This is a genomic window from Photobacterium sp. GB-1 (assembly GCF_003026165.1).
In the GTDB taxonomy this organism is placed as follows: Bacteria; Pseudomonadota; Gammaproteobacteria; order Enterobacterales; family Vibrionaceae; genus Photobacterium.
In genome coordinates this window covers 115,343-173,013 of sequence record NZ_PYOB01000004.1, presented here as the reverse complement: position 1 = coordinate 173,013, position 57,671 = coordinate 115,343, and the positions used below count along the sequence as shown (strand labels likewise).

Genomic DNA, 57,671 nt, shown 5'->3' with positions numbered 1-57,671 from the left:
AGCGTGAAAAGGCAGGGATTGGCTTAACACGACCAGAAATTGCTGTGCTGGTGGCTTACGGTAAAATGGTGTTAAAAGAAAAACTCGTTAATCACGATATAGCCAGTGATCCTTATCATTCCCGTCTTTTACCTGCTTACTTCCCTCAATTTTTACAAGATAACTACAGATCACAAATGGAAAACCATCCATTACGACGTGAATTAATCGCAACATCATTAGCTAATTTGATGTCGAATGAAATGGGATGCAATTTTGTCACTCGGCTGCAAGAAGAAACGGGGGCAACGATAAATGAAATTTCAGCCTCTTACTCAATAGGGCGTGAGATCTTTAAGTTTGACCAGATTTTTAGTGAAATTAGAGCATTAGATAATCAAGTTTCAGCACAAACGCAATATGACATGCTTTATCGTTCAAGGCGTATGTTGCGTCGGGTCACACGATGGTTCCTACGCAATAGAGAGCACAAGTTAGGTATAGAACAACAAATAGTGTTCTATCAACCCTTTGTTGAGCAGTTACGAAATGAATTAGATAGTTACCTTGTAACTGAAGAAGTGGTAGAGCATGAAGAGCAAGCGAATGAAATGATCCGCAAAGGGGTACCTGAGCGGTTGGCCAAAAACATTTCACGCTTAACCAGTTTATATTCAGCCATGGATATAGCGCAAATTGCAAAAGAAATGGACGTTAACATATCGCATATTGCAAGAGTGTACTTTGTACTAGGAGCGCAACTATCACTTCATTGGTTCTTAAAGCAAATTCAAAACCAAGCTGTTGAGAATAATTGGCAAGCATTAGCAAGAGCTTCATTTCGTGAAGATCTAGATTGGCAACAAAGACAATTAACAACAGCGGTTATAATGACAAGTACTGCTAAGCCAGAAGAAAGTATATCACTATGGATGGAACAACATAAAAAAGCGGTTGATCGATGGGAGAGTGTACTGGCTGAATTTAAAGTCGGTAATGCGCATGAGTTTGCAAAGTTCTCTGTCGCTTTACGTGAATTAACCATTCTAAATCTCAACTCAAGGCCGATACAGTAGTCAGTGTACTTTATAGTCACCGCCTAATAAGATGGTATAAGCTACGGTGTAACATATATGGTGACAATGTAACTTTTTTACGATGTTATTATGTTACATTGTCACTATTTAAGTATTAACAATAAGGTTATAAAAATAATACGTTACTTTTTTCAGAGCAAAAAAGAAAACGATTGCTTTTATGTGTAATAATTTGTGAAACTACGAAACTATAACTTATTGTTAAACAAAGGTTTAATTTCTAAGTTACTGTTTTATTAACAATAATCAAAAAAATAACGATTGAAGTTAACAGAATAACTGTGAATAATACCATCCCGTTTATTCGGGACTTATTTTGGAGTTACAATGTTATACCGCATCGCACGTTCTGCTATTTTTCAGTTGGATGCTGAAAAAGCACACGACCTCGCTATTGAGAACTTTTCTCGCTTTACTGGCACTCCATTAGAACTTTTCTACCGACAAAATCTTCCTGCACGTCCTGTCGAAGTTATGGGGCTTACATTCAAAAACCCTGTTGGCTTAGCGGCTGGTCTTGATAAAAACGGCGAATGTATTGATGCATTTGGTGAAATGGGTTTCGGCTTTGTTGAAGTAGGGACCGTGACACCTCGTCCACAGCCTGGTAATGATAAACCTCGTCTTTTCCGTTTGATCCCAGCAGAAGGCATTATCAACCGTTTTGGTTTTAATAACCTTGGTGTTGATAATCTTGTTGAGAATGTAAAGAAAGCAAAATTTGACGGCATCATTGGTATTAATATCGGTAAAAATAAAGATACACCGATAGAAAAGGGTGTTGAAGATTACATTATTTGTATGGAAAAAGTTTATCAATATGCTGGTTATATTGCTGTAAATATTTCGTCACCGAATACACCGGGATTACGTAGCTTACAATATGGTGAAGCTTTAGATGATCTGCTTTCCCAGCTTAAAGCTAAACAAGCTGAATTAGCGAAACAACATGATAAGTATGTTCCTCTAGCACTTAAGATCGCTCCCGATCTTGATGATCATGAGATTCAACAGGTATGTGATTCTTTGATCCGTAATAATATAGATGGTGTGATTGGAACAAATACCACATTGGATCGCTCTTTGGTTCAAGGGATGGAACATTGTGATGAAGCGGGGGGCTTAAGCGGTCGTCCTTTGCAAAACAAGAGTACTGAAGTTATTCGAAAAATGTCAGAAGCATTAAATGGCGCAGTACCAATCATTGGTGTCGGTGGTATTGACTCTGCAATGGCTGCTCGCGAGAAGATGATGGTTGGTGCAAGCCTAGTACAGGTTTATTCTGGCTTTATTTATCATGGCCCACGTTTAGTTAAAGATATTGTAAACGGTCTTTAACTGTTGGCTATCGCTCTCGTACTGAAGTATTAAATTTAAATATCTTCTGACATACGAAAACCCAGCTTAGTGAATACTAGGCTGGGTTTTTAATTATGTACTTAGTCTATTTGTATCAAATATACATCTGATTTACTCGTGATAGAACCGCTATTTTCCCCTTTTATTTTATGAATACGCGAGTAGAATTAAGCTAAAATTTAAACATATGATCACAGATACAAAATAAATCACTGTCTTTCAGGAGTAAGAACGTGTTAAAGCCAGATAATTCATGGAAATGGTATTTTGACGCTGAAATGAATTCACTCATGCTTGAGTTGAATGACGATATGCTTTTCCGTGTATCGTTACCAAGTAAGCTGCTTACCCCAGAAGCCAAAATAAGTGATATTTTTAATGTTGATGATATTGAAGCCTATCAAAACTTCCAAGAGCAGATTGCTCATCTGCCAATTTCTGCAGCTAGAAAATGTGAATTAGCATTAAATGCTACAGCCGCACGACGTTTCCATAAGCCTATGATGCCAAAAAGTTGGTATTTCGCACCTCAACAAGGTGTAGAGCCATTACAGGGACAAGTTATTACTTTAATGACGGCTTCTTGTACTGCCAATTACGTTGTGATTGAAAACAGTGGGGTCGCGAGTCTCTGTATGCTTGCTGATGTTGCTACTGTTGATTTAGACGGCCTTAAAAGCATGGAGTTCTGCGAAACGATTAAAGTTATGAATGATCGAATGGCTCCCTGTTTTGTAGAAACTGAACAGCGACATTTTGCGCTTGTCGGTTAGTCGTTTCTTCATCTCATATTTTTGTCGTATATCCTTATCAGTCTCCCGGTAGATAGCAGTATTTGTTATCTTTTGTAGTAAAAGCCCATTAAATTTAGGCTAATTTGCTATCTTTCTTATGCTGTCCAGTACGGCCTCCCTTAGTATATTTGCATGCTTTTCTCTATTAGATGGTGAGAAAGATATCACCTTTTATTGAGATAGTTATCGTCCAAATCTCTCATTTTTATATCCATTTTCTTTGTAACTAACGATAACAACATAACTACTGTTATCTACATACCGCATCATCAATTTCTGTAATGCGTGATAGTTACGCTTCCTTGTAGGTATTCAAGATAGGCTAGAGCGTATATTTGTATTCGTTAACTGACTTCATTGCTACTCAGCAAGGTATATCCACCATTTTTCTGGTTAAAAATTACACTAAAAATATGTCATAGATCTCAAAATTCTTATATATAGCCAGACAATTCTTACTGCTTTATTTAAGTAAAACCTGATGGATTATGACGTTAATTTCTTTGTTACATTACGTTTGATTGACAATCCCTTCCTCTTTTTCCTGCGTTAACAGTGAAGTAGTGGTTGTGTAATAGCGTTGGAATAATTTATTCCACCAAAGGGCGGGTGATAATATTGAATAGGGGTATTTAGCGTAAAAAAATTTTAATTTCTTGAATGTTAAAGATAAATCAAATGTCACTCAGGGTGAGAAATTGTTTTGAGGGTGGTTTTCATTATTCCAGATTAATGATTTGTTCTTTGTTTGATGAGAATCGTTAAATATGACTTTTAGCGTTGTATTGGTCGCAAGTTTTGCAGGTAAGTGAAGATGTTTGTTGTTACATCCTCTTTGATTGAGAACGTACTGATTGAAGAATGAATTTTTTTTCCTAAATGAGCCATTTCATTATGGTTTTGACGAGGCATTTTTTGTGATTTCAGTTATAATTCCTCGCAATATTAGTGTGAAAAGAACTCCATGAATCAATATCTAGCGATTACTTCCCGCGGCCTTGAAAATTTGCTTGCGGATGAATTAGAACAATTAGGTGCACAGAACATTCAAGTTGTGCATGCCGGTGTCCGTTTCAAAGCAGAACAAGCAACAGCTTACCGTTGTTGTCTATGGACACGAATCTCATCACGTATCATTCAAGTACTGAGTGAATTTAACGTTCGTGATGATATGGACTTGTACTTAGGTGCAACAGCTATCAACTGGATGAACTATTTTGATAGCAATACACGTATTGTGGTCGATTTTAATGGTACTAACCGCGAAATCCGTAATAGCCAATACGGTGCAATGAAAATTAAAGATGCGATTGTAGACCGATTTACAAAAGCGGATTTACGTCGTCCTAATATCGACCGTGAGCGTCCTGATCTACGTATTCATATGCGTCTATCTGGTGAGAAAGGTATTCTTGGTCTTGATATGGCAGGTAGCGGTTTACACCAACGTGGTTACCGTAGTGAAGCGGGTAAAGCACCACTGCGTGAAACCCATGCTGCTGCACTTGTTATGAAAAGTGGCTGGACACCAGAACAAGCATTGTTAGATCCAATGTGTGGTTCAGGTACTTTAGTGATTGAAGCTGCGATGATAGCCGCTGAAATTGCACCAGGTCTTAAACGTAAGTGTTGGGGCTTTGAATCAATCAAAGACTTTGACCAAGAAGCTTGGTTAGAGATCCATGCAGAAGCAACGGTTAAATCTCGTCGTGGTCCTGCAAAAGTCACGACCAAGTTCTTTGGTCGTGAAATGGATCGTCGTGTATTAGCGATTGCTCGTGATAATGCGGGTCGTGCTGGTGTTAAAGATCTGATTGATTTTGAATATGGCGATGCCACACAGCTTGTTCGCCCTGAAGGGTTCGAAACAGGCATTATTCTTTGTAACCCTCCATATGGTGAACGTTTAGGTACAACCCCTGAACTTATTGCATTGTACAAAGAATTTGGTAACCGTTTAAAACTCGCTTTTGCGGGTTCTGTTGCTGCCATTTATTCAGGTTCGAACGAATTGTTAAGTTGTATGCGTATGCGTGCAGACAAGCAATTTAAGCTTCGTAACGGCGCATTAGATTGTGTACTTAAAACTTATTTGATCACTGCAGGTAGTGTTCAGAAAGAAGAAGGGCAATCTGAGGGTGTCATCGTTCAAGAAGAGGTCGCGCCTGATTTCGCGAACCGTCTTAAAAAGAACATTACTAAGTTAGATAAATGGGCAAAACGTGAAGGTATCGAATGTTACCGTATCTACGATGCTGATTTACCTAACTACAATGCCGCGATTGATAAGTACAAAGATTACTTAATTATCCAAGAATATGCAGCGCCTAAATCTGTTTCTGAAGAAACAGCACGTCGTCGTATTATGGATGTGTTGCGTGCGACAATTGAAGTAACGGGTGTAGAAAGCAATAAAGTTATTCTTAAAGTCCGTGAGCGTCAAAAAGGTAAGAACCAATACCAGAAGCTATCAAGTGCAGAGCGCCACATGATTGTTGAAGAGTACGGTGTTGAACTTAAAGTGAATCTTTATGATTACTTAGATACAGGTTTGTTCCTTGATCACCGTATTACGCGTCGTATGCTTGGCCAAATGGCAACAGGTAAGGATTTCCTTAACTTGTTCTCTTATACAGGATCTGCAACTGTTCATGCTGCTGTCGGTGGTGCAAAGACAACAACTACCGTTGATATGTCGAATACTTACCTTCGTTGGGCTCAAGAGAATATGGAGCTTAATAATCAGGTAGGCCCACAACATGAATATGTTCAGGCTGACTGTTTACAGTGGCTACAAGAAGTTGATGATACTTTCGACCTGATTTTTATCGATCCACCAACGTTCTCTAACTCTAAGCGTATGAAGCAGACGTTTGATATTCAACGTGATCACATCATGTTAATGGAAAACCTAAAGCGCATGCTACGTCCTGATGGTCAAATTGTTTTCTCAAACAATAAACGTCAGTTCAAGATGGATTTAGATAAGATTAATGAACTTGGCTTACAGGCGAAGAATATCTCAAATAAAACATTGCCAATGGACTTTGCTAAGAATAAGCAAATCCATAACTGTTGGATTATTACTCACAAGGAAGACGAGTGTTAATCACACTTTATAGCACGGAAGGCTGCCACCTTTGCGAGCAGGCATACCGTCTGCTCGTAGAGGTTGGACTTAAAGATAAAGTTGATATTGTTGATATCGCATTTGATGACGCACTGTTTTCTCGTTACGGTGTAACTATACCTGTACTCTCTATTCAAAATCATGATCGTAATGTTCCTGAATTGGGCTGGCCCTTTGATACAGATTCATTAAAAACATGGTTAATAACAAATAAGCTTGGTTAATTACGATGGCACTTATAAAAATTAGTAACGCTCAACTAGCGTATGGCGATCATGCTTTACTCGATAAAGCAGAATTTCTTCTTCAGCCACATGAGCGTGTTTGTCTTGTTGGCCGTAACGGCGCTGGTAAATCAACATTAATGAAAGTGATTGCTGGTGACGTATTACTCGATGACGGTAGTATTCAACGTCAAAATGAGCTGGTGGTTTCTCGTTTAGAGCAAGATCCACCGCGTAATGCGGAAGGGTCTGTATTTGATTATGTAGCGGAAGGTCTTGCTGATGCAGGTCGTGTTCTGCGTGAGTACCATCACCAATTGGACCTTGTCACCGCCGATCCTAGTGAAGCAAACATTAATAAACTATCGCGTATTCAGGAGCAAGTTGATCACCATAACGGTTGGCAGTTAGATACGCGTATTGCAGCAGTACTTGAAAGCTTGAAGCTTGAACCGAATACACTTCTTACTGATTTGTCTGGTGGTTGGCAACGTAAAGCAGCACTTGCTCGTGCGCTAGTGTGTGATCCTGATATTTTGTTACTTGATGAGCCAACAAACCACCTTGATGTAACAACGATTGAATGGTTAGAAGGTTTTCTAAAAGACTTCCGTGGTTCAATTATCTTTATTTCGCACGACCGTGCATTTATTCGTTCTATGGCGACTCGTATCGTTGATTTAGATCGTGGCCAATTAGTGTCTTTCCCTGGTGACTATGAAGGTTACCTAGAGGCAAAAGTTGAGTTATTGCGTGTAGAAGAAGAACAAAACGCATTATTTGACAAAAAACTAGCACAAGAAGAAGTGTGGATAAGGCAAGGTATTAAAGCGCGTCGTACTCGTAACGAAGGTCGTGTTCGTGCACTTAAAGCATTGCGCAATGAACGTGCAGAGCGTCGTGATGTTGTAGGTAAAGCGGATATGCAGCTACAAGACGCGAACCGTTCAGGTAAGATTGTCTTTGAAGCGAAGAATATCGGTTATAGCTATGGCGATAAGCAAATCGTTAAAGATTTCAGCTTTAATGTTATGCGTGGCGATCGTATTGCCTTAATTGGTCCTAATGGTTGTGGTAAGAGTACCTTAATTAAACTGATGCTGGATAAACTGCAAGCAACTGAGGGTGACTTCCACTGTGGTACTAAGCTAGAAGTGGCTTATTTTGACCAGTACCGTGAAATTCTCGATCCAGAGAAAACCGTAATGGATAACCTTGCTGATGGTAAGCAAGAAGTGACAATTAACGGTAAAACTCGTCATGCGCTAGGTTATTTACAAGATTTCCTATTTCACCCTCGTCGTGCTCGTACGCCAGTTAAAGCGCTGTCTGGTGGTGAGAAGAACCGACTATTGTTGGCGAAATTGTTCCTAAAACCAAATAATTTGCTGGTTCTTGATGAACCAACGAACGATTTAGATATCGAAACATTGGAACTTTTAGAAGATATACTTGCCAATTATCAAGGTACGTTACTTTTAGTGAGTCACGATCGTCAATTCGTTGATAATACTGTGACTACAAGCTGGATTTTTGAAGGTGAGGGCGTTGTTAACGAATACGTTGGCGGTTACCATGATGCACAATCTCAGCGTGCGAATTCTTATGCCAATCAAGCAAGAGAGCAGGCTGCAAAAATCGAATTAGAGAAGAGCAAGAAAGCTGCTCAAGAACAAAAGCAAAAAGATGTTACACCTAAACGCGCAGGTAAGAAGCTATCTTTTACTCTTCAACATGAGTTAGCTGGCTTGCCGCAAAAAATTGAAGACTTGGAAAATGAAATCGCGAAAATTCAGGAACAAATTAATGATCCTGCATTTTTCTCCGATCCGAAAAATGACACACAAGCCATCCTTACAGGTTTAGCTAAGCTTGAAGAAGAGTTTGAAGTTGCCTTTGAACGATGGGAAGAATTGGAAGCGATGCAAAAGGAATCCTAATGCCACATAAGATGTTAAAACTATCAACACTTGCAATCCTCGTTGCTGGTGCCTCTCAAGCTAGCGCTGCTGTTTATGATATTGTCCCTGTTTCAACTGCAGGATCAGATCAACTTGCAGCTCAAGCATATTTCCCGAGTGCACAGGCAAATGCAGATAGTACACCTGTTTCAGCTTTTACTACGGGTATTAAACCATCTGCTGAAGGCGACAATTGCTTTACAGGTAACAACTGTAATGCTGATTCATATGATGTTGCGGGAACCGTTCGACGTGGTACTCAAGGTACGCCGTTATCTGATACCACAGCATATAATGAGAATCGTCAGTTCATCGATGATTGGAATGGGTTATATAGTTACTGTCGTGATAACTTAGGCTACAACATCTGTAATGTTTGGGCTGATAATGAGTATTACGGTTATGACTACAATATTGATGATGTTCAAGACGGTCAAGGTTTAGGTGGTCTACAACATATTCAACAGACATGGTTAAATGGTTACCATTCAAATGCTCTTGCACTTAAAAATGGGGCAGCTGTTACAACCAAAGCTGATGAAGCTAGTGGTTATACTTCAATTGATAAAACACTAGGTGATATCGAAGCAAATACTACTGATGCCGTTCTTGAAGGTATCGTGGGTAATTACAGTTTTGGTACGTCAACTTCAGCCGTATTTAAGAATGGTTCGGTAAATCCTCGTGCTTTTGCTAAACGTGGTTTTGTAAATAATGATGGTACCCCAGTATCATTATTAGCGCCTGTATCGGGCGATGCATTTGTTAAAAATATGGGGCAGACGACAGCGAATGGGGCAGTAGAAACGACTGACGGTAATTTGTTAGTTGTGGGTTCATCTTCTTTTGGTCAAACATTTACTCAAAATCTTGATTCGCGAGAGCCAAATACAGATAACATTAATATAGGTTTAGGTTTCAACAAAGATACCTTCGCTAAATGTGTGAATAATCCTTCTAATCTGTACAGTACGTTTGAGTGCCAGTTTAGTACTTTTGCTAATGCAGCTGCTTTCTGGGTTGTTGATAATACAGGTAATCTTGTTAAATCAGGTGTTATTAGTTCAAATTTAGCAGCTGTTGACCCTGATCATGATGATGTTTCTTCACAGGCATCTGCTAATGCGGTTGCTATGGTCAATAACGCTCCTGTTGCTGTAGGCTATGCATCTCGCGATACCAATAGTAATGATTCTTATGTTATGCAAGCCGCATACTTTGAACCTAGTGCTGATTTAACGAAATGGACACAAACTTTTGTTCCTGGGTTAAATATTTCAACTGGCGATGATCGTAATTATCAATACACAATGGCTAACGACATCAACTCGAGCTTTAAAGTTGTTGGTATTGCAAAGAGTCATAATGCTGAAAACCGTTCGATTCCACAAAAAATGTTTATCTTTGATAAAGCAACGAACCAGACTAAGTTCCTTGATACATCTATAAGCCCATTATTCTTCCGTGGTTCAAATGGTGATGCAACAGCAATTAATGATAATGATCAGATTGTAGGTTGGGTTGATTCAGAAACGAAGAACCAAATTGATGGCTCTGAGCGTCGTCATCGTGCATTTACCTACATTGCAGGCTCTGCAGCGCAAGGGCCGCTAAAGGCTGGTAGTGTATGGATGCTAGATGACTTAACCAATGATGGCGGTGCAGCGAATACGGTTGCAAACTCTTACCGTATTATTTCTGCAACCGATATTAACGACGCAGGTGTTATTTCAGCAACAGCAAATTACTGTGCTGGTGGTTATCAAAACTTAACTAAAGAAGCGCAGTGTTCTGTGACTGAAAAGCAGGTTGCGATTAAGCTTGTTCCTAAGGCAAATGCGACGGATAAAGATATTATTGTTCGTAAAACAGAAGACGAGGAGCCAGTAAAACGTTCTGGTGGATCGCTTGGCATTTTGGCTTTGACAGCGTTAGGCTTTATTGGTTTCAGACGCCGTAAGTAATTTTTAAAATAAATTATGTTATACCAACAAGCTCACATTTTGTGGGCTTGTTTCGTTTTTAAATTTGATAAATTGTTCGAAATAACCCATTTTTATAAGTGGAGACATAAAAACTCCATCATTATGTAATGATAATGAAAAGTAATATACAGATAAGGATGAGGACCGAACTATGAAGAGACAAAAGCGGGATCGTTTAGAACGTGCGCAGGCTCGAGGTTATCAAGCCGGATTAAATGGCCGTTCTACAGATGCATGTCCGTACCAAGGTACAGATGCCCGTACTAACTGGCTAGGTGGTTGGCGAGACGCTAGAGAAGAGTTACAACAAGGTCTCTACAAATAATAACCTCCCTCATGGTTAACCCTATTCTGCAGCCCCTTAGGAGAAGGGGCTTTTTTATGCATAATAAGAAATGATAGCATTCTTGATTTATCTACTTAAGACACATTACAGAGACTGCAATCAAATGAGTATTAATGGCTATTTTCTTGTTTTTGTGATTGCAAAATAAAGAGTGTTATTATTTTTAATTCGTTGATTTGTCAGAGTCATGTAACGGATAAGTACGTAGAAGAGATACAAGGTTATTATGCTGGTGGATAAAAAAAGCCCCGAGACATAAATGCCTCAGGGCTGAGTATTTAGATTCGCCACACTGATTAGAAATTGTCAGTATCTTTAAAAAGACCCACTTTTAAATCTTTAGCAACGTAGATTTCTTTACCGTCTACCAGTACACGGCCATCAGCAACACCCATGATTAGCTTACGGTTGATAACACGCTTAAACTGAATTTCATAAGTTACTTTTTTGGCTGTCGGGAGAATTTGACCTGTAAATTTAACTTCACCCACACCCAGTGCTCGACCTTTGCCTTCACCGCCAGACCAACCAAGGAAGAAGCCTACTAGTTGCCACATTGCATCAAGACCAAGGCAACCAGGCATTACAGGATCACCTTTAAAGTGACAGTTAAAAAACCATAAGTCAGGATTGATATCTAATTCGGCGACAATAAAACCTTTGCCGTGATCACCATCTTTATCGGTGATATTTACGATACGGTCAATCATTAGCATGTTATCTGATGGTAATGATGGGAAGTCAGGACCGTATAGTTCGCTGTTGCCACAAGCGACAAGTTCTTCGTGTGTATAAGAATGCTGGCGTGTCATTAGAATCAATTACTCCTTCAAATGTATGGGAGCAATTTAGCTTACACGTGTAAGCTAAACAACTCGGATCAGTTCTGGACAAACCAGTTAGATATACGTAAACGTAGGCGATTTAACAGACCAATCTCATTTGAAAGGTCACCATGGTGGAAATAATCAATTCTTTCTTCAATCAAAGATAAAATCGTTTCATCTTCATCATTCTCGCTACGGAATGGCTTATCCGTTAAAAGAGGGATCGCTTCATCAACGTTCTCTATTGCCCAGATGTGGAACTGCTTCGCTTTTATTGCTTCAATGACTTCATCATTTAAACAAAGGTTACTCAAGTTAGTCTTTGGTAATATAACACCCTGATTACCAGTTAACCCTCGATGAACACACACTTTATAGAAGCCTTCGATTTTTTCATTAATCCCACCTACAGCTTGTACACGGCCAAACTGATCAACAGCACCGGTTACCGCTATTTGCTGATTAATAGGCTGTGAAGATAATGCAGACATTAATGCACAGAGTTCTGCAAGAGAGGCACTGTCACCATCGACTTCAGAGTATGACTGTTCAAAAACAATGGACGCTGAGTAAGGCAGGGCTTGATCTAAATCTAGCGCTGTTGCAACAAACGCTTGCATGATCATCATGCCTTTCGCGTGAATATTTCCGCCCAGTTCAACTTTACGTTCGACATCAGAAATATCGCCGTCACCAAAGTGAACCACACAAGAAATACGAGCAGGCTCGCCATAGGCTGTTGGGTGTCCAGGCATTTCAACCACGGTTAAACCATTAACCTGACCCACTTCTTTACCTTCACTAGCAATCAGGACTTGGCCATGGTGAATATCAGCAATAGCGCGTTCTGGCAAATAAGACTCACGATATTCTTTAGCGCGAAGTGATGCTTTAATATTCGTTGCCGTTAAAACTTTGCCGTCTGTCTCTATACTTGCTTCAGACAATAGATTTAGGTGCCAAAGCAAACAAAGTGGTAAGCGTGTTTGATCTTCAGCATAACGCGCACCTGCACATAGCAGTGCAGTTACAGCGTCCGTATCAGCCAAGTCTGGCAGTTTATGATGAGTAATAATCGCCTTTATATAACGAAGATACTCTTCAAGATTGGATTCGTTTAATAAGAGATCTTGTTCAAATTCACCGTACATAGCAAAACCAGCGGCAAGATCAGGCTCAGCATGATCAAGTTCTGCCATTAAATGACGATCACCAATGATTACCAGTTTTACATTTACCTTCTCAGGCGCAGGTAAGGGGCATAGTACTTTTTTGTTAGCGGCCTCCCAATCTAGCATGCCGTCCATTAGTACGCTTTTTAAACGCGGCCATAACGATGGATTACTGAGAAGGGCGGTGATTGATAAAATCAAATATCCATTATTTGCTTGGTGTAATAAACCATGCTTAACGCTTGGTTTTGCTAAACTATTTGACTCTAGAGCAGGATAGACGGCACCAAATAGTTTTTCAGCAGTAATATCATCACCCGCGATGATGATCGGTTGCTCATTTTCACTCGTTTGTGAGCTAGATGTATTATTACTACTTTGATATTGGTATTTTTTTATGAGTTCAATAATATAGTCACGATACAACGTGTTATCAGGCGCCGTAATACGTAGAATACGAGGCTGTAAATTAAGCGCGCTGAAGCGGCGTACGGCATCTGATAGTCGAGGTTGAAGAGTACCAACTGTCGCGGGTTCAAGATTACTATAATGTTCTAGAGTTGTTTGGTACTGGCTATAATCAGGAAACATTGTACGCCAAGATTCTTCATGCATAAATTTAGCTTTCTATTGTTACTGTGAAAAGGTAAGCAGTATAAAACAATCAAAGAGCTCATAATAGAAACTTATGAGCTATATTTATGTTTCATAAAAACAATCGGTTATTCTATATAGGTGATTGTTATTTAAGAATGTCAGAGTTACACTGTAACGCGTTTTTCGTTGACGATGAGAAAATTGTAATTTTATGAAATATCAGCAGCTTGAAAATCTTGAATCCGGTTGGAAATGGGCTTATTTAGTAAAAAAACACAAGGAAGGCGAATCAATTACACGCTTTATTGATCGCAGTGAAGCAGAAGCTGCTGTTGAGGCTCTTTTCGATATTGAACACGAACCAACAAAAGTGATTGAATGGATTGGTTCAAATATGTCTCCTGCGCTTGAAAATAAATTAAAACAAGCGATTCGAGCAAAAAGAAAGCGCCATTTTAATGCAGAACAAGTACATACACGAAAAAAATCAATCGATTTAGATTTCCGTGTTTGGGAAAAGTTGGCAGAAAAATCGCAAGAGTTAGGTTCTACATTATCCGATACTATCGAATATTTGATCAGTGAAAGTAACCGAACAGAGCGAGCTAACAAACAGGTTAGTGATATCAAGAATAACCTGACAGAACTACTGAACATTGAATCCTTTGATAAATAACGTTTTTTGGTGGTTGCTGTTCTTTTAAAGGTTACGTTTAAGGAGTAAGCAAATGGAATATGTACTTGTTTTAGCAGTAGTTGTTATTTTTATCGTCTTTAAAGATCGTCCTATTATGGTTTTGAAATTTGAAAATGGCGAACTGATAAAAACGAAAGGGAGTGTACCGACTGGCTTTCAAACAGCGTGTAAAGAAATCGCACATAAAACACCTTTTAGTGGTCATATCAAAGTTTATAAAAATCGATTCACTACAAAAATTGATTTTTCAAAGGATATTCCAAGTAAAACAAAGCAACGTATTCGTAATGTTTTCCCTCATAGCTCTCATTCAACTAAAAAGGGCAAACGTGCTTAATTGGAAGTAAGTGTAATAAAACGTTTATTACACTTACTATTTAAAAGAGTCAATTGTGATTATTCCATACGCGTTTCGATTAACCCAAGGTAAAGATCTTAAAAAGAGTATTCTGCACTTTGTACAAGACAATAAGATCCAAGCCGGAAGTTTACTTTCAGGCATTGGTTGTTTGTCTAAAGTGATTATACGATTGGCTGATGAATCTAAGACAATAGAGGTTTCTGGCCCTCTGGAAATTCTTACATTATCAGGAACATTAACACCACAGCATGTCCATCTTCATATTTCGGTAGCTGATAAAAAAGGGCAGGTAATAGGTGGCCATCTTGTTGATGGAAGTATTGTTTCTTATACTGCAGAAGTTTGTATTGCGAGTTATACAAATTTATCATTTAACCGAGAGTATGACGAATCAACACGATTTGATGAGCTGAAAATTTGTGCAAAGTGAAGCGAATAATAACAAGTTAAAGATAAGTTTAACTTGTTATTAAATCTACTTTAATGCATCTAATAACTCTTCTTTACTTTTGATATAAGATGAAAACTTTTGCTTTAATTCCTGAAGTTCACTCTCTGCTTTTATTCTTTTTAGTCGTTCATCTTCTAATTGTTGACCTAAATCTACGGCTAAATAGCCACCTTTTATCAGCGCTTTGGTTGTAACATTACTATTCGTTAATGATTTAAGAGACGCAATCATATAATAATGCTTATCGATATCACGGATTGTTATTGCCATTAGATACTCCTTAACTCTCTATAATATATCAATTTTTAATCAAAACGTCACCACCCTAACGCACTATAACTTAGCGTTGCTAGCTAAAAATAAACCGGCAAACACCGGCTTATTTTTAGCGTATCTTTTGACCTAATAGTAGGCTACTTAGGTAAATAGACTTACCTGAAGCTAGCTCTAGAATACCTCTGTCATCGGATATATAAACAGCTTCTTTTGTTCGAAGATAATCAATATAGAAGTTACTAAAAGTGAAATCGACTTCACGACTTTTATTTAATTGCTTAACACCAAAAGTGTAATAATGATTTTGAATTTTTAAAAATACACCACTAAATAAAGATGATGAAATAACTCGATTTTCTTTATCTTTTCTAATTGTATTAATCTTAATTCGCCCATCATTTAGGTCAACCTTTATAATTTCAGAGCCAAAAGCAGGGTATTCCTTAGTAAATAAATATGCCGACTGTGTGCTGACAGCATTAAAAATCGCTTGGACAATAATAAACAATAGAGCTAGGAATATGCCAAGGAAAGCTTTTTTAAGCATCGCACTGCTCCTGGTTCACCTGTGAAGTTAAGTCAATATAGTGCTCATTATGCACACCTATTAATTTATAACGCTCACACAATCCACCGATAGGGAATGCATACCATTGACTTATATCGCCTGCTTTATAATCAATGATTGCCTGTGTAACAGGATTTGGTAATTCAACGCCATTATAATTAACAGATATACCATCAACATCTGTTGTATTAACAAAAAATAAGTACTGGTAACAGACAAATAAAGTAGCTAAAAAGAAAAAGCAAACAATCAGAAAATCAAATAGGCTGAATGTATTTAATTTATTGAGTAAGCTGAATTTTTTTTTCTTCTCAGTAATTACTGGTTTATCAATAATGCTTTCTTGATGCTCTTCTAATTCTAACTTTTCTGCAATTTCATGAGCTTCTATATGTTTACTAATATCTTCAGACAGAGGCGGATGAGAACCATCATCAAGCAGAGAGGTTTCTCTAATTGAGTAACCAAGTTTTGGCTCAGTTGTGATGATATTATGCTCACCGATTTTACTAAATGAAGTGCGAAGGTTTTTTATCGCTACAGTTAACGAATTATTCGTTACTACTTTTCCTTGCCAGCACTCTTTTAGTAATGTTTCTCTATGTACAGTATTGTTTGCGGTGTTTGCTAATAAAGCAAAGATATGAGTCTCTGAGCGTGAGACTTTTAAAACAGCATTATCACTTATACGGGTGATCGTTCTTCGCGAATAATCAACATCAAAACGACCAAAACGTTCTATTCCGTTGTTTACTTCATCGTTCATTATTTACTTATCAATAATAGAGTTGTCAAAGGGGATAACTACTCAAAAAGAGAGGCTATTTTATACAAAAAAGGTATCGAATTCTATATTGATGCAACCATCTGCTTGTCATATCATTATATGTTTATAAATTTTTCGGTTTTTCAATCAATTCAATGTTTAAGTCATGCAATACACGACCAAACTGAGTCACACGGTTGGTTTCTGCATCCCGTTTACTTACGCATGGCGATCACTGTAAAAAGCAGTGGGTTTGCCATGATGTTCAACATATGCATGCGTGGCAACTATGTAATCAAACGCAGATTCTGTTTCGCTAAAACGTAAGCTCATCAGTTTGCCGGTGGCACCCAAAGGCCATCAGCGATCATCCATTGGCGTAAGGTTTCTAATCCAATTCGTGGCGTTCAATCAATTTTTCACGTGCCAATGTGGGTCCGAAGTCTGCGTAATATTCGTGGAGCAGGTTTAAACATTGATGGCGTATATCAGTATTAATTTTGTTGCCTGGCGATTGTCCACGACGTTGATGCACTAAACCAACAGCACCAAGATCTCGATAGCGTGTTATTAATCGTTGAACCTGACGAACAATGACATTAAGAAGCTGAGCAGCACAACATATTTTGTTTAACTCACATTGATCAGCAGATACTGATCACTATAGAAAAACAGGACATTTTAGCTTTGCAGAAAAGAGACACTTTACCTTGGGGCCTATAATCTAAGTGCGCATTATGTATATTATGTTAAATAAGGTGTCGAGGTAACTATGTATGATCTTGTTTTTCCTACTTTGTATCTAATATCTCTACTCTGCTTGTGGGTTGATTATTGTATTTAACAGTATTGGCTATTTACCATAAAATAGGTAATTAACATCAATTTTAAATACTGCTGCAAATGTTCAGTTTGCCTTGTACTTAAAGCTTGCTGTTAATTACTAGAGATTCGATTAATACGAATCTCTAAATCGTACTTTCTGATTGCTGGTTTTCTTTAAGTTCTTGGTATTTTTCCAGCAACGCATCTAGCTCGTTTGAACAGATTGGTTTTGCTAAAAAGCCATCCATACCAATATCATGATAAATTTTCTGGTCACTTTGCATCGCGTTCGCGGTTAATGCGACGATTGGAATACTAATTTTTCTCTGTCTAAGTTGTTTTGTTGCTTCTAAGCCATCTAAAATAGGCATAGAAATATCCATTAGCACTAAATCAAACTTATTGTGACCCTGTAACAGTACATTTATCGCTTCCTTTCCGTTGTTAGTTATCGCAACTTTATGTCCTCGCCGCTCTAACATCAACTTAGCAACCAACTGATTGGTGTTACTATCTTCTGCTAATAAAATATTTAAAGAGCAATCCGATTTATTTTTAAATTTAGTGTCAGCTTCACAACTCTTCAATGATGGATAAATAATAGGAATAGAAATTTTAAAACAACTTCCCGTTCCTAATTCACTTTCAAGTGATATTGTTCCGTTCATCTTTTCGATCAAATGCTGGCTAATCGCCAAGCCCAAACCTGTGCCGCCATAACGACGTGTGATACTTCCATCCGCTTGATGAAATGGATTAAAGATATTTGCTTGTGCATCTTTAGCAATACCAATACCGGTATCGATGACTGCTATTTCAATGTTATCGTCAACTTTACGAGCAACAACGCGAACCGAACCAATACTCGTAAATTTAACGGCATTGCCGATTAAATTAAATAACACTTGAGCAATTCGATTTTTGTCACCGTAGATTTGTTTAGGGATCGCATCGTCAATTTCACATTGAAATTGAACATTATTCTTAGTTGCTTGTGGTGCTAATTGATCAGAGACAAGCCTTATACTTTCCACAACATTAATATCACTATTGAAAAGCCTAAAACTCCCCGATTCTATTCTTGATAAGTCTAAGATGTCATTGATAATCGTCAGCAATAAATGTGCTGACTGGTCCATCTGTGACAACCAAAGATTTTGTTTAGTATTCAAGCCAGATAAAGATAGCGATTCCATTAAACCTAACACCGCATTAAGTGGTGTTCGTATCTCATGACTCATCATTGCGATAAATTGAGATTTAGCTTTGTTGGCTGTTTCTGCTTGCTTTTGCGCTTCCTGTAAGTCAAATAAACGTTTTTTTCTGCTCGTTATGTTTTTAGCTGTTCCGCGAAATCCTTGTAGTTTTCCATACTTATCAAAATAAGGGGTGCCACTAAAGCTGTACCACTGCTCAGTATTATCAACGCTAAGATTCCATTCTACGTCTTCAAAGACAACTTGCTGCGAGAGCTTATTCGTCATTTTTTGTTGGAACAGTGGGTAGTTATTAAAGAATTCTATAAAGTTATCACAGGCAATTTGTGTATTAGCGACTTGAGGTTCTGAAATATAGGTAAAGTTATAATCAACATCAATTTCCCAAAACCAATCACCTGCTGTTTTGGCAAAATCTTTAAATCGTTGCTGACTAAATGTCAGTTGTTGAGTTCGGGCTGCCACTAAAGATTGCAGCCGTTCTCGATAATCTATATCGATGATCGCACGTGCAAGTAATGGTCTAAATCTATTAAGCACTCGCCTGCATCTTGGTGTGAACTGACTTTTATCGTGGCTCATTAAAATCATAACAGCATCACTTGAGCTTACTTTAACCCCCGTTAATAATGCCGAACTGTAGTCATTTAATGCTTCAATCGATTGCGTACTAAATTCAACAATATCTTTAGGAGAATATAGTGCAATACATTCACCATTGATCGCTCGTCTAAATGTACTTTCCATAAGCCAAGAGTTTGTACTAAAACGATTATCAGTACTGACCAGCACATCAAGCAGCTCTTGCTCGTCTTCTCTAGTAAGAACTAGTGCTTGATCAAAACCAATAAACTTGCGTAGGACTTCTAATAAGCTATTGAATACTTGACGTTTATCATTCGCACCCGCCATTGCCGAGATGCCTTCTAAGATGGCTTCATTCTCATCTTGTAATTGGCTTTCTCGTTCTTGACTGCGTAATAAATCAATGACTGTTTCTTGTAGCTTTTCAGATTCAGAACTTATCATAGTATTAACAACCTACCCTTTATGAAAAATAGCTGCTGAAATCATTAAGTTACCGTGCGCATTTTCACCACTGATGAATTGCCCCTGCTCACCAAAGGTAAATGGAGAAACATAAGGCTTATTTAACATTGCAATATTTACACCGCTAGCAACATCATCCATACGATTTTTTATTTTTAACATGCATCCGGCACAAAAAATCGTAATGCCACCTATTGGATTAAGCTTATTACCATTTGATGCTTTAACTACCCGACTTGCTCTAGAAATCAGTCGTTCATCCGTGCCGTTCATAAAGTACAAGCGATCCCCTTGCTTTACTTCAGCAAACATTTCGATGCCCTTGCGTTGTGTAATATGTGCAGGATGAGCTAATTTAAAATAAGGTAAATCAAAATATTCTCCAGCAAAACGCCCTAAAGGATTTAAACTGCTTTCACTTATTATGTTGCTGTTGGTATCAAATGGAATCTTCATCCATTGTTGATAGACATCCGCTGCGGGTTTATTATCGAGCTCTATAACTTCTCTATGTTCAACTTTAGTGGCTATTGCTGATAAGCCTGTACTAGCATAACCTGAATGAAATGAAAGGCTTACTTCGCAGGTCGGATAAAAAACAGCGATACCAATCCCCTGACCTGTTTGTTGTTCAACATTAAATATTTGCCATTTCTCTGCAATGAAATCGTCAGCAGCTGAGCCGCCAATAATAGGAACGGTACAGCCCAACTCTTTTTCTATTCCTTGAATAATTTGTTCTTCGTAACCTGGTGTTGCATGTAATAAAATGAGTGATGGCAACTCGCCAACTCGACCGCTATTATGAATCGCTTTTAATGTTGCTTGCCTTGCCATTTCATAAGGCGTCTCAAAATTCGAAATAATGGCCGTGCCATATGCTCCGTGATAATCATTAATTGCCCATAATGCTAAACCTGTTCCACTAAAATAGCCTTCATTTGTCATAAAGCCCTGACATGACGTACAACCTAAAATAGCGGTATGGGGAAATGACTTTTTGAGTTCGGCTTGGAAAATATTGATGTCATAATTTTCAGAATAATAGATAAGCAGCAAAGAAGGCGTTGCAATTTTTAGATTTAGCTTATCAATAGCCTCATTAATAGCTTCGAAAGATGAAGATTGTATTGAGTAACTTGTTGTTATATCCATATCAATAGACTCATCCTTGAATTAACTCATGATTAATATTATCAGTTATTTGCACATTTTAAGTCAGAATTTTACCTACCTCTTATTAGATTAGCTTATCTTATCGTATCATGATGCAAATATTTGTAAGCTAAGGATTATTAAAGTGGATTTAAGCTTAAATAAAATCGTTATTGTCACCGGTGGTGCTAATGGTATCGGCAAAGGGATTTGTAAATATTTGGCACAAAAAAACGTTATCGTTATCGCATTAGATATCAATGAGCAAGCCGGATATGATTTAGTCAATGAAGAACCACGTATTCGGTTTCGTTTAACGGACGTTACTCAAATATCGGATATTAAAAACACGTTAGATTGGGTGAAATGTCAATTTGGAAGACTAGATGGTCTCATCAATAATGCTGCTATTTCCAACCCTTACAATACTCCCTTACACCAATTACCGTTAGATGAATGGCACCATATTTTAAATGTTAACTTAACATCCCCTTTAGCCATGAGTCAGCAGTGCCTACCTTTACTTACTGAAAGTAAAGGACATATTATTAATATGAGCTCAACAAGATATCTACAGTCTGAACCAAACACCGAAGCTTACGCTGCAAGTAAAGGTGGATTGGTATCATTAACTCATGCACTCGCTGTGAGTTTATCTCCTAATATAAAAGTAAACTGTATTTCACCGGGTTGGATTCATACAGATACGAGTCAATTACGAGGTATCGATCATCAGCAGCACTTGTCTGGAAGAGTTGGAAATGTCAATGATATTGCTGAAATGGTTGATTTTTTACTTTGTAGCCAAGGTTTCATAACGGGGCAAAATTTTGTTGTGGATGGCGGGATGACAAAGAAAATGATTTATTGCGAGTAAATAGCACTTCAGTAAATGTTCATATTAAGAAGTGCTATTTCTAATATTATTTAGTAACGGTAAATTGGGAAATCATTGTCGTGTTTTTAGCCGTTATATCTATTTCCCAAACCATTGAGTTATGTGTACATGCTGGAACGGTAAACTCTCCCACCCAAGTGTTCTTATTATGCTGCGTAAACATAATGGGTACCGTTCCCATATTCATTGAAACACCTGAAGCAGTAGCTGACGGTTTAACATCCATGTTGGTTATTTGTAATAGAATTGGTGCTTGTGCAGATATTTTTTTTGTTAAAAGCTGTACATCAACGTTCTTATCATCTAACAAATACTGACAATTTGTTGTGTCTAATTGACATATTTTCACTCCATCTTTAAGACTATCTTCACCTTCGGGAGATGTATATGTCACTGTTCTCCAAAAAAAAGCTGAAATCAATATAGTCATTAACACTATTATTTGGATTAAACGACCACGGGTTAGTTTTTCTGCTGCCATATTTTACAAATATTCCTGTGTTACAGAGCTCAAAATTCTCACATACTGTTACTTAAGCGTAAATGTAATGTGGTCACCCCACTCTGAAAAATGTGTTAGCTCAAGTATTATGAGAAATGAAAATGCCACTTCTACAAAAAAATAGCAATTTGAATCTTGTTTTGATGAGTAATCAGAGGAGCAAGGTCGAATGTCACCATTTTTGGGGATATGGATTACTATTATTAATGTAGTTCGTTCTCGTTTTCGGGAGGTTGATACTTTAAATATTAATGCGAATATACGAATTATTCCGGATAAAGATATTAGCCAAATGATCATGACCTACGTAAAAGGTACTTATCACACCGGAATCTTTAATTGGCCCATGGTTAGTTGATATTGAACCTTTTAAAAGTGATTGGAGTTTACAAGGACGTGTAGACGTACCATCACCTTCTCCGACTTCGTTGTACGGGCAGAGTAAGGAATGACAATAGAAAAACATGTTCATGATGAGTGCTACCACTGCGGTGATCCTGTTCCTAGTGGTTGCCAATTTGAAGTCGAAATATTAGGCCAACTTCGATCTATGTGTTGTCCTGGCTGTGAAGCCGTTGCAACAACGATTGTTAAAAGTGGCCTTACTTCGTATTACGAGTACCGAACTGAGCCTGCCGAAAAAGCCGATTTAGTCCCCGAACAGTTTAAGTCTCTCTCCCTTTATGATCATGCAGATATTCAGCAAGATTTCGTACGAACGACAGATCAAAATTTCAGTGAGGTGTCCCTTTCTGTTGAAGGTGTCTCTTGTGCTGCTTGCGCATGGTTAATTGAAAAGCAATTAGTACGCGAAGATGGTGTTATTTCCATTCGTGTAAATACTACGACCAATCGTGCATTGCTCGTTTGGGATACTGAAAAAGTACAACTCAGCCATTTATTGACGGTTATCCATAATATTGGCTATCAAGCATCACCCTTTGAAGCTGATGCTCAAGAGCTACAATACCACAACATAATGAAGCAATATTTGTATAAGCTAGGTATTGCGGGCATTGCTACCATGCAGGTGATGATGCTTGCATTTGCGCTCTATTTTGAAGTCTTTGGCGATCTAGATACTGAATTTAAAAACTACCTCCGTTGGGTAAGCCTAATTTTTGCCACCCCCGTTTTACTCTACTCAGCACTCCCTTTTTATATTAATGCATGGAGAAGCCTAAAAGCCTTCACATTAGGGATGGATGCACCTGTTTCAATCGCTTTATTGTTTGCTTACGGTGCAAGTTTATACGCAACTGTTATGGATAAAGGCGAAGTATTCTTTGAATCCATTTCAATGTTTACGTTCTTTTTACTATTGGGTCGATTCTTAGAAATGCGTGCCCGTCGACAAGCAGCGGCCGCCAGTGCAAATTTGTTAAAACTCATACCAAATATGGCTACGCTTGCTAATGGTGAACAAGTTGCAGCAAAAACGCTTAAAATAGGTGACGTTGTCACTATATTGCCTGGGGAGCATTTCCCTGCAGATGGTGAAATAAATAAAGGATTAACAACCGTTAATGAATCCATGTTAACGGGAGAGTCAGTGCCTGTCACTCGCGCGATTGGAGATAAGGTGTATGCAGGGACGATTAACGGTGATGCCAATGTCACAATGACAGTTACAGTCAATAGAAATGACTCACTTATTTCTAATATCGTACGCTTGCAAGATGAAGCTCAACTCTCAAAACCTAAAGTGGCAGAGTTAGCCGATAATGTAGCTCGCTATTTTGTTGCTGCAATACTGATTATCGCAGCTAGCACTTGGTATTATTGGCATCAAAATCAACCTGATGATGCATTATGGATCACATTAGCTGTCTTAGTTGCCACCTGTCCGTGTGCCCTATCATTAGCCACACCAACGGCTATTACCTGTTCAACGTCTACACTTAGTAAATTAGGGATATTGCTTCGTCAAGGGCATGTATTAGAAACGCTATGTAACGTTAATCGACTGGTATTAGACAAAACAGGCACCTTAACTGAAGGTAACATTCGCTTAGTTGAAACGCGTACATTCGGAAACATAGAGCAAGACAAAACGTTGATGATTGCTGCTGAATTAGAGCGTTTCGCCAATCACCCTATTGCTCAAGCTTTTAGCCAATATCGCCTACAAAGCGTACTTTTTGATAAGGTCGAGAATGTGATTGGTTGTGGTTTGAAAGCAACGCTGAATGGTGATGAGTGGCGCATTGGTAAATATATTTTTGCTCTTGATATTGAAAATAATCAATCGTTTAAAAATAGTAATGAATTCTCGGTATGGTTAACTTGCAATCAGCAACCTATTGCAGCATTTAAATTAGACGACCCAATCCGTCAAGAAAGCGCTCTTTTAGTTAAACAATGTCAGCAACATGGTATTAACGTAACAATGTTAACGGGTGATAATACTGTTCATGCCAATAACGTTGCTAAACAACTGAATATTGATGAGGTTATAGCTAACCAAACACCACAAGGAAAGTTGGCGTATTTGAACGAATTATTATCAGATGACGTAGTATTAATGATAGGTGATGGTGTCAATGACGCCCCTGTTCTCGCAGGTGCTCACCTTTCTGTTGCTATGGGTGGTGGAACAGATATAGCTAAATCTTCAGCAGATATGGTACTAGTTGGCGATAAATTAGAACGTATCTTAGAAGCCCGTACTTTAGCATTGAAAACTCGAAAAATTATTCGAGAAAATTTATCTTGGGCGCTTGGCTATAACTTGATAATCCTACCTCTGGCTATTTCAGGACTGGTGGCGCCCTATTTTGCCGTTGTCGGTATGTCAGCAAGCTCGATCATTGTTGTATCAAATTCTTTAAGGTTATTAAAATAAATGGAAAGTCTTTACATATTAATACCTATCGCTATTGTTTTTGTCTGTATTGCTATCGGTATATTTTTATGGGCAGTGAAAAGTGAGCAATTTGATGATTTAGAGCGTCGTGGATATGATATTTTGTTCGACGAAGATGATACTAAACATAAAAACACAGTTTCCAATTCTGAATTAATAGAAAAAAATCCAAGTAACGATCAAGATAGCAATAATGGTTAATTTAGATTTTTATGCTGCCTTTTTAATCGGCTTAATGGGCGCTGGCCATTGCATTGGTATGTGTGGTGGTGTTGCTGCTGCGATCACAATCGGTATGCCAGAAAACACAAAAAACAGTAAACGTTGGATTTATCTATTAAATTATAATTTTGGAAGATTAGTCGCTTATACAGTTGCGGGGGCAATTATAGGCGCAATGCTTGCGAGTATTGCTACCATTAATGGATCTAATAGCCCATTGATATTCATGCGCTTTTTAGCAGCAATTATGATGATTATTTTAGCGTTATATATTGGCCAATGGTGGTTTGGGTTAAACAAAATTGAACGTGTTGGGCAAGTGGTATGGCGATATATCTCACCACTAGCCTCATCATTTCTTCCCCTTAAATCACCGATAAAAGCTTTGCCATTTGGTTTTCTCTGGGGCTGGCTACCTTGCGGTTTAGTTTATTCAACTTTAACATGGGCAGCTGTTTCTGGAAGTGCTCTAAATGGTGCAATAGTAATGCTTGCTTTCGGGTTAGGTACATTACCTGCAATGTTAGCGGTTGGCGGTTTTGCGACACAGTTAAAAATATGTCTAAAGAACCTCTATTTTAGGCGTGTTAGTGCATTATTATTAATGGTTTATGGCATTCAAACTGGTTATATAGCAATCAAACAAATATTGTGACCTTTTTATTACTCGTAATAATGCTTCATAATATGTTAAAATATTGACCTACATCAAATTGGTTAGACAGGCATATGATTTCAGACAAGCTTACAACAAAACGTATCCAATCAGGTGGGTGTGCAATTCACTGCCAAGATTGCAGTATTAGTCAGTTATGCATTCCTTTCACGCTGAATGAGTCTGAGCTAGACCAACTGGATCAAATCATAGAACGAAAAAAACCGATCCAAAAAGGTCAGGAGCTATTTAAAGCAGGTGACGAACTAAAATCGTTATATGCTATTCGTTCTGGCACCATTAAGAGCTACACCATTACCGAACAAGGTGACGAGCAAATTACTGCCTTCCATCTTGCAGGTGATTTAGTAGGTTTTGATGCGATCAATGAAATGCAGCATCCAAGTTTTGCTCAATCACTTGAAACATCAATGGTGTGTGAAATCCCATTTGAAATCCTTGATGATCTTTCTGGTAAAATGCCAAAGCTTCGTCAACAAATCATGCGCTTAATGAGCAATGAGATTAAAGGCGATCAGGAAATGATCTTGCTGCTTTCTAAAAAGAATGCTGAAGAACGTCTTGCCGCTTTCTTATATAACTTATCACTACGTTTTTCTCAGCGCGGTTTTTCTCCACGTGAATTCCGTTTAACAATGACACGCGGTGATATTGGTAACTACTTAGGCTTAACGGTTGAGACTATCAGTCGTTTATTAGGGCGTTTCCAGAAATCTGAGATGTTAAGTGTAAAAGGTAAATACATTACAATTATTGATCACGATGAGTTAGCTCGTCTTGCTGGTGTGGCTAAAAGTAACACATTACCTCCACAATAATCGTTTTAGCCCTATCCTTTTTAAATTTTAAAGCATCGTTTATACGGTGCTTTTTTATTTCGCTAATCCGCTATTTCTTATATTTATTTGTCCAGCGTATCAAAGTTTACATAATTTTCTCTATTATCGTTCCCATATCTTTCTATTCTAGGTTACAGTATTTATAAGGATTTATTTAATCTTTTGATATCTAAGTACATAGCCGTTGTTATACCTGTTTTAAATTCAACTTATCAAGAGATTGCCTACACAGTTGTGTAAAGGAGGCATTATGCAAAAGTATAAAAATATCTTAGTCGTCGCTGATCCTGAAAAAGAACAACAACCAGCGATCTCGCGCGCTGTTCATCTTGCTAAAATGAGCAAAGATGTAAAAATTATTATTTTCTTAGCTATTTATGATTTCTCTTATGAAATGACGTCAATGTTATCATCAGACGAACGTGATGCTATGCGTCGCGGTGTGGTAATGCAGCGAGAAGAGTGGTTAAAGGAAATCATTCAGCCTTACTTAGAAAAAGACGTTGATATAGAAATTAAAGTGGTTTGGCATAATCGTCCTTATGAGGCCATCATTGCTGATGTATATAGCCAAGACATTGATTTACTTATCAAAGCTACTCATGAACATGATCGTTTAGGCTCTGTGATTTTCACACCAACAGATTGGCATCTGCTTCGTAAATGCCCTATTCCTGTACTTTTAGTTAAAGGTAATAACTGGCCTGAGCACGGCAAAGTATTAGGTTGCGTCAATATCTCTACCGATGATGAAACTCACGAGGAGCTTAACGAAAAAATCGTCAAAGAATCATTTGCGTTTGCTTCTATCGCTAATGCCGAAGTTAATTTAGTTAATGCTTACCCTGCAACACCGGTAAATATTACGATTGAATTACCTGAATTTGATCCTGCTAGTTATACCGATGCTGTACGTGGGTATCACCTAACGACGATGAAAGCACTCCGTCAAAAATTTGGAATTAGTGAAGAGCAAACTCATGTGCTTGAAGGTTTACCTGAAGATATTATTCCTCAAGTTGCTGAAGATATAAAAGCAGAACTTGTTATATTAGGAACAACAGGTCGGACTGGATTATCGGCTGTATTTATAGGAAATACCGCTGAAAATACGATTGATAGTTTAAATTGTGATTTATTAGCTTTAAAACCTGATGGGTACGTTAGTCCATTAGCACCTAATATCGATTAAGTAAGAAAGGCCTCTATTGAGGCCTTTCTCTTATAGAATGCGATTTATTTCTTCTCAGATTCTTGTAGCGTTAGCCATTTGGCAAATTTGGTAAGATACCACTCATTGGCTTTTTCTTTACAATATGCTCGACTTAACTTGCGACGACTCCATTCAGAAGCAATAGCTGATCGAGTCTGATTTGACGTCCGTTCTTTTAAATAAATGCTGCACAATTGAGCATTTGTCATATTTTGCGCATAGCCATTAACTTGCCCACCACCTAGCCCCAATTCTTGTGCTTGATGAGAGCTACAACCCATCATGAATACAAGGCTCGTTGTGATTAAAATACTGCGTAACATGCATGTCTCTATCGTCGAAATATTTCCAATCATGTTATCAGCTTAAAAACACAAAGAATATTGTTAGGTATGTGTTGTGCCACTGACAATGTCTTATTTTTGATAAAAATGACTTCTTATTGATAATCTACTCTTAAAAACACACCGTTTTAGGCTGGTTAACGTCATGAATAGTTATCATTTTTTAAGTCGTTATATATGCTGTCTCACCCTGTTGTTTTCAGCTTCTGCTTTTTCATTAGGCATTAATGATAGTAAATACATTGAATTAGGAGGAAGTTTAGATCCAAGTGTCGTCAATAATGTTAGTAACGTATTAGAACAAAATGCGAATGTTGAACAATTTCGCTCCGTCGGTTTAGTGATTGGTAGCGGATATTGTTCAGGTACATGGCTTGGGAGTGATGAATCTCATAGCTATGTACTAACGGCTGCACACTGTTTATCAGGCTCTGATTCTTCAGAATATTCAGGTCAATATGTCTCGTTTAAACAACAAGATGGGACGATTATTGCTGCAGGTATTTCTACTAACTATTTTCGTACCTTTACTGGCTGCAGTGATGACATAGCGGTCGCAAAAATCCCGAAAGTCTCCGATCCCCTAGATGCAAATGGTGATGTCATTAAGCAACCGTTTGTCGACAATAATTTAAATACTGATTTGCTACTTAACCCTACTACCTTCACAGGATTTGGTATCTTCGGTTCACGTTCATTAGGTCAACTTGGCTATATTGGTAAGCGACATGGTGAAGGACATATTCGTTATTATTACCAAGACTGTTTAATAAATCAGGCCATTGAGAATACAGACGCATGGGCATTTGCAAGCCCAGGTGATAGTGGCTCTGCGATTTGGCAACAACGTAATGAACACCCTGTTGCTGTCGGTATTTCGTCATGGTGGTATGGCTGGCAATATGGGTATTCAGGTCACGTCCCTATTGCTTTACATATTGATTGGTTAAAAGGTGTCGTTCCTGTATTAAAAACCGTAGATGATATTGAAGATGAGCCGCCAGTTGAGGAACCTGCATGGTTATTAACCCATGAAGCACCGATAGAAACCGATCCTTTAGAGCAAAGTGTACGAGGCTCTGTTTATTATGTTAAGGGCGACAATGTTGTTTCTGGACCTGAACGATTTGTTTGGCGTTATCCACGAAAAATGACCAAATTTTCCGTTGCATTAACCCAAAAAGAAAACAATACAGAACATGAAGTCTGGTTGCGAGGTCAACGTAAAACACATTGTGGCTGGGGACGTATTAATAACAGTGCATGGTGTTACCCTGCGCCAAACTTAGGTCAACTTAAACTAGAATTTATTCAAGCAGATAATCCGACATTGCCTATCGGTACTTACAGTGGTGATTTTAGTTTAATGGTAAAAAGTCTCTATAACCGCTCTTACTCAGATGAAGTAACCGTTGCAACAAATATCGAGATTACTTCTGCACTTCCAAGTGACGGAGTCATTACTGATTCAACACCTTACGTTTCTCCTCGTTATGAAAAAGATGTTTATGGCAGCGTATATTATCTATCTGATAATAAAATGAACCGTAATCGTGTGGTTTGGCGTCGCTATAACCGAGGTTATAGTCGTTTGAAAGTAAATGTAACGAATACAGAAACCGGAGAACAACAAACTATTATGTTGCGCGGAGAACGCTATATGGGTTGTGGGTGGACAATAATGAACAATGCCGCCTATTGTCGTTATATGCGCCCTGTTTATGGTGAGTTACGTGTGAGCTTTATCGCTGATGACAATAAAGATTTACCTATTGGTGAATATTCTGGATCTTTATCCGTTAACGTGAAGGGCTTACATAAGCGTGGGTTCACTAAAGACTTACACCTTGATATTAAATTAAATATTACCGAGTAATGTATGAAAAGAGTGATCCAATATACTGGTTTAGCGCTGATTGTTGGGTTGCTCTGTGTCTTTATTTTTAAACCCGACAAAACAGCTAACGAAATAAAAACACCTGAAATTGTAAGTGATACATCACGTACAATAAATAAGAATCAATTAACAAAAAACCTTTATGAGGTTGCTGAAGCGCCCAAAGATTTTAAAATATTAAGTATGGAAGAAGAAATAATCATTGATGATCCTTCTTATGTCGCTGAAGAAGATCTAGAAGGTAACCCACAACTTCATAGTTATGATCATCAAGTAGCGACAACAATTGATACACCGATTAATCTATTAACAGGCGAAGATCTCTGGCTTTACCGCCCCAATTTACTAGACAAAGTGAAACAAGAACAAGGAATATCAATACTACCGATTGAAAGTATTGTGGAAATAAATGATGAGTTACTCAGTATTTTAACTATTGGTGATAGCTTAGTTTTCACCATGCCAAATGGTGCTGAACAACAAATAATAGTCTCAAAGATAAATACAATAAGTGACAAGGTAACATCATGGGATCTTCAAAACACACAACGCCAAGATATAGGGAAGATTACACAAATAAGTAACTTAACAGAAGGTTCGTTTATTACTGACAATAATGACGAATACCACTTAAGAACCGTGAATAATAAAGGATGGATAACCAGTAAAAGTCAGTTGATGAGTAACAACGATAATGCAGTAAAAAGAAACAGTGAGGCGTTTTCTGAGCTTCTTAAATAAAGGGCTAAATTCTTTGTCGCATTTGGCAAAGTTTATTAGCCCATTATTTTAACAACGTAGTGACTAAACGTTAGTCACATCAATAAACATCGACTCATCAATGTTTGTTGAAGAAACCGTCGCTTCAGTAAAGGCATACTCAGCCTTCTCACCTTCACGATCTAATGGCAAGTTAACAAAATCAAATAGATTTTTATCAGCTAACTGGCTTGGACTGATGTTTTGGATAGATTTAAAGATAGCGTCTACGCGACCTGGTGTTTTCTTGTCCCAATCAATTAACATCGCTTTAATACTTTGACGTTGTAGATTTTCTTGAGAGCCACACAGGTTACAAGGAATAATTGGGAAGGCTTTATGCTCTGCGTACTTAATTAGATCTTTTTCACGACAGTAACTTAATGGACGAATAACAACATTACGACCATCATCAGAACGTAACTTAGGCGGCATTGCCTTTAAACGAGAGCCGTGGAACATGTTTAAGAATAATGTTTCAACGATATCATCTAAGTGGTGTCCTAGTGCGATCTTAGTTGCACCAATTTTCTCAGCAAAAGAGTACAGCGTACCACGGCGCAAACGAGAGCAAAGACCACACGTTGTTTTACCTTCTTCCACTTTCTCTTTCACTACAGAGTAAGTGTCTTTATCTACGATATAGTATGGGATATTTAAGCTAGAAAAGTACTCTGGCAGAATATGCTCAGGGAAACCTGGTTGCTTTTGATCTAAGTTAACCGCAACAACTTCAAAATTGATCGGTGCTGCTTTTTGCAGGTTCAATAAGATATCCAGCATCGCAAATGAGTCCTTGCCGCCACTGATACATGCCATCACAACATCATTTTCTTCAATCATGTTGTAGTCAATAATGGCGTTACCGACATTACGACGTAGACGCTTTTGCAGCTTATTAAATTCAAGTACTTCTTTACGATTATCTGTCTGATTCATTACTACTTCTCTCACCATCGGTAATCCCGACAGTAGAATTGCTGGATAAGAATTTATAGGGCGTGAATTATACGGATTTTAGACTCAACAGGAAATAGTAAACTACGGAAAACCATCATTGGATAAATAGACACAAAAAAGCTCGGCTAAAACCGAGCTTCTTTGTATACGAGTCTTTAACCTTAAAAAGCGATTAAATTAACTAAATAATCCAGCAAAGAACTTTTTAACATGATCAACAAGGCGGCTGAAAATACTGCCTTGTTCAACTGAATCTAATGCCACAAGTGGTTGAGACGCAACTTCTTTACCATCAACAGAGTAAAGAACCTTACCGACGACTTCACCTTTCTCGATCGGTGCATCAAGTTCACCATTAAGCTCAACGCTTGCTGTCAATTTTTTGGTGTCGTTACGTGACAATGTCACATAACTTGAACTATCAACACCTAACTCAACGTTCTCTTTATTACCAAACCATACGCGTTCAGATAAGATTTTATCGCCAGCTTTATGTGGCACGACTGTTTCAAAAAATCGGAAACCGTAATTTAGTAAGGCTTTACTTTCTCTTTCACGGGTTTTGGTACTTTTTGTTCCCATCACAACCGCAATTAAACGCATGTCACCTTCAGTTGCAGAACTTGTTAAGCTATATCCTGCACCGCTTGTGTAGCCGGTTTTCATGCCATCAACATTCATGCTTTTATCATATAACAAACCATTTCGGTTACGTTGGGTAATGTTGTTATATGTAAATGATTTCTCACTGTATAGCGGATAAATTGATGGTAAGTCGCGAATTAACGCTTGGCCTAATAATGCAATATCATACGGTGTAGTATAAAGATCACTGTGATCTAAACCATGAGGATTCGCAAAATGTGTAGCATTCATTCCTAGCTTTTTAGCCCATGAGTTCATTAAACCCACAAATGCTTGCTCAGAGCCAGCTACGTGTTCAGCAAGTGCAACACTTGCATCGTTACCTGATTGAATAATCAAACCACGGAACAAGTCCATTAGTGGTACTTCACTCCCTACTTCGATAAACATTTTCGAAGAATCAGGGAAATTACGTGCCCATGCGTTACGGCTAATAACAACAATATCATCTTTACTGATATTGCCTTGTTGCATTTCCTGACCAGCAACATAACTAGTCATTAATTTCGTCAAGCTTGCAGGGTTTAATTTTTCGTTAGCATTCTTCTCGACTAATACTTGGCCTGTATTGTAGTCCATCAATACATAACCCTTTGCACTTAATGTCGGTGCATCTGGAATAACAGAAGGTGCTGCTAATGATGAAAACGACACAGTACAAAGCGCAGTTACACCAACGAGAGAAAAAAGCGGTGATGTCTTTTTCATTTGAGGCAAAATCCCTTAAAAATACGATAAACAATCTAATATAACTATTTACAACATCATAAGTTCGTAAAATAGTTCAAATAGGTATATTAGTTGAGGCTCATTATAGCGTTTGCAATATGAAAAACTTCCTTTTGTAACACTGTTTTACGATTTGCACGCCATCTTTACATTTATAGCGTTAATAAAAAAAAATATAAACGTTTAATACTGCCTCTATCGTGTTTTTTTATTATTGCTCACGTTGTTATAAATTTTTCCCTATTTTAATGAACCTTTCGTACTTTTTTACTGACTATTCAATAAGTAATACATAATATAGTGATGTTTTTAACAGCTAAACATTAGGGATGTGAAATGAGCTATTATCTAAAATTAGAACAGCATGCTCGTAAGTTATCGCGTTTAGGTCATCTAAGCGCAATATGTGGTTGGGATCAAGCTGCAATGATGCCAAGTGGTGGTGCTGAAGCTCGCTCGGAAGCAATGGCTGAACTTGCGGTTATTACACATGAATTATCAACCGCTGATTATCTTGCTGATTGGTTTGAACAAGCAGAAAAAGAGCAATTATCTAATGCTGAACGTATCAGCCTTGCTGCGTTAAAACGTCAATGGATGATGCATAACATTTTACCAGCCGAGCTAGTGGAGCAAAAATCCTTATTAGGCTCACAATGTGAGCATGCTTGGCGTACCCAACGTAAAGAAAATGACTGGGAAGGATTTAAACAAAACCTCGCTCCTGTTGTGAAACTTGCACGTCAAGAAGCGGCTATTCGCTCTAAAGCAACAGGATTAAGTCTATACGATGCCCTGCTCGATCTTTACGAACCAGGAATGACTTCTGAAATTCTTGACGGTATTTTTGCTGATGTAAAATCGTGGTTGCCGCAGCTTATTCAAGATGTGCAAAACAAGCAGAAGAATGACGCCGTATTGCCTTTAACCGGAACATTCCCGATTGCCGAGCAAAACGCACTTAGTCTAGACGTCATGAAACTATTAAACTTCGATTTTAATCATGGGCGGTTAGATATCAGTACTCACCCATTCTGTGGTGGTGTATCAACCGATGTACGTATTACAACGCGTTATGACGAAACTGACTTTACATCAGCCTTAATGGGCGTTATTCATGAAACTGGTCATGCACGTTATGAGCAAGGTTTACCACATCAATGGCGAGATCTGCCTGTAGGCCAAGCTCGTTCAATGGGGATTCATGAAAGTCAGTCGCTGTTTTTTGAAATGCAGCTTTCACGTAATATTGATTTTGCAAGAAAACTGGCGCCATTAGCACAGAAAACATTTAATCGTGAAACCGATAGTGCGCTGACGGCTGAAAACCTCAACACTATTAATACTCGCGTTAAACCGGGTTTTATCCGTGTTGATGCTGACGAAGTAACTTACCCAGCCCACGTAATTCTGCGTTATGAAATTGAACGTGATCTTATTGAAGGTATAATCGAAGTTGACGATATTCCTGAAATTTGGGATCAAAAAATGCAAGCTTATCTTGGTATTGATACGAAAGGTAACTTCAAAGATGGCTGTATGCAGGATATTCACTGGACAGATGGTAGCTTTGGTTATTTTCCATCTTATACGCTGGGTGCTATGTACGCCGCACAATTCATGGCTGCAATGAAGAAAGTAGTAGATGTTGAAGCTGCAATTACATCAGGTGATTTATCCCCTATTTTTACATGGCTTGAAACGAATATCTGGTCAAAAGGATGTACACTTTCAACGGATGAATTAGTAAAACAAGCGACAGGCGAAACATTAAATCCTCGTTTTTTTAAACAGCATTTAATGGCTCGTTATAACCAGTGATGCATTAAATCAGGTTAAATATTAGCCATAGTGTTTTAAGTAGTTAACCATAACTCACTATGGCTTTATAACTCTTTCATTTCTTTATTATTCATATTATCAAGGTGATCCACACTCAGTCATTAGGCGTAAAAAACTTAACGTTTAGAAACCTGAGGTAATATATGGATAATATTCGATTATCAACACGTGATATTCACACAATGGAAAAACGTCAAAGAGTTCAATTAATAAACTCTTTACCTGGTTTTAAAAGCGCCAACCTTATAGGAACGACAGATAAAGATGGAAATGAAAATGTATCCATTGTCAGTTCTGTTATCCATCTTGGATCATCACCTGCATTATTAGGCTTTATATTACGTCCTAACACCGTCGAACGACACACTTATACAAACATCCAGCAAACCGAACAATACACAATTAACGCTGTATCTGAGGAATTCTACCAACGAGCCCATCAAACATCTGCTCGCTATCCTAAAGATGTGTCAGAATTTAATGAAACGCGTCTCACCCCTTTCTATGACAATCATTTTGATGCGCCATTTGTATTAGAGAGTCCAATAAAAATAGGCTTAAGGTTAGTCGAAATCATACCTATTCCATCTAATGGTACATATATGATTATTGGAGAAATTGAGCGAGTGATTTTACCTAAATACGCACTACGAAAAGATGGCTATATCAATATTGAAAGCCTAGACTTAATGACGCTTTCTGGACTCGATAACTACCACGTAACGCAAAGTGTTGGACGTTTAAGTTACGCAAAACCCGATAAACCTATCGTACCACTCGATATTGATGGTAATGCTTTTTTTATTAAAGAGTAAAAGTAGAGCCTCAATGATTGTTAAAACAATATATTGAGGCTTATAACTTTAGATTAAGATGCTGATTATAATATTGTCTTCTTAATAACCGTCATTACACCCTGTTCGTTATTACTCGGCGCTTCAAATCGAGCTAATTTTTTTATCTCAGGATGGGCATTGTCCATTGCATAGCTATGGTAAGTTTCTTTAAGCATTTCTACATCATTGAAGAAATCACCAAAGCTCATACTCTCCTCGAACGTAAAACCGAATTCTTTTTGTAAGTACTTTATTGCGGCGCCTTTTGACGCTGTTTTATGCATTAAATCAAGCCAAATCTTCGCACTTACGACCACTTGATGTGTGCCACCAAATTGCGGTGATAGCACTGGATAAACATGCTCTTCTGTACCATTGAAATTTAAAACCGCGACTTTAATAAACTCATCATCAACAGCCAGTAAATCATCAACTAACTCAAGATTATGGTAATACTTACGAATTTCATCTAAAGCTTGTTCGCTGGTGGCTTCGGTATAGGCTGCATTCTTACCACATAACACAATGTCACAGTCCTGTACTTGCTTAACAGTTTTAAGAATATCGTGAATTTCATTGGTTGGGATAGTTGAGCTATACAACTCTTTTCCTTGATACATTACTAATGTACCGTTCTCAGCAATAAAGATCATATCATCTTTAATTGGAGCAAATGTATTCACTAGGCTTTGATATTGACGCCCTGATGCCGCAGCAAATAGCACATTCTTTTGCTGTAGTTGGTTGAATACATCATAAAAATCCGATGGTAATTGCTTTTTTTCACAAAGCAGCGTGCCATCCATGTCTGTTGCAATAAATTTAATTGAAGCTGTCATATAACCTTTACCACTGAGTGTTTATCACACTATTTTACCTGTTAGAGAGCAATCATTGTAAATGAATAGAAATAATTACTCATGAATCCGGCGGTTCTTATAGTAATACTCTTTATCGTGCTCAGTAATCGGTCTTAATATTCGGCAAGGGTTTCCGACTGCAACCACATTGGCAGGAATATCTTTGGTAACAATACTACCCGCACCAATCACCGTATTCTCACCTATTGTCACACCCGGTAAAACCACCACATGTGCACCTAACCAGACATTATTTCCAATCGTCACTGGAATATTAAATTGGGCCACATCGCGACGAAGATCAGGGTCGATAGGATGACCTGCTGTTGCAATAGTGACATTAGGTCCGATCATGACACTGTCACCAATATAGATATGGGTATCATCAACCAAGGTAAGATTAAAATTAGCGTAAACGTTATTGCCTATATGTGTATTGATTCCCCAATTAGCACGTAGCGGTGGCTCGATGTAGCAATTCTCACCCACAGCAGCAAACAAATCTTTCATGATAGCTTGGCGCTTATCATATTCAGAAGGTCGAGTTTGATTAAAGTCATACAGCACTTCCAAACATTGTACTTGTGCATTTGCTAACGCTTCATCGGTACAAAAGTAGACTTTTTGACTATGAACTTGTTCGAGGGTGTCCATCGTTGCCCTTATTAAGACATTAATAATAACGCTAGAATAATACTGACAATTTGGGTTGGGAAGACTGCTGTAATGAGATTCAAAAGCTCATCACAAATACAGTTAGTCAGAACGAAACGTGAGAATCTAATCCCATTATTTATATTAATAATTGGTTACATTCACTATAAATATTATACTTAGATCACGGTTTAGTATTCTGATTTTCTATATTGTTCTGACATAACTGACTATAAAACAAAGGATAAAGTATGGCTTACCAAGCTAAAGATCTTAACTACCGTGGTGAAAATTGTGGTGTACATAATTGGATCACAGATGGCGGTCAATCTTTTTACTGGCATCCAGACTGGCTTCATATCGCTGAAGAAGAAACCGGCTTATACGGTAAAAAGAAAATTGAAGTTGAGCAAGGTGGTGAAGTCACAAAAGGACACGCCGTTCATACTATTTTGAAAAAGCTAAACGAAATACTTAAAGGCACAGATCACGAATAACAAACCCCCCTAACACGTTTATTATGATTTAAAACATGTTAGGGGCTTTAATTAGCTACAACGCATTAGCTATATTTTTCTGTTGTTTTTTCAACCAGTTTTATAATCACATTTACTGCCTTTTCCATCCCTTCGACAGTAATAAACTCATGAATACCATGAAAATTATATCCGCCAGTAAAGATATTCGGGCATGGTAATCCTTTAAATGATAAACGCGCGCCGTCTGTACCACCTCTAATCGGTTTGATCTCTGGCTGTACGTCGCATTCAATCATTGCTGATTTCGCTAATTCAATGATATGTGGATATGGCTCTACCATTTCACGCATATTGAAATATGAATCGGTTAACACTAACTCTACACGCCCTTTTTCAAGTTGTAGATTTAGTTCATCAACTTTCTGCTGCATAAAGGCTTTACGTTGTTCTTGCCCTTCACGGCTAAAATCACGAATGATATAGCCTAACTCTGTTTTAGCGACAGATGGTTTCATTGATTTTAAATGGTAGAAACCTTCATACCCTTCTGTAGCTTCTGGCGTTTCATTGCTGGGCATCATTAACTGAAACTGCGCGGCAATGTTCATTGAGTTCACCATCTTACCTTTCGCAGTTCCAGGGTGAACATTGGTTCCATGACAAATCACATCAGCAGAGGTTGCATTAAAGTTTTCAAACTCTAATTCACCTATAGGTCCACCATCTATGGTGTAAGCCCATTGTGCATTGAACTTCTCAACATCAAATAGATCAGCCCCACGTCCGATTTCCTCATCAGGTGTAAAACCAATACAAATATCACCATGTTTAATTTCAGGGTGTGCCACAAGATACGCAATGGCAGTCATGATTTCAGCAACCCCGGCCTTATTATCCGCACCTAGCAGTGTTGTACCATCGGTAGTGATAATATTGTGACCGTGTAACTTATTTAAGTCGGGATATTGAATGGGAGATAGCACTTCATCACCAATGCCTAATGCAATATCACCACCTTGATAGTTTTCTACAATTTGTGGTTTAACATTTAGACCTGAAGCATCAGGTGCTGTATCCATGTGAGCAATAAAACCAATAGCTGGAATATCAGCAGAAACATTTGAAGGAAGACGTGCCATTAAATAGCAATGTTCATCTAATGAAATATTAGATAAACCCAACTCTTCCATTTCAGATTTTAGTTGTTGTGCAAGGTTAAATTGCCCTGCAGTACTCGGACATGATGCAACATCACAATCAGATTGTGTTTCGATGCGAACATATCGTAAAAAACGTTCAAGTAACTTATCCATCATTAACCTTACATAGCTTATTTATTTGCGTAATAAATTATGACGGATAAGTTAATTACTATTTTTGCGATGTATCAGTTTTAATATGAATAGACGGGTATTTAGGCCAATATGCCCTATTAAAGCTTTTAAAATGATTGAATCATGATTTTTATTAGTTACTGTTCGTTATTTTATTAATTAAATATAAAGTTATAGTGCGTTAGGGTGTTATTCAAATAATAAAAAAGCCCCTAACCTAGGAGCTTTTTTTTAAACTTATGCTTTACGCATTAAAGACATCTTTATCTATCTTATCAACTGGTGGCTCACCGCCATCTTGTGGAGGTTGCTCATCATCACTTTTTGCCACAGAAGTAACTTGTAATGTTACGCCAAACATATTGCGATAAATAATCCCTTTCACGTTAAAGAAGAAAGGTAATGTCCAAATCAATCCGATACCTGCAGTAGCAATCGAGATAAAGAACATTAGCATGATCACAATATAGATAGCCGTCATTGGCAATACTTTACGGATCGTTGCCATAAAAGAGTATTGAATCGCTTTTATTGGTGATACTTTCTTTTCGCACACTAATAAAATAGCCATGCTTAATGCCATTGTTAGGAACAAGCCAATTAATGGGAAAACACTGCTACCTAGTCCTTGAATAGAAGAAAGCAGTAACATGGTAATTAATGAAACAAGGGTAAAAGAAAACCCTTTAACGATCTGGCTTGGCTTGGTTGGTAAACCAACCGCATGGTTTAATGCCATTAGGCTAACCCCTGCATAGAGTGGCGCAATAAGCACATCAGACCAAAAATTAGCCATAAAGCCCGCTTTTAGTATTTCAGCGGTAAATCCCTGCCCTGTAATGAAAGCATCAAAAAAAACCGTTGGGCTACCTAATTGAACTTCAAGCCCTAAAAGTAATAATGCAACTTGCGCAAGAAACAAGCAAATTACGGCAGGCAAAAAGCTAAAAATGTTCTTCCCTGTGATTTTCCATGCTTCAACTAAAACAGTGACGGGTTGTAGCTCCACTTCCCCCTTCAATGCTTTTTCAATAGACCCACCAATGTGGAAGCTTCGATTAATTGGCTCTTTCATACTCATGTCAGTTATTGGTGTAATGGCGGCATTGTACTTCAGAGAGGGTAAGACAAAAACATTTCTAAGATAAAAAAACAGTCAAGCTGACTAATTTGTGTGTTTTTCATGCAAAAAAGTCAAAAAAGCTGATAATAAAATCGTCTTTCATTTAAAGATCGACTATTAAGACTAAGCTGTAATAAGGTTTTTTATTATAACGATAGTTTTTTGAATAATCATATTACCGACATGTTAGTAAAAGATTGTTTATAAAATCGATAAAGTGACTGACACCATATAAGGGATTTCACTACTTAACGATGAAAAATATTACATCTTTGCATTAAAATTAGTGAAAAAACGCTTTAATTTGAAAGACTACAGGTCTATCATGCGCCCTTTATTTTAAAGCCAAAATGTTGGGATTTAACCAAATAATCCCAGGGTGGAGATAACGTAGAATTGAACGCTGAAAAAACATCTCAGAAACCTGTCATTCAGCTGAAGGGTCTTAGCAAAAGCTTTGACGGTAAGCAGATCATTTCAGGTTTGGACCTAAACGTAAACAATGGTGAGTTTCTAACCATTCTAGGTCCATCAGGCTGTGGTAAAACCACAGTACTTCGTCTAATTGCTGGATTTGAAACTGCCGATGATGGGCAGATCACCATTGATGGCAAAGATGTTACAGACATTCCTGCTGAACAACGTCTAGTAAACACGGTGTTTCAGAGTTACGCACTGTTCCCACATATGACAGTGTTTGAGAACGTCGCGTTTGGTTTACGCATGCAAAAAGTACCCGCGAGTGATATTGAGCCGCGTGTAATGGAAGCATTGCGTATGGTGCAACTTGAAAAGTTTGCCCCTCGTAAACCTCATCAACTGTCCGGTGGTCAGCAACAACGTGTTGCGATTGCTCGTGCGGTTGTAAACAAACCAAAAGTTCTTTTACTTGATGAATCACTGTCTGCACTTGATTACAAATTACGTAAACAGATGCAGCTTGAGTTGAAACAACTACAGCGTAAGTTAGGCATTACCTTTATTTTCGTAACACACGATCAAGAAGAAGCCTTATCTATGTCTGATCGCATCATTGTTATGCGCGATGGTCACGTTGAGCAAGATGGTTCACCTCGTGAAATTTATGAAGAACCAACGAATTTATTTGTTGCCCACTTTATCGGTGAAATCAACGTATTTGATGCAACAGTTAAAGAGCGTTTAGACGAAAAACGTATCATGGCTGATGTTGAAGGTCGCCACTCATTGATCCACTGTGATTTAGATGTGAATGTTGGTGATAAGGTTAAAGTATTACTTCGACCTGAAGACATTCTTATCGAAGAGATCCATAACGGTGACGAAACTAACGGCATCGTGGGTTATGTTCGTGAACGTACCTATAAAGGTATGACATTGGATTCTGTGGTGCAGTTAGAGTCTGGCAAGTCTGTGATGGTTAGCGAATTCTTCAACGAAGATGACCCTGACGTAGACCACTCTCTTGACCAAAAAGTTGCCATTACTTGGATTGAAAGTTGGGAAGTGGTACTCGCTGATGAGCAAGAAGTTTAATTTACAGAATTTCATTATCGCGTTAGTTGTTAGTTGGTTAGTACTGTTTGTATTTGTACCTAACTTAATGATTATAGGAACGAGTTTCCTAACGCGTGATGATGCAAATCTAATCAAAATGGTCTTCACGTTTGATAACTATGAAAGACTGTTTGATCCACTGTACGCAAAAGTACTTTGGCACTCTTTTTACATGGCAATCACAGCAACCATTCTGTGTTTAGTAATTGGTTACCCTTTTGCTTATGCCATTGCAAAAATGCCAGAGAAATGGCGTCCATTTATGCTGTTTTTGGTTATCGTACCATTTTGGACTAACTCTCTAATTCGTACATATGGCCTTAAACTGATGTTGGGTACGCGTGGTATTTTAAATAACACATTAATGTATCTCGATATTATCGATAAGCCACTGCGTATTATGTACACCGAGTACGCAGTAATGATCGGTTTAGTGTATATCTTGCTACCATTTATGGTGCTACCACTCTACTCCGCTATCGAAAAGCTTGATAATAACTACATTGAAGCAGCTCGCGACTTGGGCGCAAATAAGGTTCAAACCTTTATTAAAGTGATCTTCCCACTAACCATGCCTGGTGTTATTGCAGGTTGTTTATTGGTATTACTGCCTGCTTTGGGTATGTTCTACGTTTCCGACCTTTTAGGCGGCGCGAAGAACTTACTGATTGGTAATGTTATTAAGAGTCAGGTTTTAAACGCGCGAGATTGGCCATTTGGTTCTGCAACAAGTATTGCCCTTACGTTAGCAATGGCAATTATGCTGTATGCCTACTACCGTGCAGGTAAGTTGCTGAACAAAAAAGTGGAGCTTGAATAATGGGACGCTTGTTTAAATTTAGCTTTATGTCGGTGGTATATGCATTTTTATATACCCCTATCATTATCCTGATTGTTAACTCATTCAACGAAAGCAAATTCGGTATGAAATGGGGTGGCTTTACCACTAAATGGTATGAGCAACTGGTTAACAATGACAGTTTAATGCAAGCGGCAGGACACTCGATCACTATCGCTGTGTTCTCTGCAACAGCAGCATCCCTAATTGGTAGTTTAACGGCTGTTGCTTTATTTCGTTATAACTTTAAAGGTAAGAAGTTTGTATCAGGTATGCTATTTCTCGTTATGATGTCTCCAGACATCGTAATGGCAATCTCGCTACTTGCACTGTTCTTACTATTGGGTGCGAACTTAGGCTTCTTAACGCTATTGCTTTCTCATATCACATTCTGTTTACCTTTTGTTGTTGTAACAGTTTACAGCCGATTAAAAGGCTTTGATGTGAAAATGCTTGAAGCAGCACGTGACTTGGGCGCTAGTGAGTGGGTTATCTTAAAGCAGATTATCCTACCATTGGCTAAACCCGCAGTTGCTGCAGGTTGGCTATTAAGCTTCACCCTATCGCTAGATGATGTAATTGTAAGCTCGTTCGTAACGGGTCCAACTTACGAAATCTTACCATTGAAGATTTACTCAATGGTTAAAGTCGGTATTTCACCTGAGGTGAACGCCCTAGCGACAGTGATGTTGATAGTTTCTCTTGTTCTGGTTATTTGCTCACAATTACTGGCTCGAGACAAAATAAAGTAAGCATCAACAACAGCTAATGCTAAATGGCTAACTGTATTCAGTTAGCCATTTTTTTTACATATTATTCAATGACCTTTAAATATATTCTCCTGTAACATTTTCAAACACTTTTTTGCTATCTAAAAACGGAAACTTGCTCTAAATTTCGGCCACTTTTTATCGCATTCACTACGAAGACACTCGAATGAAAAAATGGTCATCTCTTGTTATTAGTACAGCCCTACTTTCAGCAAGTTTTAATGCTTTTGCTTCAGAAGAAGAGAAAGACAAACAGTTAGTATTTATGAACTGGGGGCCGTATATCTCTACTGAGCTTCGTGAACAATTCACGAAAGAGACAGGTATTAAAGTGATCTACTCGACTTACGAGTCGAATGAAACCATGTATGCAAAACTTCGTGCCCACCCTACAGGTTACGATCTGGTTGTGCCATCAACTTACTTTGTTGCGAAAATGCGCGACGAAGGTATGTTGCAAAAAATTGATAAATCAAAGCTATCGAACTTTACTGAGCTTGATAAGAACTACTTAGATAAACCTTTTGATCCAAATAACGATTACTCAATTCCACACGTAATCGCAATGACAGGTCTTGCGGTTAATACTGATATGTACGACCCAGAAGATTTCGACAGCTGGGCAGACTTATGGGATCCTGACCTTAAAGGTCAATTAATGCTAATGGACGACACCCGTGAAGTCTTCCATATTGCATTACGTAAGCTAGGTTACTCTGGCAACACTACCAACCCAAAAGAAATTGACGAAGCGAAAGCAGAGCTTGAGAAACTCATGCCAAACGTACTGGTATTTAACTCAGATAACCCTGCAGCGCCTTACCTAGCGGGTGATGTGGGTCTAGGTATGTTGTGGAATGGCTCGGCAGCAGCAGCACAAAAAGAAGGTTTACCAATTAAACTTGTTTGGCCAAAAGAAGGCGGTATTTTCTGGGTTGATAGTTTAGCAATAGCTAGAAACGCGAAGAATGTAGAAGCAGCACATAAGATGATCGACTTCCTACTACGCCCAGATATTGCCGCTCAAATTTCAGAGCAAACCGGCTACCTCACGGCAGTAGAAAAATCTAACGCTAAATATAAAGATGACCCAACTCTATTCCCACCACAAGAAGATCTTGATCGTGGTGAGTGGCAAGATTCAGTTGGTGACATGAATATCCGCTACGAAAATTATTTCCTTGAATTAAAAGCGGATCAATAAGTAAAACAAAAGCTGCCAATGGCAGCTTTTTTTATATTTGTTATTTATTAATAAACATGGTTAGTTGTGTTATTTTCTAAGGTTTTACTTATCATGTTTGTTATTTATCAATATGATAGCGGAATTTAACAGACAAATTACTCTTGTTTTGTGATGCGCTCGACGAATAATCTCTGCTATAATAACTCTGTTTTATAATCAACATCTGTTTCTGCATGTATCATGCGTCGACAACCAATTAGGAGAAGCGGTCAATACCGCTAGAGAACACTCTCGATATCCTGTTTAGTTAGGAGCTAACACAATGAAAAAATGGTCTTTATTAATGGCCGGTGCTGCATGTGCAATGTCAATGTTTTCGAACGTTGCGACTGCCGATGATAGCAATAAATCTAATGAGCTGTACTTTTACAACTGGTCTGAATACATCCCATCAGATGTTTTAGAAGAGTTCACAAAAGAAACAGGCATTAAAGTTATTTATTCGACTTACGAGTCGAATGAGACGATGTACGCCAAGCTAAAGACCTACGATAAAGGTTACGACCTTGTTGTTCCTTCTACTTATTATGTAGCTAAAATGCGTAATGAAGGTATGCTTCAAAAAATCGACCATTCTAAAATTCCAAACTTCGCAGGTCTAGATCCTAACTTTTTAAATAAACCTTTTGATCCTAACAACGACTACTCTATTCCATACATTTGGGGAGCAACGGGTATCGGTGTTAACACAGACATGATCGACAAGTCTAAAATCACTAGCTGGGCAGACCTATGGGATCCTAAATGGCAAGGTCAGCTAATGATGATGGATGATGCACGTGAAGTATTCCACGTAGCGCTTCGTAAACTTGGTTACTCTGGTAACACTGAAGATCCTAAGCAAATCAAAGCAGCATATGAAGAGTTGAAGAAACTAATGCCAAACGTATTAGTATTTAACTCAGACTACCCTGCTAACCCATACATGGCTGGTGAAACATCACTCGGTATGCTTTGGAATGGTTCTGCTTACATGGCACGTAAAGATGGCGCTCCAATCGACATCGTATGGCCAAAAGAAGGCGCAATCTTCTGGATGGATAACATCTCTATTCCTAAGAATGCGAAGAACATCGACAATGCATACAAGATGATCAACTTCCTACTTCGTCCAGACATCGCTGCGAAGATCGCACTACAAATTGGTTACCCAACACCAGTTGCTGCCGCTAAGAAACTGCTTCCAGCAGATTTCGTTAACGATCCAAGCATCTACCCACCACAATCTGTAATGGATGCAGGTGAATGGCAGAACAGCGTTGGTCCTATGACTGAAGTTTACGAAGAATACTTCCAAAAACTAAAAGCTGGTGAATAATAGCCACTCATCGTTAAATGCAAAAAAACCGAGCTAAATACTCGGTTTTTTTATTTGAGTCAGACGGTTATCTATAACCTAATAAAATCATATAACCATTCAATAATTATGACAATTTACTCATACAGTTTTGATTCAGAATTTCTATATAAGCTATAACAACCATTTTAGATGTAAGTTATAAGGTTATAATGTCTACAAAATTTAAAGCGCTAATCCCCGTTTTATTCGTTTCAACCCTTTCGGCTTGTAGCGCCCCGATGACACCAGTCGATAAAGAACTCGTCGTTGACATGAATGGTGTTGATACTGCTCAATATCAAAAAGATTATGATTACTGCAACCATTTTGCTGATAGTGTTTCAACACCTGAAATGACGTCAGCAACAAAAAAGAGAGATGTAGTAATTGGCACTCTAGCAGGTGCTACAGCGTTTGGTGCAGGCGCTTACGATTCGGATAATTACGATACGATAAAACATCCAGGAGTTGTAACTGCATTAGGTGCTGTTGTTGGTGCAGCTGGCGGATACGTAGCCGGCTCTAATGAAGCATCTAAAGATGAAAAACATAAAAAGTCATCCGTTCTTCGCCAATGCTTATTACAAAAAGGTTATCACGTTTACGATATATCTTAATTAATCGAAAAACATGCTCACCTTTTGTTCTTATAATAAAAAAGCCTCAAACTTGAGGCTTTTTTATTAAGCAGATAATATTTCGTCTACATAAGCAGGTACTAATTCAGAAGCTTTACCATAACGTTTTTCTTCAAATTCATTTTCTACGTTACTTGGTTCAAGATTTAATTCAATCGTATGAGCGCCCTGTAAAGCAGCTTCATGTACAAATCCAGCTGCTGGATATACATTGCCAGAAGTACCAATAGAAATGAATAAATCCGCCTTCACAATGGCATCATGAATTCTATCCATTCCAATTGGCATCTCACCGAACCATACAATATCAGGACGCATCGGTGCAGGAATTTGACAACAATGACAATGATCACAGGTCGTTAAGTCACCATGCCATTCAATTGTTTGTCCTGATTCACAGCATCGTGCTTTTAATAACTCTCCATGCATATGAATGACATTTTTACTTCCTGCTCTCTCATGCAAATTATCAATGTTTTGCGTAACAATAGTCACGTTACCATCTAATTCTTGTTCAAGTTTAGCAAGTGCAATATGTGCAGCATTAGGCGCTACAGAGCCATTCTCGATTTGGGCTCGACGCGCATTATAAAAGCGTTGCACAAGCTCAGGGTCACGTAAATAGCCTTCTGGTGTTGCAACATCTTCAACACGATGTTCTTCCCATAAACCATCAGCGGCACGGAAAGTTCGGATGCCCGATTCAGCCGAGATACCTGCACCCGTAAGTACAACGATATTTTTATAGGGAAAAAGCATATGAACATCCTTTATTTCAGTATTTATACTGCCTTTATAGCACTGAAATACAAAGAATTTAACCCTAACAATCTAGGTTCTTAATTATGCGTGATTTCACCCTACAAAACCGTGTAAATAAACTTTTCAGTATCACAGTTAGATCAGCAACCTGAATCAATAATTGTAATAATAGGTTCGCCCCCAGTGTTATTTTCTTTGTAACTTAAATAACAATTGGTCGCTTTGATTTTATTAACATCATCTTTGTCTTTTCTATCCAGTTTTTTGAGAAAAGTCGCAACAAAAACACGCTCACCACCATTATGTGAATTAGAACCCGTCTTATCTTGGTTAAATGCCCAGTTTTTATTAAAATCCACAATCGTTAAACCAATACCGACGTATATTGCTTTCGGGTAACCATTCCAGATAGCGATCCCCTCTACCTTTTTACGGCCGGTAATATCATTTTCATCGCCTTGTATTACAGCTTTTCCGTAGATAATCCGAGATATTTCAGTCATATATCCTTTAAGCTCATGTAGCTTGGCGCGATACGTATCTGAAGAAATATTGAGGAATTTAGGAGCCGCAGTAACAGCAAGGATACCGAGAATGACGATAACAATAACAACTTCAATCAGGGTAAATCCTGCTTTATTCCTCATCAATTAATCCTTTTTAATGTTTTATTATTGATATTATTGGCAGTAGTATTTTACTTTATTGTACAAAAACTTAACAGGATGAATGAATAGCTATAAGTAACAAAAAAAACATTAAGCTCGAATTTTAGGTATAAAAAAACCGACACGAATGTCGGTTTTAAAAATCACTAACTATGATTATGCATTAGACGAAGGTTTACTCTTCGCTTCATGCTGCTGTGATTCACTGTATCCTGGTTGGTTTTCAGGCAGATCTTTTACTTCTTCAAACCATTCGCTGTGGTGTTCACGCGCCCACGTTTCATCCACTTCACCAGTTACCATGCCGTCAAGACCCGCTTCCATACCGAACAAACCAATATAGATGTGGAAAATAAAGCCACAGATCAGAATAAGTGCTGAAATCATGTGTACGAGATTTGATAATTCCATGTGTCGACGCGTTTGGTCGAAAATTGGAAAATCTAAAACAAAACCACTCACTACAATGAAGACACCAAAGAAGGCAAGTAGCCAGAACAGTGCTTTTTCACCACCATTTGAGAAACCAGCTTTAGGGTGTGAGCCTTTATGTTTGCCCACCATACCACCCATTTTTTTAAACCAATCAATATCAACTTTATTGAAGATACTCTTACGCCACCATTTAACGACCACTAAAAGAAGAATGATTGCGAATAATGGCCCCATATAGTTATGGTATTGTTTCGCGGCATAAATGATCCAGCCCCACACTTCTGTTGGGACGATAGGTTTAATAAAATGTTTACCGTAAACAAGAGCTAAACCGCTAAAACCTAACGTTAAAAATGTGAATGCCAAACTCCAGTGTAAAGCACGATCCATCCGGCTCCAACGCTGAATTTTACGACCTGTTTTAGGCTTACTTAATTTAAGAGGGCCTACCACAAAGTAGGCTAGTGTTACCATCACAAGGCTGCCAAAAATAGCCATCGCGCCAAGTGGTGACATCCACTTTTCTTTTAAGATATACCATGTTTGACCAGGCACACTGATCAACACATCATGCTCAGGCCAACCCGATGTGGTATACCCTTTTTCGCCATCCTTGACCGCTCGCCAATAATCAGCACCCGCAAAACCTATGACTTCTTTTTTTACCATAGATTCGCCAAGTTGCTCGCTACTGGTTGTTGTAGTGGCTTCATTTGCCATCACTTGGACAGAAAACGCAACCATTAATGCGGTAACGAATACCGTTAACCAGCGTTGAATTCGCTTAGTCATTAAAGCTCCTGCCTGCTCAATTTGAACAGAAATTTTGTTACATCCGAGATCTAATATTTGGGCTCAACGCCTATGTTAAGCCCAAATAAAGACAATTACGCTTTACGTACTTTTGCTGCGTCGTACGCTAGATCTTCAGTACTTGCCCAACCTGCATCTTTTGCACCACGAGCAACAACGCGCTTGCTGAAGATTTCAGAAATCTTCTCAGCATCACCTGCAAGTAGTGATTTAGTCGAACACATAGATGCACACATTGGTAACTTACCTTCTGCAATACGGTTTGCGCCGTAAAGTACACGCTCTTTTTCTGAACCAGGTTCAGTATTTGGACCGCCAGAACAGTAAGTACATTTATCCATTTTGCCACGCTCTGCGAACGCTTCCTGTTTAGGGAACTGAGGCGCTCCAAACGGACAAGCAAATAGACAGTAACCACAACCAATACAAAGATCTTTATCGTGCTGAACGATACCGTCTTCTGTTTGACTGAAACAATCTGCTGGACAAACCGCCATACAAGGCGCATCACTACAGTGCATACAAGCAACAGAAATAGATGTTTCACCTGGAAGACCGTCGTTTAGTGTCACAACGCGACGACGTTGAATACCCCAGCCTACTGCTTCTGAGTTAGCATTTTTACAAGCTGTCACACAACCGTTGCATTCAATACAACGCTTAGAGTCACAAAGAAATTTCATACGTGCCATTTGATGACTCCTTACGCTTTAGTGATGTTACAAAGGGTGACTTTTGTTTCTTGCATCTGAGTTACTGGATCGTAACCGTATGTCGTTGCTGTGTTAGCAGCTTCGCCAGAAACATAAGGAGCACAACCTTCTGGGTAATGACTACGTAGGCTTTCACCTTCGAATTCACCACCGAAGTGGAATGGTAAGAATGCTAAGCCTTCACGAACACGTGGGGTTACCATCGCTTTCACTTTAATACGGCCTTTTTCTGCACCTTCAACCCAAACCATCTCGCCATCTTTAATGCCACGATCGTTTGCATCTTTTAAGTTAAGTTCTACAAACATTTCCTGTTGTAGCTCTGCAAGCCATGGGTTTGAACGCGTTTCTTCACCACCACCTTCGTACTCAACCAGACGACCAGACGTTAGAATAATTGGGTATTCTTTCGACATATCTTTGTCTTGAATTGACTTGTAAAGTGTTGGTAAACGGAACAAGTGCGCCTTATCATCCCAAGTTTGGTACTCAGGAAGAAGATCACGACGTGGTGTATATAGTGGCTCACGGTGAATAGGCACTGCATCTGGGAATGTCCAAACCACAGTACGTGCTTTGGCGTTACCGTATGGAATACAACCGTGTTTAATCGCTACACGCTGAATACCACCAGAAAGATCAGTTTTCCAGTTTTTGCCTTCAGCAGCCACTTTCTCTTCTGCTGTTAGATCGTCCCACCAACCAAGTTGCTTTAACATCTTAGCGGTAAACTCTGGGTAACCATCTTCTAGCTCACAACCTAATGAGTAGCTATCGTCAGCCAATAGGCTTACACCATTGTGCTCAACACCAAAACGTGCACGGAAGTTACCGCCACCCTGTGCCACCGTCTTAGATGTATCATAAAGAATGTGTGTACCTGGGTGTTTCATCTCAGGCGTACCCCAACAAGGCCAAGGTAGACCGTAAGTTTCACCGTTCACTGGGCCACCAATCGCTTCAAGAGAAGTACGGTTGAATGTATGCCAGTTTTGTTGGTGCTCTTTTAGACGCTCAGGGCTTTGACCTGTGTAACCAATCGTCCACATACCTTTGTTGAATTCACGTGTAATGTCTTCAATGTGTGGGCGGTTATTTTCAACTTTAATGTTTTTAAATAATTGATCTGCAAAACCAAGACGCTTAGAAAGCAAGTACATGATTTCGTGATCAGGTTTCGATTCAAATAGCGGTTCGATAACTTGATCACGCCATTGAATAGAACGGTTAGTTGCTGTTACTGAGCCGTATGTTTCAAACTGTGTAGTCGCTGGGAATAGGTATACATTGTCTGTACGACCATTCATTACAGCGGCAACACCTGGGTATGGGTCAACGATGACCATCATATCCAGTTTTTCCATCGCAGTTTTCATTTCAGGACCACGAGTCTGTGAGTTTACAGCATGGCCCCAGTAGAACATGGCGCGGATGTTATCGCGCTGTTCAATCTTATCTTTGTTTTCTAACACACCGTCGATCCAACGAGAGACAGGAATACCCGCACTGTTCATTGGTTTTTTGCCGTTGTAAGTGTTTTGGTCGAAACGACCTTGTAGCCATGAGTAGTCTACATCCCACACTTGTGCCCAGTGTTTCCAAGCTCCTTCAGATAGGCCGTAGTAACCAGGCAGGTTGTCAGAAAGCACGCCAAAGTCTGTTGCGCCCTGTACGTTATCGTGACCACGGAAGATGTTTGCACCGCCGCCTGATTTACCCATATTGCCAAGTGCAAGTTCAAGGATACAGTAAGCACGTGTGTTGTTGTTACCTGTTGTATGCTGAGTACCACCCATACACCAAACAACACAGCCAGGACGGTTTTCAGACAGCATTTTCGCTGTTTGATAAACTTGATCTTCTGGCACGCCAGATACACGCTCAACTTCTTTTGGATTCCATTTCGCCACTTCTGCGCGAACTTCGTCCATACCGTATACACGTTGACGGATGAATTCTTTATCTTCCCAGCCATTGTTGAAGATGTGGTATAGCACACCCCATACAAAAGCAACGTCAGTACCTGGACGAAGTGAAACGTAGTGATCTGCTTTTGCCGCAGTTCGTGTACGGCGTGGATCGACAACCACAATCTTACAGCTGTTCGTTTCTTTCGCGATAAGGATGTGCTGCATTGCTACTGGGTGAGCTTCAGCTGGGTTTGAACCAATGAATAACATCGACTTACAGTTATGCATGTCGTTTAACGAGTTAGTCATTGCACCGTAACCCCAAGTGTTCGCTACACCTGCCACTGTTGTTGAGTGACAAATACGCGCTTGGTGGTCAACGTTGTTCGAGCCCCACATAGAAACCATTTTGCGGAACATGTAAGCTTGTTCGTTGTTATGTTTTGCAGAACCAAGGAAGTAAACAGAATCTGGGCCTGATTCTTCACGGATCTTAAGCACTTGCTGGCTAACTTCATCTAACGCCTGTTCCCAGCTCAGTTTCTTCCACTTGCCATTAACAAGTTTCATTGGGTATTTTACGCGACGTGCACCGTGACCATGTTCACGAAGTGCTGCGCCTTTCGCACAGTGTCCACCAGCATTAAAAGGGTGATCAAAAGCGGGTTCCTGGTGAGTCCAGACACCATCTTGCGTCTCTGCGTAAATACCACAACCCACTGAACAGTGTGAGCAAATAGTACGTTTAACCACTTTAGGCGCGTCGTACACATCTTCTGATGCAGCTTCTGCTTTTTTCATCAGACCTGGTGCAAACATGCTTGCACCTGCAACGCCACCAGCCGCAGCTAGAGATGTATTACGAATAAAAGAACGACGAGAAATACCCAGTTGGTTTTCTGCTTTGCTCACTTTATCGGAACGTTTAGTAAGTTTCATTTAGAGCTCCGCCTTACAAAGTGTTGTAGTAATCACGAATGTGTTGGGTCTCGTGATAACCTTTAGTTGTTTTTGTTTTTTTCTCTTCTGACTTTTCAACAGCTTGAACTGCTGTTGTCGTTCCAGCAGCAACAGCACCAGCAGCCACTGTTAAGCCAATGTTTTTCAACAATTGACGACGGCTTTCATTGGTTTTTTGCTCACTCATAAAGTTTGCTCCTTTATCGTCACTAAAATAAGTTACGATGGGTTTTTGCCTTAGTTTTATTGCTTTGAATCAAACCGTTGCAAGCAACGTATAGGGATTATTTTGATTCTAAAAAGCGTGTTTTCTCTACAGTTAAGAACTGCAAAGCGAGCTCACCAACAGCGGTATAAAAAACAGCACTGTTAGCAGCTTTAACATCGGTACAGAACTTTTCACACCACTCAGCTAAGTGACGATTAAAGAACGTTTTTTGAAGGTGCTCATCGCCGCCTTCAACTAGCATTGCCATCACTTCAAGCAAAGCCGCAATATGATCTTCCGGTTCTTTCACTGACTCATCACGTTCAAATCCTAATTGCTTAAGATCTCGTCGAAGATAAGCCAGAGGCATTTCCATTAATGAACCTGTTAAATACCATGATCCAAAAGGCACAACTTCACCGCGACCAATACCAATAAAGACATCTTGATATTCTTCTTCAACTGCAAGTGGCATGCTCTTTTGTGCTGCAAGTTTCAGTAAAGGCCAAGCAGCAGACATCGTAGATTGTTGAGGTTTATTAGCCGTATCAACATCTATATCAGCCAAAAAATTCAATACATTTTGATCAGGCGCTTGACGAAATAAATGTGCAAGCATGTTATAAATTTCAATACGAAGTACTGCGTCTTCATTCAATGACGTTTGAGCTGGGCTCATAGCAATTGTTTCCATCTTCGTTCCTTAAACTCGAGCCTGACTTTCTGGATCTTTTTCCATTTGTTCGAAAATATCGCGAACACGACAATCTTCACACATGGATAAACGACGAATAGCATCACCTTGGAAGTGAGAATGTCCTTGAAGTTTTTCAGTTAACATTTTCACCATAGATGCTGGCGCAAATGCATTTCCACAACTGATACAACAAGCCGCAGGCTCTTCATGAACAAGACGCGCTTCTTTACGAGCATGCCAATCCCAATTAAAACGAGGTTCTAATGAAATGACTTTTTCAGGACATGCTTTTTCACACATACCACATTGAACACAGTCCTCTTCAATAAATAGCAGTCCTGGACGATCACCAATGGCATGTAAAGCGCGAGTTGGACAAACTGCCACACAACTCATACATAACGTACAATCCGTTGTGTCACATGAAACAGAACCATAAGGCGCTTTTTCTACAACGGAAGATTGTTCTGGTTTTGTACTCGCTTCGGTGTAAAGCATTTCAAGTGAAGTAAATAGTTTTTCACGTTTAGAGCCAGTTAAAGCCTCTGTAACAGGAGAAACTAGTGCATCGCCATAAGAAACAAAGTTTTCAACATCACTAAAATCAAACAGACAAATACGATCAGCGTCATAACCCATTTCGGTTAAGAAACGTTGAGCCATTGCAAGCTCATTCGATAAAACACGATCAATCGTGGCAGGAATATATTTTGTGTTAGTCGCAAGAAGAACTTGATGCGCACCATAAACCAATGCACTAAACCATGTATCAACACCAACAGTTGCAAGCTCTTCTAATGCAATCGCAATAACTGAACTTGGAAACGTTGCTAATGCAGCAGTCACCGCTTTCTCATCACGATTGCCGTACAAAAGTAATGTTGGTTTCTCACCGCCCTCTTGCTTATAACGAGTAAGAACACGATGAACAAAGTTTTGTGTATTTTGAGGATCAGGTAATGCGTATGTGATCGCCTCTGTTGGACAAGCTGTAGCACACGTGCCAACACCCTGACAAAGGTAAGGATCAATCGCAATTTCTACCCCATCACTGCTTAGCGCACCAGCAGGACATGCATCTAAACAACGATCACAACCTGAAACACCACGCGATGAATGCGCACAAAGATCAGGATTTAGGCGAAAGTATTTAGGTTTATCAAAAGTCCCCATCATAGCCGGTAAATCTTCCACCAGCTGAGCCAGTTTATCTTTACGACTACCTACCGCGTAATAACCCGGCGCAGGAATTTCTAACGACATAATGCCGTTTTCTGTCATATCTAAGATCAAATCAAAGCAATCACGACCGATAGCCACTTTTGCTAAATTCGCTTTGGTCAATTGACCTGCAACCTGACAAGTTACTTCAAACGCGCCAAGATAACCTTTTGCTGATACGTCATGGCTAAAGTAAAGATTAGACAAGCTTGATTTTTCGCCTGTTGCATCCGTTGACAGCAAGGTGACGCTATTAAGTTCTGAAAACTGTTCAGCAAGTGCAATGATGTTTTTCTGAGTACCCACGATCAACAAATCCCCACGGCTCTCATAGGTAACCGTAGGTGGAATTAAATTTGTTAGCTCTACTGTGCCATTAATGGCAGCAGCACGCGCTTTACCGTTTGTATCAGAAAATGCTTCTAGTGTACTTTTTAACATTCTTATTCCTGTTTGCCCGTCACCGCTAGTCAGTGCCGATTGAAGAAGTAACGAAGTTATGTCTTAAAGTTTTTCTACAATAAAATCTGACTTTCGTTTTTGGCTTCTTCCACTCTATATAGAGCAATAACCGATCCAACTTTTCACGGAATAAAATGACTTAAAAGGAACTAAAGTCGGAGGTGGATAATTACACCCACCAGCATTGAGACATTTTGTCCTAGCGCAAAAGACCCATCGCGCCAAAATGTCCCAACATTTAATAAGGTTTTAGTTCCCTTTTTGTCTCACTCTATAAACTTAAATCTCTTGTGCTGAATTTTTCTCTGGAGAAACCGTTGTAGGGTTAGTTTCATCCTCAGCACCATTATCCGTAGATGAAGATATTGTTGACTGGAGAGTATCTTGAGAAGTTAAGGATGTTTGCTCTGTTGCTGTTAGCGCTAATTCAGACTGTTCAGCCTTATTATCTAACTCAGAGTTGTACATCGTTTCACTGCTTAAATCTTCAACCATATCAGTTACTTTCTCTACCGCTTGATTTACCCAACCACGCATTTGAGAAGCGATGGCAGGATCTAACGTTGGGATGTTGCTAAAGTCTTCAGTGCAATCATCCATGTCACTGATATAATTAAATTCTTCTGAATGAAATAACTTACGTAATGCTGCTTTCTTAACTGATTTCTCAACCGACTCTTTCATAAATGATGCAACGCCAGAATCGTAAGTCACGGTTGATACATCATCATGCGTCAGTGCAATATCAGGGGTGTCATCAGCGACTAAATCAGTTTTATCTAATTGATTATCTAATGTTTTGTCCGTTTCAATAGATTCAGAAATATCTGTATGAATAGCCGTATTTTCGGTAACAACCACATCTTGCTCAGGAGCCGTTTCAGTACTTTCGAGAGTTAATGTCTCACCTACAGATTTATCTTCTGTTTTGGTTAATTTTCTTTGAGACCAACGTTGAAAAAAATCAGTTGCCACTTGAACGCCCTTTTTGCTTTTTACCTTTACCGCCGCCTCGACGTTTACACTCTTCTAATTCACCGTGTCGTCCAAGATACGCTTCCATCCAGACTTGAATAGGCAATGGGATTTGAATGTGAAGAACAACATAATCTCCATCCATATAACGGGCTGCAACCCCTTGAGCTGCCGTCATTAATACAGGTTTAAGTTGTTCATCTTCTTCAGCACAAACAAAAAATAAATGCGGATCTTGTGCGTTTAAGTTAAAGCGATATTCCATACGTTCATCACGAAATAATTCTAGCGGCAGCATGTAATTACCAGCACCGATTTCTGCAAGTGCTACGTTTGAGTCTTGTTCACCATTCAAACAAAGATCTTCAATCGTCCATGCGTATGTCGTCCAACGCCCAACTTGTTTCTCTTCTGCTTGAAGTCGAAAATAAATAGGCCAAATACTTTCATCTTTCTTTATTTCTAGCTTTACTTGTTCTGGCACAATGACTCCTTACATCTTGCTTTTTACACACTCGCTTATCGCGGTATGTTGAGAATATTCGTCCGTAATAAGCAAAATTTAGACCAAGTGCGAAATATAAATCAAAATATCGCCAATAATGGCAACCAGTAGCCTCTTTCAATCCGTAAATGGAATTTATGGAACAATATTTGCTTTAATGCGTTAGAGATAAACTTATTTGCCTTAATACATGCCATTTAATGCTACTTATTGAGCTTAGTATCATTGTGTGTATTTTGACGGACTTATTTGAAATCTCGATACGTTTCTTGTAACCACTGGATATCCTAATGAGCCAACTCCCTAAAATTATAAAAACTAAATCCGCCGTTAAGCAGACAATGTCTGTGGAAATCATGGATGAGTACGGTGATCTTCAAACCAAAGAAATTGCGTGTGAGCATCCCCTAACGGTTTATTTGAATTGGATTGAGATCGTTACCCTGATGACCCTAGGTGA

General features: G+C 38.8%; 54 protein-coding genes (2 of these 54 running past the window's edge). 29 read left to right on the top strand and 25 right to left on the bottom strand.

The window, feature by feature from the left end:
- The 8 genes from C9J45_RS06690 to rmf all read left to right on the top strand — a co-directional run.
- Nucleotides 1-1,055: the final stretch of an NAD-glutamate dehydrogenase gene (locus C9J45_RS06690; protein WP_107246661.1), read on the top strand. It extends 3,769 nt beyond the left edge of the window; only the last 1,055 of its 4,824 coding nucleotides appear in the window; its start codon lies beyond the left edge, outside the window; the stop codon is at nt 1,053-1,055.
- 348 nt (nt 1,056-1,403) lie between these two features.
- Complete coding sequence (gene pyrD / locus C9J45_RS06685; protein ID WP_107208146.1) at nt 1,404-2,414, top strand: quinone-dependent dihydroorotate dehydrogenase; 1,011 nt, start codon at nt 1,404-1,406, stop codon at nt 2,412-2,414.
- A gap of 254 nt (nt 2,415-2,668) precedes the next feature.
- On the top strand, nt 2,669-3,208 hold the full coding sequence (locus C9J45_RS06680) for a cell division protein ZapC (protein WP_107292329.1): 540 nt from the start codon (nt 2,669-2,671) through the stop codon (nt 3,206-3,208).
- A gap of 985 nt (nt 3,209-4,193) precedes the next feature.
- Entirely contained in the window at nt 4,194-6,338 is a 2,145-nt protein-coding gene (gene rlmKL, locus C9J45_RS06675) for a bifunctional 23S rRNA (guanine(2069)-N(7))-methyltransferase RlmK/23S rRNA (guanine(2445)-N(2))-methyltransferase RlmL (RefSeq protein WP_107246657.1), read from the top strand.
- On the top strand, nt 6,332-6,583 hold the full coding sequence (locus C9J45_RS06670; protein WP_107246656.1) for a glutaredoxin family protein: 252 nt from the start codon (nt 6,332-6,334) through the stop codon (nt 6,581-6,583). Before rlmKL ends, C9J45_RS06670 begins: the two co-directional genes overlap by 7 nt.
- A 5-nt stretch (nt 6,584-6,588) precedes the next feature.
- Complete coding sequence (locus C9J45_RS06665; RefSeq protein WP_107287392.1) at nt 6,589-8,523, top strand: ABC transporter ATP-binding protein; 1,935 nt, start codon at nt 6,589-6,591, stop codon at nt 8,521-8,523.
- Nucleotides 8,523-10,508: a DUF3466 family protein gene (locus C9J45_RS06660; protein ID WP_107292328.1), complete on the top strand. Its 1,986-nt coding sequence runs from the start codon at nt 8,523-8,525 to the stop codon at nt 10,506-10,508. The genes C9J45_RS06665 and C9J45_RS06660 overlap by 1 nt, the downstream gene beginning before the upstream one ends.
- A 172-nt stretch (nt 10,509-10,680) precedes the next feature.
- A complete protein-coding gene (rmf, locus tag C9J45_RS06655) occupies nt 10,681-10,854 on the top strand; it encodes a ribosome modulation factor (protein WP_005367875.1) in 174 nt (57 codons plus the stop codon).
- A gap of 317 nt (nt 10,855-11,171) precedes the next feature.
- On the opposite strand, the gene fabA is transcribed toward rmf, so the two are convergent.
- Nucleotides 11,172-11,687: a bifunctional 3-hydroxydecanoyl-ACP dehydratase/trans-2-decenoyl-ACP isomerase gene (gene fabA, locus C9J45_RS06650; RefSeq protein WP_107208151.1), complete on the bottom strand. Its 516-nt coding sequence runs from the start codon at nt 11,685-11,687 to the stop codon at nt 11,172-11,174.
- Between the two features lie 68 nt (nt 11,688-11,755).
- On the bottom strand, nt 11,756-13,489 hold the full coding sequence (locus C9J45_RS06645; protein WP_107246653.1) for a Lon protease family protein: 1,734 nt from the start codon (nt 13,487-13,489) through the stop codon (nt 11,756-11,758).
- Nucleotides 13,490-13,682: 193 nt separating this feature from the next.
- Between C9J45_RS06645 and matP the strand changes: the two genes are divergently transcribed.
- Genes matP through C9J45_RS06630 form a run of 3 tightly spaced genes read left to right on the top strand, consistent with a single transcriptional unit; the run spans nt 13,683 to nt 14,959 of the window.
- Nucleotides 13,683-14,147 (top strand): macrodomain Ter protein MatP, encoded by a 465-nt coding sequence (gene matP, locus C9J45_RS06640; RefSeq protein ID WP_107208153.1) that lies wholly within the window; start codon nt 13,683-13,685, stop codon nt 14,145-14,147.
- Between the two features lie 52 nt (nt 14,148-14,199).
- Entirely contained in the window at nt 14,200-14,505 is a 306-nt protein-coding gene (locus C9J45_RS06635) for a DUF3634 family protein (protein ID WP_107208154.1), read from the top strand.
- Nucleotides 14,506-14,560: 55 nt separating this feature from the next.
- Nucleotides 14,561-14,959: a PPC domain-containing DNA-binding protein gene (locus C9J45_RS06630; RefSeq protein WP_107260334.1), complete on the top strand. Its 399-nt coding sequence runs from the start codon at nt 14,561-14,563 to the stop codon at nt 14,957-14,959.
- A 45-nt stretch (nt 14,960-15,004) separates the two neighbouring features.
- On the opposite strand, the gene C9J45_RS06625 is transcribed toward C9J45_RS06630, so the two are convergent.
- The 5 genes from C9J45_RS06625 to C9J45_RS06600 form a co-directional block, all read right to left on the bottom strand.
- Nucleotides 15,005-15,250, bottom strand: a complete 246-nt coding sequence (locus tag C9J45_RS06625) for a hypothetical protein (RefSeq protein ID WP_107292327.1) — start codon at nt 15,248-15,250, stop codon at nt 15,005-15,007.
- A gap of 115 nt (nt 15,251-15,365) precedes the next feature.
- On the bottom strand, nt 15,366-15,803 hold the full coding sequence (locus tag C9J45_RS06620) for a hypothetical protein (RefSeq protein WP_107208157.1): 438 nt from the start codon (nt 15,801-15,803) through the stop codon (nt 15,366-15,368).
- A complete protein-coding gene (locus C9J45_RS06615; protein ID WP_107208158.1) occupies nt 15,796-16,590 on the bottom strand; it encodes a transcriptional regulator in 795 nt (264 codons plus the stop codon). The genes C9J45_RS06620 and C9J45_RS06615 overlap by 8 nt, the downstream gene beginning before the upstream one ends.
- Before the next feature lie 968 nt (nt 16,591-17,558).
- Complete coding sequence (locus C9J45_RS06605) at nt 17,559-19,661, bottom strand: PAS domain-containing hybrid sensor histidine kinase/response regulator (RefSeq protein WP_107287395.1); 2,103 nt, start codon at nt 19,659-19,661, stop codon at nt 17,559-17,561.
- A gap of 12 nt (nt 19,662-19,673) precedes the next feature.
- Nucleotides 19,674-20,837, bottom strand: a complete 1,164-nt coding sequence (locus C9J45_RS06600) for an FIST signal transduction protein (RefSeq protein WP_107208161.1) — start codon at nt 20,835-20,837, stop codon at nt 19,674-19,676.
- 145 nt (nt 20,838-20,982) lie between these two features.
- Here C9J45_RS06600 and C9J45_RS06595 point away from each other — a divergent pair, with 145 nt between their 5' ends.
- Nucleotides 20,983-21,714: an SDR family oxidoreductase gene (locus tag C9J45_RS06595; RefSeq protein WP_107208162.1), complete on the top strand. Its 732-nt coding sequence runs from the start codon at nt 20,983-20,985 to the stop codon at nt 21,712-21,714.
- Between the two features lie 46 nt (nt 21,715-21,760).
- Here C9J45_RS06595 and C9J45_RS06590 read toward each other — a convergent pair whose 3' ends face one another.
- Entirely contained in the window at nt 21,761-22,216 is a 456-nt protein-coding gene (locus C9J45_RS06590) for a hypothetical protein (protein ID WP_107287396.1), read from the bottom strand.
- 469 nt (nt 22,217-22,685) lie between these two features.
- On the opposite strand from C9J45_RS06590, the gene C9J45_RS06580 reads away from it, so the two are divergent.
- The 5 genes from C9J45_RS06580 to uspE all read left to right on the top strand — a co-directional run bounded on the left by C9J45_RS06580 (nt 22,686) and on the right by uspE (nt 28,032).
- Entirely contained in the window at nt 22,686-25,082 is a 2,397-nt protein-coding gene (locus tag C9J45_RS06580; protein ID WP_107292326.1) for a heavy metal translocating P-type ATPase, read from the top strand.
- On the top strand, nt 25,083-25,304 hold the full coding sequence (gene ccoS, locus C9J45_RS06575; RefSeq protein WP_107260322.1) for a cbb3-type cytochrome oxidase assembly protein CcoS: 222 nt from the start codon (nt 25,083-25,085) through the stop codon (nt 25,302-25,304).
- Nucleotides 25,297-25,980 (top strand): sulfite exporter TauE/SafE family protein, encoded by a 684-nt coding sequence (locus C9J45_RS06570; RefSeq protein WP_107208166.1) that lies wholly within the window; start codon nt 25,297-25,299, stop codon nt 25,978-25,980. Before ccoS ends, C9J45_RS06570 begins: the two co-directional genes overlap by 8 nt.
- A gap of 74 nt (nt 25,981-26,054) precedes the next feature.
- Nucleotides 26,055-26,819 carry an FNR family transcription factor gene (locus C9J45_RS06565; protein WP_105060229.1) on the top strand — a complete coding sequence of 255 codons (765 nt, stop codon included), beginning with the start codon at nt 26,055-26,057 and terminating at the stop codon, nt 26,817-26,819.
- A gap of 271 nt (nt 26,820-27,090) precedes the next feature.
- A complete protein-coding gene (gene uspE, locus C9J45_RS06560) occupies nt 27,091-28,032 on the top strand; it encodes a universal stress protein UspE (RefSeq protein WP_107292325.1) in 942 nt (313 codons plus the stop codon).
- Between the two features lie 44 nt (nt 28,033-28,076).
- On the opposite strand, the gene C9J45_RS06555 is transcribed toward uspE, so the two are convergent.
- Nucleotides 28,077-28,376 (bottom strand): hypothetical protein, encoded by a 300-nt coding sequence (locus C9J45_RS06555; protein WP_107292324.1) that lies wholly within the window; start codon nt 28,374-28,376, stop codon nt 28,077-28,079.
- A 166-nt stretch (nt 28,377-28,542) separates the two neighbouring features.
- Between C9J45_RS06555 and C9J45_RS06550 the strand changes: the two genes are divergently transcribed.
- Both C9J45_RS06550 and C9J45_RS06545 read left to right on the top strand, forming a co-directional pair.
- A complete protein-coding gene (locus tag C9J45_RS06550; protein ID WP_107292323.1) occupies nt 28,543-30,273 on the top strand; it encodes a trypsin-like serine protease in 1,731 nt (576 codons plus the stop codon).
- Between the two features lie 3 nt (nt 30,274-30,276).
- Nucleotides 30,277-31,035, top strand: coding sequence for a hypothetical protein (locus tag C9J45_RS06545; RefSeq protein WP_107292322.1), 759 nt, complete (start codon nt 30,277-30,279; stop codon nt 31,033-31,035).
- 63 nt (nt 31,036-31,098) lie between these two features.
- Here the strand turns inward: C9J45_RS06545 and ttcA are convergent, their stop codons facing one another.
- Nucleotides 31,099-31,992, bottom strand: a complete 894-nt coding sequence (gene ttcA / locus C9J45_RS06540; RefSeq protein ID WP_107208217.1) for a tRNA 2-thiocytidine(32) synthetase TtcA — start codon at nt 31,990-31,992, stop codon at nt 31,099-31,101.
- A gap of 198 nt (nt 31,993-32,190) precedes the next feature.
- Entirely contained in the window at nt 32,191-33,366 is a 1,176-nt protein-coding gene (locus C9J45_RS06535) for a D-alanyl-D-alanine carboxypeptidase family protein (RefSeq protein ID WP_107208216.1), read from the bottom strand.
- A 357-nt stretch (nt 33,367-33,723) separates the two neighbouring features.
- Between C9J45_RS06535 and C9J45_RS06530 the strand changes: the two genes are divergently transcribed.
- On the top strand, nt 33,724-35,208 hold the full coding sequence (locus C9J45_RS06530) for a carboxypeptidase M32 (RefSeq protein ID WP_107292321.1): 1,485 nt from the start codon (nt 33,724-33,726) through the stop codon (nt 35,206-35,208).
- Nucleotides 35,209-35,372: 164 nt separating this feature from the next.
- A complete protein-coding gene (locus C9J45_RS06525; protein WP_107208214.1) occupies nt 35,373-36,044 on the top strand; it encodes a flavin reductase family protein in 672 nt (223 codons plus the stop codon).
- Nucleotides 36,045-36,109: 65 nt separating this feature from the next.
- On the opposite strand, the gene C9J45_RS06520 is transcribed toward C9J45_RS06525, so the two are convergent.
- The gene (locus C9J45_RS06520) at nt 36,110-36,904 is read right to left on the bottom strand and encodes a Cof-type HAD-IIB family hydrolase (protein ID WP_107208213.1); all 795 of its coding nucleotides are present in this window, start codon (nt 36,902-36,904) and stop codon (nt 36,110-36,112) included.
- 75 nt (nt 36,905-36,979) lie between these two features.
- Entirely contained in the window at nt 36,980-37,579 is a 600-nt protein-coding gene (locus C9J45_RS06515; protein WP_107292320.1) for a sugar O-acetyltransferase, read from the bottom strand.
- 251 nt (nt 37,580-37,830) lie between these two features.
- On the opposite strand from C9J45_RS06515, the gene C9J45_RS06510 reads away from it, so the two are divergent.
- Nucleotides 37,831-38,076: a hypothetical protein gene (locus C9J45_RS06510; RefSeq protein ID WP_107208211.1), complete on the top strand. Its 246-nt coding sequence runs from the start codon at nt 37,831-37,833 to the stop codon at nt 38,074-38,076.
- A gap of 65 nt (nt 38,077-38,141) precedes the next feature.
- Here C9J45_RS06510 and pepT read toward each other — a convergent pair whose 3' ends face one another.
- Together pepT and C9J45_RS06500 are read right to left on the bottom strand one after the other, a co-directional pair.
- Nucleotides 38,142-39,371 carry a peptidase T gene (gene pepT / locus C9J45_RS06505; RefSeq protein ID WP_107292319.1) on the bottom strand — a complete coding sequence of 410 codons (1,230 nt, stop codon included), beginning with the start codon at nt 39,369-39,371 and terminating at the stop codon, nt 38,142-38,144.
- 265 nt (nt 39,372-39,636) lie between these two features.
- Nucleotides 39,637-40,467: a hypothetical protein gene (locus C9J45_RS06500; protein WP_107208209.1), complete on the bottom strand. Its 831-nt coding sequence runs from the start codon at nt 40,465-40,467 to the stop codon at nt 39,637-39,639.
- A gap of 444 nt (nt 40,468-40,911) precedes the next feature.
- On the opposite strand from C9J45_RS06500, the gene potA reads away from it, so the two are divergent.
- The 6 genes from potA (at nt 40,912) to C9J45_RS06470 (ending at nt 46,861) form a co-directional block, all read left to right on the top strand.
- On the top strand, nt 40,912-42,030 hold the full coding sequence (gene potA / locus C9J45_RS06495; protein ID WP_045129697.1) for a spermidine/putrescine ABC transporter ATP-binding protein PotA: 1,119 nt from the start codon (nt 40,912-40,914) through the stop codon (nt 42,028-42,030).
- A complete protein-coding gene (gene potB, locus C9J45_RS06490) occupies nt 42,014-42,871 on the top strand; it encodes a spermidine/putrescine ABC transporter permease PotB (RefSeq protein WP_045128969.1) in 858 nt (285 codons plus the stop codon). The genes potA and potB overlap by 17 nt, the downstream gene beginning before the upstream one ends.
- Nucleotides 42,871-43,641 (top strand): spermidine/putrescine ABC transporter permease PotC, encoded by a 771-nt coding sequence (gene potC, locus C9J45_RS06485; RefSeq protein WP_045084112.1) that lies wholly within the window; start codon nt 42,871-42,873, stop codon nt 43,639-43,641. The genes potB and potC overlap by 1 nt, the downstream gene beginning before the upstream one ends.
- Nucleotides 43,642-43,825: 184 nt before the next feature.
- Complete coding sequence (locus C9J45_RS06480; RefSeq protein ID WP_107292318.1) at nt 43,826-44,863, top strand: extracellular solute-binding protein; 1,038 nt, start codon at nt 43,826-43,828, stop codon at nt 44,861-44,863.
- Between the two features lie 304 nt (nt 44,864-45,167).
- Nucleotides 45,168-46,223, top strand: a complete 1,056-nt coding sequence (gene potD / locus C9J45_RS06475) for a spermidine/putrescine ABC transporter substrate-binding protein PotD (protein WP_107208207.1) — start codon at nt 45,168-45,170, stop codon at nt 46,221-46,223.
- 191 nt (nt 46,224-46,414) lie between these two features.
- The gene (locus C9J45_RS06470; protein WP_107208206.1) at nt 46,415-46,861 is read left to right on the top strand and encodes a glycine zipper family protein; all 447 of its coding nucleotides are present in this window, start codon (nt 46,415-46,417) and stop codon (nt 46,859-46,861) included.
- A gap of 66 nt (nt 46,862-46,927) precedes the next feature.
- On the opposite strand, the gene cobB is transcribed toward C9J45_RS06470, so the two are convergent.
- The 10 genes from cobB to C9J45_RS06420 all read right to left on the bottom strand — a co-directional run bounded on the left by cobB (nt 46,928) and on the right by C9J45_RS06420 (nt 57,190).
- Complete coding sequence (cobB, locus tag C9J45_RS06465; RefSeq protein ID WP_107208205.1) at nt 46,928-47,641, bottom strand: Sir2 family NAD+-dependent deacetylase; 714 nt, start codon at nt 47,639-47,641, stop codon at nt 46,928-46,930.
- 143 nt (nt 47,642-47,784) lie between these two features.
- A complete protein-coding gene (locus tag C9J45_RS06460) occupies nt 47,785-48,291 on the bottom strand; it encodes a prepilin-type N-terminal cleavage/methylation domain-containing protein (protein WP_107292317.1) in 507 nt (168 codons plus the stop codon).
- 177 nt (nt 48,292-48,468) lie between these two features.
- Nucleotides 48,469-49,539 (bottom strand): formate dehydrogenase subunit gamma, encoded by a 1,071-nt coding sequence (locus C9J45_RS06455; RefSeq protein WP_107292316.1) that lies wholly within the window; start codon nt 49,537-49,539, stop codon nt 48,469-48,471.
- A gap of 95 nt (nt 49,540-49,634) precedes the next feature.
- Entirely contained in the window at nt 49,635-50,252 is a 618-nt protein-coding gene (gene fdh3B, locus C9J45_RS06450; protein ID WP_005367779.1) for a formate dehydrogenase FDH3 subunit beta, read from the bottom strand.
- Nucleotides 50,253-50,263: 11 nt separating this feature from the next.
- The gene (locus C9J45_RS06445; protein WP_107292315.1) at nt 50,264-53,122 is read right to left on the bottom strand and encodes a formate dehydrogenase subunit alpha; all 2,859 of its coding nucleotides are present in this window, start codon (nt 53,120-53,122) and stop codon (nt 50,264-50,266) included.
- A 13-nt stretch (nt 53,123-53,135) separates the two neighbouring features.
- Nucleotides 53,136-53,330, bottom strand: a complete 195-nt coding sequence (locus tag C9J45_RS06440) for a twin-arginine translocation signal domain-containing protein (RefSeq protein ID WP_107208201.1) — start codon at nt 53,328-53,330, stop codon at nt 53,136-53,138.
- 97 nt (nt 53,331-53,427) lie between these two features.
- Entirely contained in the window at nt 53,428-54,045 is a 618-nt protein-coding gene (locus C9J45_RS06435; RefSeq protein ID WP_005367775.1) for a molecular chaperone, read from the bottom strand.
- Nucleotides 54,046-54,054: 9 nt separating this feature from the next.
- Complete coding sequence (locus C9J45_RS06430; protein WP_107260308.1) at nt 54,055-55,710, bottom strand: 4Fe-4S binding protein; 1,656 nt, start codon at nt 55,708-55,710, stop codon at nt 54,055-54,057.
- Nucleotides 55,711-56,010: 300 nt separating this feature from the next.
- Nucleotides 56,011-56,706 carry a DUF3306 domain-containing protein gene (locus tag C9J45_RS06425; protein WP_107208199.1) on the bottom strand — a complete coding sequence of 232 codons (696 nt, stop codon included), beginning with the start codon at nt 56,704-56,706 and terminating at the stop codon, nt 56,011-56,013.
- Nucleotides 56,696-57,190, bottom strand: a complete 495-nt coding sequence (locus C9J45_RS06420; RefSeq protein WP_107260306.1) for a DUF3305 domain-containing protein — start codon at nt 57,188-57,190, stop codon at nt 56,696-56,698. Before C9J45_RS06420 ends, C9J45_RS06425 begins: the two co-directional genes overlap by 11 nt.
- A 311-nt stretch (nt 57,191-57,501) precedes the next feature.
- Here C9J45_RS06420 and fdhD point away from each other — a divergent pair, with 311 nt between their 5' ends.
- On the top strand, nt 57,502-57,671 hold the 5' portion of the coding sequence (gene fdhD / locus C9J45_RS06415) for a formate dehydrogenase accessory sulfurtransferase FdhD (protein ID WP_107290803.1). The gene runs 712 nt beyond the window's last position; 170 of the gene's 882 nt are visible here — the first part of the coding sequence; the start codon lies at nt 57,502-57,504; its stop codon lies off the right edge, out of view.

Coding starts and splice junctions, on each gene's coding strand:
- pyrD (WP_107208146.1), top strand. CDS start 1,404: ATGTTATACCGCATCGCACGTTCTGCTATTTTTCAGTTGGATGCTGAA.
- rlmKL (WP_107246657.1), top strand. CDS start 4,194: ATGAATCAATATCTAGCGATTACTTCCCGCGGCCTTGAAAATTTGCTT.
- C9J45_RS06665 (WP_107287392.1), top strand. CDS start 6,589: ATGGCACTTATAAAAATTAGTAACGCTCAACTAGCGTATGGCGATCAT.
- C9J45_RS06660 (WP_107292328.1), top strand. CDS start 8,523: ATGCCACATAAGATGTTAAAACTATCAACACTTGCAATCCTCGTTGCT.
- rmf (WP_005367875.1), top strand. CDS start 10,681: ATGAAGAGACAAAAGCGGGATCGTTTAGAACGTGCGCAGGCTCGAGGT.
- fabA (WP_107208151.1), bottom strand. CDS start 11,687: ATGACACGCCAGCATTCTTATACACACGAAGAACTTGTCGCTTGTGGC.
- C9J45_RS06645 (WP_107246653.1), bottom strand. CDS start 13,489: ATGCATGAAGAATCTTGGCGTACAATGTTTCCTGATTATAGCCAGTAC.
- matP (WP_107208153.1), top strand. CDS start 13,683: ATGAAATATCAGCAGCTTGAAAATCTTGAATCCGGTTGGAAATGGGCT.
- C9J45_RS06635 (WP_107208154.1), top strand. CDS start 14,200: ATGGAATATGTACTTGTTTTAGCAGTAGTTGTTATTTTTATCGTCTTT.
- C9J45_RS06625 (WP_107292327.1), bottom strand. CDS start 15,250: ATGGCAATAACAATCCGTGATATCGATAAGCATTATTATATGATTGCG.
- C9J45_RS06620 (WP_107208157.1), bottom strand. CDS start 15,803: ATGCTTAAAAAAGCTTTCCTTGGCATATTCCTAGCTCTATTGTTTATT.
- C9J45_RS06615 (WP_107208158.1), bottom strand. CDS start 16,590: ATGAACGATGAAGTAAACAACGGAATAGAACGTTTTGGTCGTTTTGAT.
- C9J45_RS06605 (WP_107287395.1), bottom strand. CDS start 19,661: ATGATAAGTTCTGAATCTGAAAAGCTACAAGAAACAGTCATTGATTTA.
- C9J45_RS06600 (WP_107208161.1), bottom strand. CDS start 20,837: ATGGATATAACAACAAGTTACTCAATACAATCTTCATCTTTCGAAGCT.
- C9J45_RS06590 (WP_107287396.1), bottom strand. CDS start 22,216: ATGGCAGCAGAAAAACTAACCCGTGGTCGTTTAATCCAAATAATAGTG.
- C9J45_RS06580 (WP_107292326.1), top strand. CDS start 22,686: ATGACAATAGAAAAACATGTTCATGATGAGTGCTACCACTGCGGTGAT.
- ccoS (WP_107260322.1), top strand. CDS start 25,083: ATGGAAAGTCTTTACATATTAATACCTATCGCTATTGTTTTTGTCTGT.
- C9J45_RS06570 (WP_107208166.1), top strand. CDS start 25,297: ATGGTTAATTTAGATTTTTATGCTGCCTTTTTAATCGGCTTAATGGGC.
- C9J45_RS06565 (WP_105060229.1), top strand. CDS start 26,055: ATGATTTCAGACAAGCTTACAACAAAACGTATCCAATCAGGTGGGTGT.
- uspE (WP_107292325.1), top strand. CDS start 27,091: ATGCAAAAGTATAAAAATATCTTAGTCGTCGCTGATCCTGAAAAAGAA.
- C9J45_RS06555 (WP_107292324.1), bottom strand. CDS start 28,376: ATGTTACGCAGTATTTTAATCACAACGAGCCTTGTATTCATGATGGGT.
- C9J45_RS06550 (WP_107292323.1), top strand. CDS start 28,543: ATGAATAGTTATCATTTTTTAAGTCGTTATATATGCTGTCTCACCCTG.
- C9J45_RS06545 (WP_107292322.1), top strand. CDS start 30,277: ATGAAAAGAGTGATCCAATATACTGGTTTAGCGCTGATTGTTGGGTTG.
- ttcA (WP_107208217.1), bottom strand. CDS start 31,992: ATGAATCAGACAGATAATCGTAAAGAAGTACTTGAATTTAATAAGCTG.
- C9J45_RS06535 (WP_107208216.1), bottom strand. CDS start 33,366: ATGAAAAAGACATCACCGCTTTTTTCTCTCGTTGGTGTAACTGCGCTT.
- C9J45_RS06530 (WP_107292321.1), top strand. CDS start 33,724: ATGAGCTATTATCTAAAATTAGAACAGCATGCTCGTAAGTTATCGCGT.
- C9J45_RS06525 (WP_107208214.1), top strand. CDS start 35,373: ATGGATAATATTCGATTATCAACACGTGATATTCACACAATGGAAAAA.
- C9J45_RS06520 (WP_107208213.1), bottom strand. CDS start 36,904: ATGACAGCTTCAATTAAATTTATTGCAACAGACATGGATGGCACGCTG.
- C9J45_RS06515 (WP_107292320.1), bottom strand. CDS start 37,579: ATGGACACCCTCGAACAAGTTCATAGTCAAAAAGTCTACTTTTGTACC.
- C9J45_RS06510 (WP_107208211.1), top strand. CDS start 37,831: ATGGCTTACCAAGCTAAAGATCTTAACTACCGTGGTGAAAATTGTGGT.
- pepT (WP_107292319.1), bottom strand. CDS start 39,371: ATGGATAAGTTACTTGAACGTTTTTTACGATATGTTCGCATCGAAACA.
- C9J45_RS06500 (WP_107208209.1), bottom strand. CDS start 40,467: ATGAAAGAGCCAATTAATCGAAGCTTCCACATTGGTGGGTCTATTGAA.
- potB (WP_045128969.1), top strand. CDS start 42,014: ATGAGCAAGAAGTTTAATTTACAGAATTTCATTATCGCGTTAGTTGTT.
- potC (WP_045084112.1), top strand. CDS start 42,871: ATGGGACGCTTGTTTAAATTTAGCTTTATGTCGGTGGTATATGCATTT.
- C9J45_RS06480 (WP_107292318.1), top strand. CDS start 43,826: ATGAAAAAATGGTCATCTCTTGTTATTAGTACAGCCCTACTTTCAGCA.
- potD (WP_107208207.1), top strand. CDS start 45,168: ATGAAAAAATGGTCTTTATTAATGGCCGGTGCTGCATGTGCAATGTCA.
- C9J45_RS06470 (WP_107208206.1), top strand. CDS start 46,415: ATGTCTACAAAATTTAAAGCGCTAATCCCCGTTTTATTCGTTTCAACC.
- cobB (WP_107208205.1), bottom strand. CDS start 47,641: ATGCTTTTTCCCTATAAAAATATCGTTGTACTTACGGGTGCAGGTATC.
- C9J45_RS06460 (WP_107292317.1), bottom strand. CDS start 48,291: ATGAGGAATAAAGCAGGATTTACCCTGATTGAAGTTGTTATTGTTATC.
- C9J45_RS06455 (WP_107292316.1), bottom strand. CDS start 49,539: ATGACTAAGCGAATTCAACGCTGGTTAACGGTATTCGTTACCGCATTA.
- fdh3B (WP_005367779.1), bottom strand. CDS start 50,252: ATGGCACGTATGAAATTTCTTTGTGACTCTAAGCGTTGTATTGAATGC.
- C9J45_RS06445 (WP_107292315.1), bottom strand. CDS start 53,122: ATGAAACTTACTAAACGTTCCGATAAAGTGAGCAAAGCAGAAAACCAA.
- C9J45_RS06440 (WP_107208201.1), bottom strand. CDS start 53,330: ATGAGTGAGCAAAAAACCAATGAAAGCCGTCGTCAATTGTTGAAAAAC.
- C9J45_RS06435 (WP_005367775.1), bottom strand. CDS start 54,045: ATGGAAACAATTGCTATGAGCCCAGCTCAAACGTCATTGAATGAAGAC.
- C9J45_RS06430 (WP_107260308.1), bottom strand. CDS start 55,710: ATGTTAAAAAGTACACTAGAAGCATTTTCTGATACAAACGGTAAAGCG.